Source organism: Paucibacter aquatile (genome assembly GCF_002885975.1).
GTDB lineage: Bacteria > Pseudomonadota > Gammaproteobacteria > Burkholderiales > Burkholderiaceae_C > Paucibacter_A > Paucibacter_A aquatilis.
Map to the genome: position 1 here is coordinate 279,651 of NZ_POSP01000001.1, position 57,671 is coordinate 337,321.

46 protein-coding genes, 1 other RNA gene and 2 pseudogenes (2 of these 49 cut by a window edge) are annotated in these 57,671 nt (G+C 64.8%); 29 read left to right on the forward strand and 20 right to left on the reverse strand.

All coding sequences use genetic code 11. The annotated features are described in order from the left end of the window. The 12 genes and pseudogenes from C1O66_RS01310 to C1O66_RS01360 all read right to left on the reverse strand — a co-directional run. On the reverse strand, positions 1–783 hold the 5' portion of the coding sequence (locus C1O66_RS01310; protein WP_102766196.1) for a CheR family methyltransferase. The gene continues 30 nt to the left of window position 1, outside the view; the window shows 783 of its 813 coding nt (coding positions 1–783); it begins with the start codon at positions 781–783; its stop codon lies beyond the left edge, outside the window. Positions 784–811: 28 nt separating this feature from the next. Beyond that, positions 812–1,357, reverse strand: a complete 546-nt coding sequence (locus C1O66_RS01315) for a chemotaxis protein CheW (protein ID WP_102766197.1) — start codon at positions 1,355–1,357, stop codon at positions 812–814. 276 nt (positions 1,358–1,633) lie between these two features. Then, positions 1,634–2,320, reverse strand: a pseudogene (locus C1O66_RS24165) (methyl-accepting chemotaxis protein); the annotation flags it as partial. Between the two features lie 759 nt (positions 2,321–3,079). Next, positions 3,080–4,063: pseudogene (locus tag C1O66_RS24670) on the reverse strand (PAS domain-containing protein); the annotation flags it as partial. A 65-nt stretch (positions 4,064–4,128) separates the two neighbouring features. Further along, the gene (locus C1O66_RS01325; RefSeq protein ID WP_102766199.1) at positions 4,129–6,594 is read right to left on the reverse strand and encodes a methyl-accepting chemotaxis protein; all 2,466 of its coding nucleotides are present in this window, start codon (positions 6,592–6,594) and stop codon (positions 4,129–4,131) included. Positions 6,595–6,648: 54 nt separating this feature from the next. Next, positions 6,649–9,315, reverse strand: a complete 2,667-nt coding sequence (locus C1O66_RS23400) for a methyl-accepting chemotaxis protein (protein ID WP_165794416.1) — start codon at positions 9,313–9,315, stop codon at positions 6,649–6,651. A gap of 251 nt (positions 9,316–9,566) precedes the next feature. Continuing rightward, positions 9,567–11,846: a chemotaxis protein CheA gene (locus C1O66_RS01335; protein WP_102766200.1), complete on the reverse strand. Its 2,280-nt coding sequence runs from the start codon at positions 11,844–11,846 to the stop codon at positions 9,567–9,569. Between the two features lie 19 nt (positions 11,847–11,865). Beyond that, positions 11,866–12,234: an STAS domain-containing protein gene (locus C1O66_RS01340; RefSeq protein WP_102766201.1), complete on the reverse strand. Its 369-nt coding sequence runs from the start codon at positions 12,232–12,234 to the stop codon at positions 11,866–11,868. A 65-nt stretch (positions 12,235–12,299) separates the two neighbouring features. Continuing rightward, on the reverse strand, positions 12,300–12,665 hold the full coding sequence (locus C1O66_RS01345; protein ID WP_102766202.1) for a response regulator: 366 nt from the start codon (positions 12,663–12,665) through the stop codon (positions 12,300–12,302). Positions 12,666–12,716: 51 nt separating this feature from the next. Beyond that, positions 12,717–13,451, reverse strand: a complete 735-nt coding sequence (locus C1O66_RS23480) for a hypothetical protein (RefSeq protein WP_133155058.1) — start codon at positions 13,449–13,451, stop codon at positions 12,717–12,719. Positions 13,452–13,771: 320 nt separating this feature from the next. Continuing rightward, positions 13,772–14,254 carry an outer membrane lipoprotein gene (locus C1O66_RS01355; RefSeq protein WP_102766204.1) on the reverse strand — a complete coding sequence of 161 codons (483 nt, stop codon included), beginning with the start codon at positions 14,252–14,254 and terminating at the stop codon, positions 13,772–13,774. Positions 14,255–14,407: 153 nt separating this feature from the next. Next, entirely contained in the window at positions 14,408–14,965 is a 558-nt protein-coding gene (locus C1O66_RS01360; protein ID WP_102766592.1) for an HNH endonuclease, read from the reverse strand. A gap of 386 nt (positions 14,966–15,351) precedes the next feature. On the opposite strand from C1O66_RS01360, the gene C1O66_RS01365 reads away from it, so the two are divergent. The 8 genes from C1O66_RS01365 to C1O66_RS01400 all read left to right on the forward strand — a co-directional run bounded on the left by C1O66_RS01365 (position 15,352) and on the right by C1O66_RS01400 (position 24,213). Next, positions 15,352–16,101: a TetR/AcrR family transcriptional regulator gene (locus C1O66_RS01365; protein ID WP_102766205.1), complete on the forward strand. Its 750-nt coding sequence runs from the start codon at positions 15,352–15,354 to the stop codon at positions 16,099–16,101. A 41-nt stretch (positions 16,102–16,142) separates the two neighbouring features. Then, positions 16,143–17,933 (forward strand): acyl-CoA dehydrogenase C-terminal domain-containing protein, encoded by a 1,791-nt coding sequence (locus C1O66_RS01370; protein ID WP_102766206.1) that lies wholly within the window; start codon positions 16,143–16,145, stop codon positions 17,931–17,933. 73 nt (positions 17,934–18,006) lie between these two features. Then, entirely contained in the window at positions 18,007–18,441 is a 435-nt protein-coding gene (locus C1O66_RS01375) for a DUF2147 domain-containing protein (RefSeq protein ID WP_102766207.1), read from the forward strand. A 128-nt stretch (positions 18,442–18,569) separates the two neighbouring features. After that, positions 18,570–20,966 carry a 3-hydroxyacyl-CoA dehydrogenase/enoyl-CoA hydratase family protein gene (locus C1O66_RS01380; RefSeq protein ID WP_102766208.1) on the forward strand — a complete coding sequence of 799 codons (2,397 nt, stop codon included), beginning with the start codon at positions 18,570–18,572 and terminating at the stop codon, positions 20,964–20,966. Between the two features lie 144 nt (positions 20,967–21,110). Beyond that, positions 21,111–21,611: a DUF4442 domain-containing protein gene (locus tag C1O66_RS01385; RefSeq protein ID WP_102766209.1), complete on the forward strand. Its 501-nt coding sequence runs from the start codon at positions 21,111–21,113 to the stop codon at positions 21,609–21,611. Between the two features lie 17 nt (positions 21,612–21,628). Next, a complete protein-coding gene (locus C1O66_RS01390; RefSeq protein WP_207795876.1) occupies positions 21,629–22,843 on the forward strand; it encodes an acetyl-CoA C-acyltransferase in 1,215 nt (404 codons plus the stop codon). Continuing rightward, positions 22,843–23,388: a DUF1569 domain-containing protein gene (locus tag C1O66_RS01395; protein ID WP_102766210.1), complete on the forward strand. Its 546-nt coding sequence runs from the start codon at positions 22,843–22,845 to the stop codon at positions 23,386–23,388. Before C1O66_RS01390 ends, C1O66_RS01395 begins: the two co-directional genes overlap by 1 nt. A 60-nt stretch (positions 23,389–23,448) precedes the next feature. Next, positions 23,449–24,213 (forward strand): enoyl-CoA hydratase, encoded by a 765-nt coding sequence (locus C1O66_RS01400; protein ID WP_102766211.1) that lies wholly within the window; start codon positions 23,449–23,451, stop codon positions 24,211–24,213. 17 nt (positions 24,214–24,230) lie between these two features. Here C1O66_RS01400 and C1O66_RS01405 read toward each other — a convergent pair whose 3' ends face one another. Together C1O66_RS01405 and C1O66_RS01410 are read right to left on the reverse strand one after the other, a co-directional pair. After that, complete coding sequence (locus tag C1O66_RS01405) at positions 24,231–25,373, reverse strand: NAD(P)/FAD-dependent oxidoreductase (RefSeq protein ID WP_102766212.1); 1,143 nt, start codon at positions 25,371–25,373, stop codon at positions 24,231–24,233. Positions 25,374–25,398: 25 nt separating this feature from the next. After that, positions 25,399–25,842: an acyl-CoA thioesterase gene (locus tag C1O66_RS01410; RefSeq protein ID WP_102766213.1), complete on the reverse strand. Its 444-nt coding sequence runs from the start codon at positions 25,840–25,842 to the stop codon at positions 25,399–25,401. Between the two features lie 210 nt (positions 25,843–26,052). Here C1O66_RS01410 and C1O66_RS01415 point away from each other — a divergent pair, with 210 nt between their 5' ends. Then, entirely contained in the window at positions 26,053–27,873 is a 1,821-nt protein-coding gene (locus C1O66_RS01415; RefSeq protein WP_102766214.1) for an ABCB family ABC transporter ATP-binding protein/permease, read from the forward strand. A gap of 109 nt (positions 27,874–27,982) precedes the next feature. Here the strand turns inward: C1O66_RS01415 and C1O66_RS01420 are convergent, their stop codons facing one another. Then, entirely contained in the window at positions 27,983–28,651 is a 669-nt protein-coding gene (locus C1O66_RS01420; protein ID WP_102766215.1) for a PEP-CTERM sorting domain-containing protein, read from the reverse strand. A 242-nt stretch (positions 28,652–28,893) separates the two neighbouring features. On the opposite strand from C1O66_RS01420, the gene C1O66_RS01425 reads away from it, so the two are divergent. The 5 genes from C1O66_RS01425 to C1O66_RS01445 all read left to right on the forward strand — a co-directional run bounded on the left by C1O66_RS01425 (position 28,894) and on the right by C1O66_RS01445 (position 33,343). Then, a complete protein-coding gene (locus C1O66_RS01425; RefSeq protein ID WP_102766594.1) occupies positions 28,894–29,820 on the forward strand; it encodes a LysR family transcriptional regulator in 927 nt (308 codons plus the stop codon). A 247-nt stretch (positions 29,821–30,067) separates the two neighbouring features. Continuing rightward, positions 30,068–30,970 carry an amino acid ABC transporter substrate-binding protein gene (locus C1O66_RS01430; RefSeq protein ID WP_102766595.1) on the forward strand — a complete coding sequence of 301 codons (903 nt, stop codon included), beginning with the start codon at positions 30,068–30,070 and terminating at the stop codon, positions 30,968–30,970. Between the two features lie 169 nt (positions 30,971–31,139). After that, positions 31,140–31,829 carry an amino acid ABC transporter permease gene (locus tag C1O66_RS01435; RefSeq protein WP_102766596.1) on the forward strand — a complete coding sequence of 230 codons (690 nt, stop codon included), beginning with the start codon at positions 31,140–31,142 and terminating at the stop codon, positions 31,827–31,829. Further along, positions 31,826–32,491, forward strand: coding sequence for an amino acid ABC transporter permease (locus C1O66_RS01440; RefSeq protein WP_102766216.1), 666 nt, complete (start codon positions 31,826–31,828; stop codon positions 32,489–32,491). Before C1O66_RS01435 ends, C1O66_RS01440 begins: the two co-directional genes overlap by 4 nt. 117 nt (positions 32,492–32,608) lie before the next feature. Further along, on the forward strand, positions 32,609–33,343 hold the full coding sequence (locus C1O66_RS01445) for an amino acid ABC transporter ATP-binding protein (RefSeq protein ID WP_102766217.1): 735 nt from the start codon (positions 32,609–32,611) through the stop codon (positions 33,341–33,343). A gap of 107 nt (positions 33,344–33,450) precedes the next feature. On the opposite strand, the gene C1O66_RS01450 is transcribed toward C1O66_RS01445, so the two are convergent. Then, entirely contained in the window at positions 33,451–34,353 is a 903-nt protein-coding gene (locus tag C1O66_RS01450) for a DUF4394 domain-containing protein (RefSeq protein WP_102766218.1), read from the reverse strand. 140 nt (positions 34,354–34,493) lie between these two features. Then, the gene (locus C1O66_RS01455; protein ID WP_102766219.1) at positions 34,494–36,146 is read right to left on the reverse strand and encodes a GGDEF domain-containing protein; all 1,653 of its coding nucleotides are present in this window, start codon (positions 36,144–36,146) and stop codon (positions 34,494–34,496) included. Between the two features lie 70 nt (positions 36,147–36,216). Here C1O66_RS01455 and pyrC point away from each other — a divergent pair, with 70 nt between their 5' ends. Genes pyrC through C1O66_RS01475 form a run of 4 tightly spaced genes read left to right on the forward strand, consistent with a single transcriptional unit; the run spans position 36,217 to position 40,514 of the window. Further along, positions 36,217–37,311 carry a dihydroorotase gene (pyrC, locus tag C1O66_RS01460; RefSeq protein ID WP_102766220.1) on the forward strand — a complete coding sequence of 365 codons (1,095 nt, stop codon included), beginning with the start codon at positions 36,217–36,219 and terminating at the stop codon, positions 37,309–37,311. Positions 37,312–37,319: 8 nt separating this feature from the next. Then, entirely contained in the window at positions 37,320–38,081 is a 762-nt protein-coding gene (locus C1O66_RS01465; RefSeq protein ID WP_102766597.1) for a DUF3025 domain-containing protein, read from the forward strand. A gap of 34 nt (positions 38,082–38,115) precedes the next feature. Continuing rightward, positions 38,116–39,543, forward strand: a complete 1,428-nt coding sequence (locus tag C1O66_RS01470; RefSeq protein WP_223696743.1) for a S1 family peptidase — start codon at positions 38,116–38,118, stop codon at positions 39,541–39,543. Continuing rightward, the gene (locus C1O66_RS01475; protein ID WP_102766222.1) at positions 39,480–40,514 is read left to right on the forward strand and encodes an FHA domain-containing protein; all 1,035 of its coding nucleotides are present in this window, start codon (positions 39,480–39,482) and stop codon (positions 40,512–40,514) included. Before C1O66_RS01470 ends, C1O66_RS01475 begins: the two co-directional genes overlap by 64 nt. Positions 40,515–40,608: 94 nt before the next feature. Here the strand turns inward: C1O66_RS01475 and cysK are convergent, their stop codons facing one another. Next, positions 40,609–41,526, reverse strand: coding sequence for a cysteine synthase A (cysK, locus tag C1O66_RS01480; protein WP_102766223.1), 918 nt, complete (start codon positions 41,524–41,526; stop codon positions 40,609–40,611). Positions 41,527–41,639: 113 nt separating this feature from the next. On the opposite strand from cysK, the gene rnpB reads away from it, so the two are divergent. Next, positions 41,640–42,012: RNase P RNA component class A (gene rnpB / locus C1O66_RS01485), an RNA gene on the forward strand. A gap of 682 nt (positions 42,013–42,694) precedes the next feature. Here the strand turns inward: rnpB and C1O66_RS01490 are convergent. Next, on the reverse strand, positions 42,695–43,693 hold the full coding sequence (locus C1O66_RS01490; RefSeq protein WP_165794417.1) for a Gfo/Idh/MocA family protein: 999 nt from the start codon (positions 43,691–43,693) through the stop codon (positions 42,695–42,697). A gap of 128 nt (positions 43,694–43,821) precedes the next feature. Here C1O66_RS01490 and C1O66_RS01495 point away from each other — a divergent pair, with 128 nt between their 5' ends. Together C1O66_RS01495 and C1O66_RS01500 are read left to right on the forward strand one after the other, a co-directional pair. Then, complete coding sequence (locus tag C1O66_RS01495) at positions 43,822–45,030, forward strand: multidrug effflux MFS transporter (RefSeq protein WP_102766225.1); 1,209 nt, start codon at positions 43,822–43,824, stop codon at positions 45,028–45,030. A 90-nt stretch (positions 45,031–45,120) separates the two neighbouring features. Next, a complete protein-coding gene (locus C1O66_RS01500; protein ID WP_102766226.1) occupies positions 45,121–46,089 on the forward strand; it encodes a carbonic anhydrase in 969 nt (322 codons plus the stop codon). 77 nt (positions 46,090–46,166) lie between these two features. Here the strand turns inward: C1O66_RS01500 and C1O66_RS01505 are convergent, their stop codons facing one another. Beyond that, positions 46,167–48,509 carry an ATP-binding protein gene (locus C1O66_RS01505; protein ID WP_102766227.1) on the reverse strand — a complete coding sequence of 781 codons (2,343 nt, stop codon included), beginning with the start codon at positions 48,507–48,509 and terminating at the stop codon, positions 46,167–46,169. A 364-nt stretch (positions 48,510–48,873) separates the two neighbouring features. On the opposite strand from C1O66_RS01505, the gene mraZ reads away from it, so the two are divergent. The 8 genes in view from mraZ to mraY are tightly spaced (at most 14 nt apart) and all read left to right on the forward strand, a layout consistent with a single transcriptional unit that may run on beyond the window. Further along, positions 48,874–49,302 carry a division/cell wall cluster transcriptional repressor MraZ gene (mraZ, locus tag C1O66_RS01510; protein ID WP_102766598.1) on the forward strand — a complete coding sequence of 143 codons (429 nt, stop codon included), beginning with the start codon at positions 48,874–48,876 and terminating at the stop codon, positions 49,300–49,302. Further along, on the forward strand, positions 49,302–50,306 hold the full coding sequence (gene rsmH, locus C1O66_RS01515; RefSeq protein WP_102766228.1) for a 16S rRNA (cytosine(1402)-N(4))-methyltransferase RsmH: 1,005 nt from the start codon (positions 49,302–49,304) through the stop codon (positions 50,304–50,306). The genes mraZ and rsmH overlap by 1 nt, the downstream gene beginning before the upstream one ends. 4 nt (positions 50,307–50,310) lie before the next feature. Next, positions 50,311–50,628, forward strand: a complete 318-nt coding sequence (gene ftsL / locus C1O66_RS01520; protein ID WP_102766229.1) for a cell division protein FtsL — start codon at positions 50,311–50,313, stop codon at positions 50,626–50,628. Then, entirely contained in the window at positions 50,625–52,502 is a 1,878-nt protein-coding gene (locus C1O66_RS01525) for a peptidoglycan D,D-transpeptidase FtsI family protein (RefSeq protein ID WP_102766230.1), read from the forward strand. The genes ftsL and C1O66_RS01525 overlap by 4 nt, the downstream gene beginning before the upstream one ends. A gap of 2 nt (positions 52,503–52,504) precedes the next feature. Next, the gene (locus C1O66_RS01530; RefSeq protein ID WP_102766231.1) at positions 52,505–54,304 is read left to right on the forward strand and encodes a peptidoglycan D,D-transpeptidase FtsI family protein; all 1,800 of its coding nucleotides are present in this window, start codon (positions 52,505–52,507) and stop codon (positions 54,302–54,304) included. 4 nt (positions 54,305–54,308) lie between these two features. Then, the gene (locus tag C1O66_RS01535) at positions 54,309–55,808 is read left to right on the forward strand and encodes a UDP-N-acetylmuramoyl-L-alanyl-D-glutamate--2,6-diaminopimelate ligase (RefSeq protein ID WP_102766232.1); all 1,500 of its coding nucleotides are present in this window, start codon (positions 54,309–54,311) and stop codon (positions 55,806–55,808) included. A 14-nt stretch (positions 55,809–55,822) separates the two neighbouring features. Then, positions 55,823–57,226, forward strand: a complete 1,404-nt coding sequence (locus C1O66_RS01540) for a UDP-N-acetylmuramoyl-tripeptide--D-alanyl-D-alanine ligase (protein ID WP_102766599.1) — start codon at positions 55,823–55,825, stop codon at positions 57,224–57,226. 4 nt (positions 57,227–57,230) lie between these two features. After that, positions 57,231–57,671: the 5' portion of a phospho-N-acetylmuramoyl-pentapeptide-transferase gene (gene mraY, locus C1O66_RS01545; protein WP_102766233.1), read on the forward strand. It continues 738 nt past the right edge of the window; 441 of the gene's 1,179 nt are visible here — the first part of the coding sequence; its start codon is at positions 57,231–57,233; the stop codon falls past the right edge of the window.

Here is a 57,671-nt window from a genome sequence, read left to right on the forward strand (position 1 = left end):
CGCCTTGAGAGGAAGACCCAAAGAAGCCAGGGACTCGGCATGTCCAGGGTACAACACGCCGCCGGGCTTCAGGCGTTCCATCACGCGGCTGACGATCGCGGTTTTCGCCGGGCCATCGAAGTAAATCAAGACATTGCGAAGGAAGATCACATCAAACATCGGCAGCGGTGGTAGCGGCTGCATCAAATTGGCGCACTGGAACTGCACGCGCGAGCGGAGCTCACGATTGATCAGCAATTGACCCTCGTAGGGGCCGAAGCCTTGCAGGCAAAAACGTCTCAGATAGTCTGCCGGCACATTGCGCGCGCGGTCCATGGGGTACAAGCCTTGGCGGGCGCTCTCCACCACTGCCGTGGAGAGATCGGTGCCACGAATGGACCACGGGCGGCTCGAAGGATTCATGCCCAGCTTGTCGGCCAGAACCATGGCGATGCTGTAGGCCTCTTCCCCGGAGGACGAGGCACCACTCCAGACCAGGAACTCGCCGCCATCTCCTTGCCCCTGCGCACGTCGAACCAAGTCTTCGAAATGCTGCGGTTCACGGAAGAAGTAGGTTTCATTGGTGGTGAGTTTGTCCACCACGCTGACCAAGAGCTCCTCTGGCATCTGGCCGCGCACCATCTTTTGAACAAAGATGTTGATGTCTGTCTCGCCCGCTTCAAGGCTGAGCTTCTGCAAACGGCTTTGCACCAGCGCATGCTTGCTCTCCACCAACTTGATGCCGGAGATGCGATGAAACAATTCGGTGATGGCCTTGAAGGAGTCTGTGGTCAGTTGGCTCATGGGGCGGTGCGATCGAGGATGGAGCCACTCAATGGTGCTGTGCCGCAGCGATCAACTGAGACAAGGCCACCGGAGAAAGCACTTGGTCCAGATTCAGCAGGGCGGCATAGCCGTCGCGCACATTGACCATGCCTGCCAAGAACTCAGCGGCAATGGCGACACCCAAGGTCGGGACCGGCTCGATGCGATGGGTGTCCACGTCCAGCACTTCGTAGACCGCATCGACCAGAACCCCGGCGATCAGGCGTTCGAAATCGTCGTCGCCTTTGGCTTCCACCACAATGACGGCGGTACGTCGGCCGATGTGCGTGGGGCCAAAGCCAAAACGTGCACTCAGGTCAATCACCGGCACCACTGCACCGCGAAGATTCATCACGCCGTGGACAAAGTCGGGGGTTTGCGGCAGCGGCGTCATGCGACCCACTTCCAAGATCTCACGCACCACTTCGATAGGCACGAGCAGCGTTTCTCGAGCAACGGCCAAACGTAGAAGTTGGCGTATCGGACCCGCACCAGCCATCTCGGAGATCGCACCTCGGAGCAGATCGGCCGGAGCGTCTTTGGCTTTGTTCATCAGGGATCCTCAAAAGCGTTTGAAATAGGACTCGTCCACTTCGCCTCCACGCGAGGGCTTGGCGGCACGGCCGTCTCGTGCAGACCCTGGCGCTGCCGAAGCTTCGCCGCCATATGAGGCTGTGTGGGCATTGGCGGAGGCGCTGGAAGGCGGTTCAGCCGTAACGCTGCGCATTTCATTGAGCCTGGCGCTTTGTTTGAATTGCTGCTGCCTTTGCATGGATGGACGGGGCCGCGTCGCTTTCCCGTGTTCTGGGCTGGGTGAAACGGCGTCGTCTGCCAGTTTGAAGAAGGCCATCTGCTCCTGCAACTGCGCAGCCTGCGCCGAGAGCTCCTCGGCCGTGGCTGACAACTGCTCTGAGGCCGAGGCGGTCTGTTGCGTGGTGTTGGAGAGGTGGTTCATGGCCTTGGTGATCTGCCCCACACCCGCAGACTGTTCACCAGAAGCCGCAGAAATCTCCTGCACCAACTCGGAGGTCTTCTGAATCGAAGGCACCATATCGCTGAGCAAAGAGCCTGCCTTCTCGGCCAGGCTGACGCTGGTGCTGGCCAGACTGCCGATCTCTTGGGCCGCCACCTGACTGCGCTCGGCCAATTTGCGCACTTCGGCCGCGACCACGGCGAAGCCTTTGCCGTGCTCCCCGGCGCGAGCCGCTTCGATGGCTGCGTTCAGTGCAAGCAGATTGGTCTGGTAGGCAATGTCATCAATGATCGAAATCTTCTTTGCGATCTGCTTCATCGCGTCGACCGTCATGCTGACGGCTTGTCCGCCATCCATGGCCTCGCTGGCAGCTTTTGTCGCCATGCCGTCGGTGAGATTGGCGCTGTCGGCGTTCTGCTGCACCGAGGCGGCCATTTGATGCAGCGATGCAGTGGTTTGCTCCACGCTGGCGGCTTGCTCAGAGGCGGAGTGAGACAAGGACTGCGAGGTTTGCGAAACCTGTTCCGAGGCGCTGGAGAGTTGGTCGGCGGCGCTGCGCACTTCGCGGATCGTGCCGCTGACGGTTTCGACCAGCGAATTGAACTTGTCGCCGAGCATGCGGAAGAAGGGTTCCTTGCCTTCGAGGGGAACACGCTGTGTGAAGTCGCCCTGGGTCGCTCCGTCCACCATGCCGCCGATTTCGTTCTCAACACCGACTTCAAGCGTGCGATCCTTCCACTCCACCACGGTACCCAGGCGAACGCCCTTGGCATCGGTAATCGGGTTGGCGGTCAGCGCAAACCTCAAGCCACTGACGGTAATTTCGGTCTTGTACTCGCCCTTCAAGCCACCGAGCAGATTGCGTTGATGGCCGGGGTTGCGATGGAACTGGTCGAAATTGGAGCCCACGATGGTGCGGGCATTGAAGGTCGGCAAAACCTTGCGAAGCTCCGCCTCATTGCGAAGCATCATCTGCGCTACCGATTGGTTGTTGTAGATGATCTTGCCTTCCGTGTCGGCAATCATCACATTGGTCGAGCAGATGTCGAGAGCTTGCTTGACGCGTGCGTTCTCCGCTGCCAACTCGGCCTCGCGTTCCGCAGCCGCCAGCTCCGCGGTCATGTCCTTCCATTCCACCACGGTGCCGAGACGCTTGCCGGCAGCGATGACCGGATTGACGATCAGATCAAAGCGCCTGCCTCCGATATGAAGTCGGGTTTTGTGGGGGCTGTTCAGGCGGTCCAGCATGCCGCGCTGGTGTGCCGGGTTCTTGTGAAAAACGTCGATGTTGGTGCCAACCACCGTGGCTGCGCTGAAGCGAGGAAGGTCTTTGCGTATGTCCGATTCGGCCGCGGCCAACATGGCTCGTAACGATGCATTGCCATACACAATGTTGTAGCCCGGGTCAGCCACCATCATGTTGGTGGCCGCAACATCGAGTGCCTGACGAATGCGTTCCGCGTCCTCAGCTCGTTTTCGGGTGTCGGCAAATTCGAAGCCCAACCGGGTTTGAACGCGTTTGAGCGCCAGCATCATGGAGGCAAGCTCGTCGCTTCCCTGCACTTGAACGACGCCATCAAAACGACCTTGGCCAAACTGCTCAAATTGAGCGCCTGCCTGCCGCAGGGTCCGGCTCAGGCGCCGAGCGATGGCCCACAGGGTCCACAAGCCCAGGATGGTCGGAAGCAGTGCCAGGCTGGCGGGCAGCCACCGGGAGGACAGCAGTGCGTGACCGAGTCCCACACCACCTGCCAGCAGCAGCACGGCGCTTGTCAGAAGCTTGGTGGGTAGACCCAGGGCATTCATTCCTTGGAGGGCTCGATCCTTCAGGCCGGTGCGCACACCGCGGCCGTCGCGTATCACCCATCCCTTGGCGCTCCCTTCCTTGAACTTGCGATACAGGGCATCGGCCGCCTCGATCTGTTCCCGGCTGGGTCGCGTGCGAACTGACATATAGCCGACCACGCTCTCGCCTTCTTTGACAGGCGTGGCATTGGCAACCACCCAGTAGAAGTCACCGTTCTTGCAGCGATTCTTGACCAAGCCGGTCCACGGGCGACCGGATTTCAAGCTGTTCCACATGTCTTGGAATGCTTCTTCCGGCATGTCGGGATGGCGCACCAAGTTATGCGGCTGGCCAATCAGCTCGGTCTCGGCAAAGCCGCTCGCTTCGACGAAGTCGTCATTGATGTAGGTGATGCGCCCCTTGAGGTCGGTGCGCGACACGATGGTCATGCCGTCGCGCAAGCGGTACTCAGTCTGTGTCACCGGGAGGTTGCTTCGCATCGTGGGCCTTTCGAATGCGGCTTGTGTTGTGATCGTGTTTCCAGCGCAGCGTGGATGCTGCGTGCTCAGCGCTGCTGTCTGGCTTGACCCCGGGAGCTTTTCTCTTCGGCGAGGCGGAAGAAGGCCATTTGTTCCTGGAGCTGATTGGCCTGGGCAGACAACTCCTCGGCCGTCGCGGAAAGCTCTTCTGAAGCCGAGGCCGTTTGTTGCGTGGTGTTCGACAGGTGGTTCATCGCACCCGTGATCTGCGTCACGCCTTGAGACTGCTCACCGGATGCTGCTGAAATCTCCTGCACCAGTTCACTGGTCTTTTGAATCGAAGGCACCATATTGCTGAGCAGACTGCCGGCTCGTTCGGCCAGTTGGACGCTGTTGCTGGCCAGGTTGCCGATCTCTTGCGCTGCCACTTGGCTGCGTTCGGCCAATTTGCGGACCTCGGCGGCAACCACAGCGAAGCCCTTGCCGTGTTCGCCGGCCCGAGCGGCTTCGATGGCTGCGTTCAAGGCCAGGAGATTGGTTTGATAGGCGATGTCATCGATGATGGAAATCTTGGTGGCGATTTGCTTCATGGCGTCCACCGTCATTCCCACGGCTTGACCGCCCTCCATGGCTTCTCGAGCAGCCTTGGTGGCCATGCCGTCGGTGACGTTGGCACTCTCGGCGTTCTGTTTCACCGACGCCGCCATTTCTTGCAAAGAGGCGGTGGTCTCTTCGACGCTGGCGGCCTGCTGCGAGGCGGAATGTGACAGGCTCTGCGAGGTTTGTGAGACTTGGTCGGAAGCGCCGCTGAGTTGATCGGCGGCGACCCGGACCTCACGGATGGTGTCGCTGATGGTGTCGATCAGGCCATTGAATTTTTCGCCGATCTGGCGAAAGAATCCCTGCTTGCCGTCCAGGCCAATGCGCTGACTGAGATTTCCGCTGGTGGCTGCGCTGGTCAGCGAATCAAATTCGCGCTCGGCGGCCAGTTGCTCGGTGCGATCCAGCCATTGGCCGACAGTTCCGATGTTCTTTCCGTTCGAGTCGCGAATCGGAGTGGTTGTGACGTCGTAAGTGCGGCCGCCCAGCACCATGGTGGAGTGGGCGGTGTCGCTCAAGTTCTTCAGGCGTTCGACGGCTGCGGCCGCGTCGCGATAGAACATGCCGATGGAGCCACCCAGCACCTTGCTGGGATCAAAGCCTGGCAGTTCGCTGCGGAAGGCCGCCTCATCACGGCGCAAGACCGTCATCAAAGCCTCGTTGACGTAGACGATGGTGCCGTCCGCCGCTGAGATTCGAACCGGCATGGCCGCCACATCCAAGGCTTGCTTGATGCGGGCATTGGCGGCGGCCAGGGTTTGTTCGCGCTCGCGAGCGATCAGCTCCTGAGTCATGTCACGCCACTCCACCACAGTGCCAAGGCGTTGGCCGGTCGCATCGGTGATGGGGTTGGCGATCAGAGAAAAGTGCAGCTCCGCCACCTGGATCTGGGTCTTGTATTCGCTCCTCAAGTTGCCCAGCAGATTGCGTTGGTGCGCGGGGTTGCGGTGGAAGCTGTCGAAGTTGCTGCCGACGACTTGCTTGGCGTCGAAGTTGGGCAGTGACTGTCGCAGCGCTGCTTCGTTGCCCTGCAGCATGGCAGTCACGGAGCGGTTTGCGTAGACGATCTGCCCTTCAGGGTCGGCGATCATCACATTGGTCGAGCAACTGTCCAGCGCTTGCTTGACACGGGCGTTCTCGGAGGCAATTCGTCCGTCGCGCTCATTGCGTTCGCGCAAGTTGGATTGCATTTGCACCAAGCTCTTCAGTAGCTGGCTGGTTTCATCGGTGCCTTGAACTTGCACTTCATTGTCCAGTCGGCCATCGCCGATCTCTCTGGACAGCGCCACGGCCTGGGCCAAGGGCAGGGTGACGCTTCGCGTCAGCATCCAAGCCATGGCGATCACCAGCAGGACGGCGAAACCGGTCACGCCGATCAACCAGAGGCGAGCAGAGACGTAGTTTGATGAGGCCTCAGTCACATCCTGTTCTGCGTCCTGGAGCTGCATGGCCACCGCCTTGTCTATCGTGGTTTGCAGCGCTTTGGCTGCAGGGCTGGCCGAGCTCAGAAGCAGTTTGGTGGCTTCTTCGTCTTTGTTGAGGTTCGCAAGTTCCATGACCTGATCATTCAGGGCGCGGGATTTTTTCGCTTGTTCCCGGGCTTGCTCGAGATCTCGCTGATCTTCCTCACGCGCCGTGTTCTTGCTGATGGACGCGAAGGACTTGTCAAATGCCTCTCGAGCCTCTGCGATCTTGCGGCGTTCGCCTTCGATGGCGTCGTTGGTGTTGATCAGAATCAGGCTTCGTATGACCCGTTGTTCAACGTGTGTCTGCTCCGACAACTCGTTCAAGTCGACCATGCGACTGAAGTTCTCATGCACCACATGTTCAAGCGCATGGTTGACGTTGGCTAGATCCTTGAGTGCCAGTACGACCACAGCGATCAACATGGCCAGAAGCAGGGCAAAGCCCAAACCCAAACGCTGCCCAACTTTCATATTCGCGAGTGTCATGGAGAAGCCTCGTCTTTCTTCGATGGAAGGTGCGGGATCAGCCCCCTGCGGCCATTAACGCCTTCGAGAACTTCTGTGATGCGATGAGGTCGTGTGCTTGTCTTCGGCCAGCTTGAAGAAGGCCATCTGGTCCTGCAGTTGCGAGGCTTGGGCCGACAGCTGTTCGGCCGTTGCCGAAAGCTCTTCCGACGCCGAGGCCGTCTGTTGGGTCGCCGTGGACAAGTGATTCATGGCGCCGGTGATCTGGGCCACGCCCTGGGACTGTTCTCCCGAGGCCGCGGCAATCTCCTGCACCAGCTCGCTGGTCTTCTGGATGGAAGGCACCATATTGCCCAGCAGGCTTCCGGCCTTTTCAGCCAGCTGAACGCTGTTGCTCGCCAAATTGCCGATTTCTTGTGCGGCGACCTGGCTTCTTTCGGCCAGCTTCCGCACTTCGGCAGCGACCACTGCAAAGCCCTTGCCGTGTTCGCCGGCGCGAGCGGCTTCGATGGCTGCGTTCAAGGCCAGGAGATTGGTTTGATAGGCGATGTCATCGATGATGGAAATCTTGGTGGCGATTTGCTTCATGGCGTCCACGGTCATGCCCACGGCTTGTCCACCTTCCATGGCTTCGCGCGCGGCCTTGGTGGCCATGCCGTCAGTGAGATTGGCGCTGTCTGCGTTTTGCTTGACCGAGGACGCCATTTCTTGCAAGGACGCGGTGGTTTCTTCCACGCTGGCGGCTTGCTGGCTCGCTGAGTGCGAGAGCGACTGTGAGGTTTGCGACACCTGTTCCGAGGCGCCGCTCAATTGATCTGCAGCCACGCGCACTTCACGAATGGTGCCGCTGACCGTTTCAACCAGTGAATTGAACTTCTCGCCCAACATGCGGAAGAAGGGCTCTTTGCCCTCCAGGCCAATGCGATTGGCAAAGTCGCCTTGATTGGCGGCTTCCACCATGCCGCTGACCTCAAGCTCCGCGGCCACCTCCGCAGTACGGTCCTTCCACTCGACCACCGTGCCCAGGCGGTGTCCATCGGCCGCGTGGATGGGGTTGGCGGTCAGCGCGAAAGTCAGCTGGCCCACCTTGATTTCCGTCTTGTACTCGCTCTTCAAACCGCCCAGCAGATTGCGCTGATGGCTTGGATTGCGATGGAACTGATCAAAATTGCTGCCGACGATCCGTCGTGCATCGAACTGAGGCAAGACCTTGCGCAACTCGTTTTCGTTGCGCTGCATCATCTGCGAGACCGACTGGTTGTTGTAAATGATCAGACCGTCGCTGTCGGCGATCATCACATTGGTCGAGCAGATGTCCAGCGCTTGCTTGACGCGGGCGTTTTCCGCGGCCAGTTTGAGCTCACGCTCGCGGGCGGCCAGCTCCTGGGTGATGTCCTTCCACTCCACCACGGTGCCCTGGCGTTGGCCTGCGGCGTCGAAGATGGGGTTGGCGATCAGGGAGAAATTCAGCGCAGCCACCTGGATTTGCGTCTTGTACTCGCCCTGCAACTGTCCCAATAGATTGCGCTGATGGGCCGGGTTCTTGTGAAAGCTGTCGAAGTTGCTGCCCACCACGCGCTTGGCTTCAAAATTGGGCAGAACCTTGCGCAGCTCGGCTTCATTGCCCTGCAGCATCGCCTGGACAGATTGGTTGGTGTAGATGATCTGTCCATCGACGTCGGCAATCATCACATTGGTGGAGCATTGGTCGAGCGCTGCCTTGACCCGGCCCGTCTCCTCGGCCAGGCGCGTGTCGCGATCACGACGCTCGCGCAGATTGCTCTGCATCGTTCCCAGCGTGGTGAGCAAGGTGCCGGCCTCGTCCTTGTGCTTGTCCTGGGTGTCGAAGTCCAGGTCCCCTTTGGCCACCGCATCGGCCGCGGCCACCGCCCTTTGCAAAGGTTGCGTGATGGTGCGAACAATGGCGACACCTGTCAGCAAAGCCAGGAGCGCGAGCCCACCGAGCGCACTGGCGCCGATGTTTCTCTGCAGGCTGAGCTTGTGAATGCGCTCATCGAGAAGCCGCTCCAGGTTGTCGGTGGCAGCATTGAACAAGCCATATTGAGCTTCGGTCGCCAAAGTGCCTTGGCTGAACATGTCCGCAGCACTCAGGCTGGGCTTGCCGTTGAACAGCTGTTGATCGACCAGCTTGAGAAAGCTGTCCGCGCTCTTTTGCGCCTCCTGCGCACTGAGATTCAGTGCTTGGGCGAGCTGGGTGTCGCTTTGGAGTGCTTTGTTCAACTGGCGTTGGCCGCGCTGCCGCCAGAACTCCGACTTTTCCCGCATGTCGTGCAAAGTGGCCAGGTCCGCCGCACTCAGGTCTTTGCCATTGCCTGCTTGCTTGACCATGGCTGAGCTTTTGCCGCGTACCAGTGCAATGGATTCCGTGAGCTGCGGAACATACTCCGCCACCGCGGTCACCAGGTAGTAGGTCGATTCTTCCGGGTCGAGTGAAAGACCGGACGCATCCGCAATGTTCTCGACCAGCAGCAAGGCTTCGCTCACCAATTCGCTGTGGGCGGTAAAGCTCTTCGAGGCGTCTATCGTCTTGCCACTGACCTGGTCTTGAAGCTTCAGTACCGCAGCACTCATGGCGTTGGCTCGTGTCAGGGCATCTCGGTATCGAGGGTTGTCCTTGGGCAGGATTTGCAACAGCTTCTTGAGCTGCAGGGCGATCTCGGCTTCGCTCTCGGCCAATTTGGATTGAACCTGTGTGTCGCCATTGAGAGCAAGACTGGACAAGCCACGATGGACTTGCAGCGCTCGCATGATTTGGATGGTCGGCCTCAATGGGGCGATGCCGTCCTTTTCGGATATGGCGGCGTCCACTTGTTGACCCATATTCCGCAAGACCAGGGTCAGAGGGATGGCGCACGCCAAAGTTGAAATCAGTGCCAGCAATACAAATCTTTGCCAGAGCTGCAGTCTGCGTAGAAGCTGTTGCATTTTTTTCTCCCTTGGAACTCATTCAGGAACTCATGACAGGGTGAGATTCAGGCTGATGACTTGCCTTGAACGGACGAGGTGAGGTGGGCGGATTGATGTGTGGCTTGGGAGCCCGGCCGTGCGATGAGCCGGGCGCGCTGGCCGCCTTCGATGGCAGCGGCAAACAGGCCCGAGACATCCAGCAACAGGGCCACTTCGCCCGAGCCCAAGATGGTGGATCCCGCCAAGGCTTTGAGGTGCTGAAAGATGCTGGAGAGCGGTTTGATCACGGTTTGATGCTCGCCCATCAAACGATCCACGATCAGGCCAACACGTGTCGGGCCGTCGCGTACCACCACCACGCTGCGGCGTCGACTGAGGTCTGGCTTGACGCCATAGAAGCGTGCCAGATCCAGCCAGGGCAGCACCTCGCCGCGCAGGTTGAATGTGCCGCTGACGCGGGCTTCGTCTTGGCTGCTGCATTCGCCCGGAACATCGATGCACTCGGCCACCGCTGCGAGGGGCAGAACATAGTTGACGCCGCCCACCATGGTGAGAAATCCGTCAATCATGGCCAGCGTGAGCGGCAGGCGAATCTGGGTCAGCGTGCCCTGTCCGACTTGACTGCTCAGACTGATGGTGCCGCGCAGCGATTCGATGCTGCGCTTGACCACGTCCATCCCGACACCTCGACCCGACAGATCGGTGATCTGCTCGGCGGTTGAAAATCCCGGCTGAAAGATCAACTGCCAGACCTCGTGGTCTGACAGGATCTGGCCCTCGGCCACCAGTTCACGCTCCACGGCCTTGCGAAGGATTCGCTCGCGTGCCAAGCCTCGACCATCGTCACTGACTTCGATCACGACCGCACCAGCTTCGTGGAATGCGTTCAGAGCCAGTCGACCGCTCGGCGACTTTCCGGTCGCAAGGCGCTCCTCGCAGGTCTCAAGACCGTGGTCCATGCTGTTGCGAACCAAGTGCATCAGCGGGTCGGCGATGGCGTCGACCATGGATTTGTCCAACTCTGTGTCGCCGCCGGTGACGATCAACTCAACTTCCTTGCCCAGTTGCTTGGACACGTCGCGCACCACGCGCTGGAACCGGGCAAAGGTTTCACCGATGGGCACCATGCGGAGCGCCAGGGTGCCGTCGCGTGTTTCTTGCACCAGGTCCATCACACGCTGGGTCGCTTCTAGCAGCACTTCAGCGCCCTCTTGATGGGCAATCATCTGTGCGCCGGAGCCGGCAATCACCAACTCACCGATCAGGTCGATCAACTTGTCCAGCTTGTCGGCTCGCACCCGGACAAACCGGGTTTCGTCGCCAGCGCGGCGATCACGCCCGCCTTCGCGGCGCTCGCCGACTCCGCTGCGGCGGTCCCCGCCGCGTTTGACCTCGCCCTCTGCAGCAGGCGCGCGGCGCTCAATATGGGGAATCACGGGCGGGGCTTCGTCAGCCTTGTTCGCTTCGGGCGTTCTGAGCGGCTCCAAGCGCACCTCAAACTGAATGCCCATGGCGCGCCAACAGTCGAAAAGCGCGGTTCGGGCTTCCGCATCGCTGCCGCAACGCTGGGTTGCGAGGTCTTCAAATGCAGCGGGCGGGGACCCGGGCGGCAGGATCACGATGTCGCTGTCGTCAGCCGCAAACTCGAAGACCTGCTCAATCTCGGCGTGACTGGCTGCGCTCTCGAAGCGAATTTCAAAGCCGAGATAGCAGGCTTCTGCGTCCAGGGCATCCAAGGCCGGTACGGCGGCGGTCTGGGTGCGAATCGCGGTGACTTTTCCCAAAGTACGCAGGTAGCGAATGAAGGACAAGGGGTCCAGGCCGTTGCGCAGCGCATCGGCCAGGAAGCGCAGGGACAGATGCCAGCCGTGATCGGCCGCCGTTTCGGCCTTCGTCTCGATGGCGGCCTGCGTTGCCGGGGGCGGCTCGGCCAGGGCGGGTTTACCCAAGAGCGCGCGGAGCCGGCCGGCCAGAGCGGCGCTGCTGGCAGCGACCTGCGGGTCGCTTTCGCCGCTGCGCACTTCGCCAAGCAGCATCTCGATCTGGTCGCGGCTTTCCAGCAAGGCGCCCATCACATCGTCGTCAAGCTGGCGTTGATTGGCGCGCAAAGCTTCCAGCAGGGTTTCAGCTTCGTGGGTGAAGCTGACCACCGCATCACAGCCAAACATGCCAGCCGTGCCTTTGATGGTGTGTGCCGCCCGGAACGCCGAGTTCAGGCTTTCTGAATCTGCAGGGTCACTTTCCAGTACCAGCAGCCCTTGCTCGAACTGGCGCAGCATTTCCTGGGCTTCGTCGAGAAATCCGGCCCGTGCAACGGCCAGGATTTCGGCGTCGTCATCGCTCATAGACATAGGCTTCTTCCTGTCAGCGGGTGGCGGCGACTTGCGCAAGGGGCGTGGGCCCCGCGGCACCGAGCGTGGGCTCCAGTCCGTAGCAGCGCAGAACCTCCAGAACGACGTCGCTGGCTTGGACAATCAGCACTTCCGCGTTCATCTCCTGGACACTGCGCTGGGTGGACAGCAGCAGCTGCACGCCCGCGCTGTCAAAGTCGCTGACGCCGCTCAAGTCCAGGCGAAGCGGGCCAGCCCCCATGCTTTGAACAGCGTCCAACAACCTTTGCCGTTGGGCTGCGGCTTGAGCGATCGTGAACTCGGGCCCCAACGTCAAGGTCGGGGGCTCAAGGGTTGAATCGTTGCTCGCCAGTGTGGCTGGGGCATCTTCGGCATCCGGCATGGCTCACTCCCAGGGGTTGGCGGACCCCAGTCAATCGGGTTTTGTTCTGTGCAGCGGCAGCGCGCTCAAACACACAGTCGGTTGACGGCGTCCACCAGTTGCGAGGGTTGGAAGGGCTTGGTGATCCATGCCTTGGCGCCGGCGGCGCGGCCCTCTGCCTTCTTTTCTTCTTGTGACTCGGTGGTCAGCATGATGACCGGAGTGAACTTGTATGCCGCCAAGGTTTTGACATGCTTGAGAAAACTCAGGCCATCCATGTTCGGCATGTTGACGTCGCATACGATCAGATTGATCTTGGCCCCATCGAGCTTGCCGATGGCATCTTTCCCATCGACTGCTTCGATAACGCTGTAGCCCGCTTTTTGCAGCGCCAGCTTGACCACAGTGCGGAAGCTGCCCGAATCATCGACGACCAGAATTGTTTTGCTCATGTGTGCCTCTTTGTGGAAGGTTTGGACCGGTTGAAGAAAGGGAGATGGGCCCTAAAAGAAGTCGACCTTGCTTGGCTGTGGCGTGTGCGCTTGGTCGTGATGGATGAAACGTTGCTCATCGGTGGTGTAGCGGGCTTCTAGTGCGGCCAGCCAAGCATTGGCATCGGCTGGCGCAGCCTGTGCCATGTGGGGCAGCTGACGGGCAAATCGTTCCGTGTCTTGGCGCAGCACATCCACCATTTGCGACACACGGTCGCCAAACTGCAGTCGCTCCAGAACTTTGTCGTATTCGATCCGGGTCTGGGCGCTGATGAGTGAGAGCTGGTCTAGATGCTGACGGGTGTGGGCGTTATGGTCGTTCTGCGCGGACAGGGCTTGCAGTTGACTCGCCCATTGGTCTTGCAGCTCGAGCATGCTGGAAAAGCTACTCAGCAGTTCGGACGTCGCAGACTGCACGCTGCTTTGGATGATCGTCAGCTGGCGGCTCCATACCGGCAACACGGTTGCGGCCATCAAAGACGTCCCTTCTGCGAGCGGGGGAGCAGCGGGCGTGGATGGATTCGCCTCGTCAGCGTTGAGTGGGGCGGTCGGAGAAGGGATGGGCCACCAAAGCACGCAGGCGCCGAGCGCGCAGGCCACCAGGCCTAGCCATTGCTGCTGCACGACCAAAGCGGCGGCAAGGCCGCAAAACACCAGCAAAAGAAGCAGCTTCGAAGGCTGCTCTGCCGGCCTCAGGCGTTTCGTTCTAGGACGATTGCCCAAGTCACCCCCCGTTCGACGACTCATTCACAGCCTTTCTGAGTTCTGCCGTATGGGCGTGAACTTCAAGATGCGACTTCAGCGATGCGTGAGTGCTAGTTTTCGCATGCCTTGCGCATGGGAAAACAGAGATAAGCGGCTAATTTAGCAAGTTAGCGCGGGGAATGGTGGAGCTTTATGGCGCTTTGTGAGGTCGATCGGGGATGGTCGGCCTTGTGTTCGCCGAATTCGATCATGGGCTGTGGCGCTGAGGCGCCAAGCCGCCTAGGGAGGGGCAGGTAGTAGGGCGTGAGCAATTTCAAGGCGCACCGCGTGCCATCCGCGGCAGACGATGCGCCGATTCAGGGTCAATTCGTGGTGTCGACGCGCACGGCAGGGGCGCGGGTCACGCGGGTCTTGCCACCGGTGGTGGTCAGGATCACGGCTTCGCCCGGGTTCAGGTTCTCATTGCCCTTGGCCTGAACGATGGAGCGACGCTCGCCGTTGCGCAGCTGCACCAGCACTTCGATCGCTTCCTCGCGGGTGGCGCTGCGCTCAATGGCATTGCCGATCACCGCGCCGGCCACGGCGCCCAGCACGCCAACGATCTGGCCTTCGCGGCGGCCGCCCACCGAAGAGCCGGCCACGGCACCGACCACGCCGCCGGTGACGGCGCCGGCACCGCTTTGCGAGCCGTCCACGGTGACGCTGCGCACGCTCAGCACGGTGGCGTCCTGCACCACGGCCATGCGCTGGGCTTCATTGCGCTGAATCACATCGGGGCTGGTGGTGGAGCAGGCGCTCAGGGTGGCAAGGGCCACGAGGCTGGCGGTGATGAGGGTCTTGTTCATGGGGTGTTTCTCCTAGACACAGCACAAGGCGTGCTGCTGCAACGAGATCCATTGTGCAGCCGTTGACTGCGCCCCATGTTGCTGGATTGTGCGGCCGTGCGGGTATCGGGCCGTGCACCTTGCGGTGCAGCTTGGCATCGAGTCGTACTCGGCTCAGCCGTGCAGACGGCTGTTGCGTGGCACACAGGCGAGCAAAAAATCCATCTGATCGGCCAGGATGCGGCGGCCGCGCAGGATCATGTCTTCGTGCAGATTGGGCACATAGGGCAGGTAGAGCAGGCTCATATGGGCCTCCTCGGGCAGGCGGCTGCCTTTGCGGCCGTTGCAGCTGCGGCAGGCGGTGATGCAATTCATCCAGCTGTCCGGGCCGCCGCGCGAGCTGGGCTGGATGTGCTCGCGTGTCAGGTCGTCGGGATGAAAGCGATGGCCGCAGTAGGCGCAGGTGTAGCGGTCGCGCACGAACAGCTTGTTGTTCGTCAGGGCAGGGGCCTGGCGCCAGGCGCGACTGGGCACGGCGCCGCGCACGGCGATGATGGGGTGGACCTCGATGCGCGACTGCAGGCCGGTACGCCGCTGCAGACCGCCGCGCAGCACCTGGCAGGGCTGGCCCAGGGTCCAGGCAATGCCGTCGCTGGCGTAGATGACTGCGGCATCGCGCGTGGTGATCCAGGCCTGCGGCCGACCAGAGACATCCAGTTGAAGCACATCCACGGGGCTGACCTCCTGCTTGAAGCGTACTGCAAGAACGGTGCCGGACTCAAGCATGCCATGGGGGCTGACGCCTTGCTTGGGCGGCAGTCAAGGTGGGCTGTGGGCGCGGCGCGACCCGTTCATGTGTTTGTCATGGTGGTGCGCGTCCAATGCAAAGTTTGGCCTCCGGCGCGAGCAGGTGTGCCGTGTGCTCTGCCTTGCGCCGTCTCCCTCCATCAGGCGCCGGCAGCAGGGGTTTGCTAGATGCCTGCCTCTAAAAATCCGTGACAAATCCTTGCCTGGAAGGCCGTGCTTTCTGCAAAATAGAACGACCGTTCGTTTTATTATGTCCGGCATGGTCCAGGTCGTATGACGGGGCCGTCCACCGAACCCGCAGGATTTCACCCGTGTCACTCAACCCCAGCACCCGCTCCAGCACTGGCCCGGCCGCCGAGCCCGCGGCCAAGCCTGCGCGGGTGGCGCGCTCGCTGCAAAAAGGCCAGCACACCCGGGCGGTGATTCTGGAGGCCGCCCTGGGTCTGGCCTCGCACATGGGCCTGGAAGGCCTGTCGATCGGTGCGCTGGCCGATGTGACCAAGATGAGCAAGTCGGGCGTGTTTGCCCATTTCGGTTCGCGCGAAGAGTTGCAGATCGCCGTAGTTATGGAGTACCACGCCAAGTTCGAGGAAGAGGTCTTCTACACCGCAATCCGCGAGCCGCGCGGCTTGCCGCGCCTGCGCGCCCTGTTCGAGCGCTGGGTGCGCCGGGTGTCGGTGGAGATCGACTCGGGCTGCATCTACATCAGCGGCGCGGTGGAGTTTGACGACCGGCCCGGCCCGGTGCGCGATGCCCTCGTGGCCATGGTCAAGGCCTGGCATGCCGCCCTGCACAAAGCCATCGTGCTGGCGCAGCAGGAAGGGCATCTGCATGCCGATGCCGATGTTGAGCAGATCCTGTTCGAGCTGCACGGCCTGATCCTGTCCCTGCACCACGATGCCCGTTTCATGCGCAAGCCAGGCGCGCTCGACCGCGCTGGCGTGGGCTTTGAGCGAACCATCCAGTTCTACGCCACCGAGGCCGGCCTGCAGGCCGAGGCGGCGCTGAATGCCCCGAAATCCACACCTCCCAAGTCGGCGGCCAAGAGCCGTCGAAGCTGAGTCGATTCATTTTCCTTTCCGTTCGAAACCAGGAGCACACCATGCCCCAGTACAACCCGCCGCTGCGCGACATGCAGTTTGTGATGCACGAAGTGCTGAACATCGTCGACGAGCTCAAGCAGTGCCCCAAGCACGCTGACATCGATGCCGACACCATCAATGCCGTGCTGGAAGAAGGCGGCAAGTTTGCGGCCGAGGTGCTGGCGCCTCTGAACCTGAGCGGCGATGCCGAAGGTTGCGCCCTGGACAAGACCACGCACGAGGTCACCCCGCCCAAGGGCTTCAAGGAAGCCTATGCCAAGTATGTGGAAGGCGGCTGGCCGGCCCTGGGCTGCGACCCCGAGTACGGCGGTCAAGGCCTGCCTCTGGTGGTCAACCAGAGCTTCTACGAGATGATGAACTCGGCCAACCAGGCCTGGACCATGTACCCGGGCCTGAGCCATGGCGCCTACGAGTGCCTGCATGCCCATGGCACGCCCGAGCAGCAAGCCACCTACCTGCCCAAGCTGACCAGCGGCGAGTGGACCGGCACCATGTGCCTGACCGAACCGCATTGCGGCACCGATCTGGGCATGCTGCGCACCAAGGCCGTGCCGCAAGCCGATGGCACCTACAAGATCACCGGCGCCAAGATCTTCATCTCGGCCGGTGAACACAATATGGTGGAGAACATCATCCACCTGGTGCTGGCCCGCCTGCCGGACGCACCCGAAGGTTCCAAGGGCATCTCGCTCTTCGTGGTGCCCAAGTTCCTGGTCAATGCCGATGGCAGCCTGGGTCCCCGCAACGGCATCTTCTGCGCCGGCCTCGAGCACAAGATGGGCATCCATGCCAACTCGACCTGCCAGATGGTGCTGGAAGACGCGGTCGGCACCCTGGTCGGGCAGCCGAACAAGGGCCTGGCCGCCATGTTCGTGATGATGAACGCCGCCCGCCTGGGCGTGGGCAACCAGTCTCTGGGCCTGACCGAAGTGGCCTACCAGAACGCCGCCGCCTACGCCAAGGACCGCATCCAGATGCGCGCTCTCTCCGGCCCCAAGGCGCCCGAGAAGGCGGCCGACCCCATCATCGTCCACCCCGATGTGCGCAAGATGCTGCTGACCGCGCGCGCCTACGCCGAAGGTGGCCGTGCCCTCTCGACCTATGTGGCCGTGACCCTGGACAAGGCCCTGGCCAGCGATGACGAAGACGAGCGCAAGGCCGCTGACGATGAAGTCGCGCTGCTGACGCCCATCATCAAGGCCTTCATCACCGACAACGGCTGGATCGCCACCTCGCATTGCATGCAGGTCTTCGGCGGCCACGGCTTCATCCATGAGTGGGGCATGGAGCAGTTCGTGCGCGACGCGCGCATCAACATGATCTATGAAGGCACCAACACCATCCAGTCGCTGGACCTGCTCGGCCGCAAGATCCTCGGCGACAACGGCGCCAAGCTGAAGAAGTTCGGCAAAAAGATCGCCGCTTTCGTCGAGGAAGAGGGCACCAACGAGGCCATGCAGGAGTTCATCAACCCGCTGGCCGACCTGGGCGACAAGGTCACCAAGCTGACCACCGAGATCGGCATGAAGGCCTTCCAGAACCCCGATGAAGTGGGTGCGGCGGCGGTCGACTACCTGCGTGTGGTGGGTCACCTGACCTTCGCCTACTTCTGGGCCCGCATGGCCAAGGTGGCGCTGGAGAAGCAAGCCAGCGGCGACAAGTTCTACACCGCCAAGCTCTCGACAGCCCGCTTCTATTTTGCGAAGCTGCTGCCGGAGACGGCCACCCTGATCCGCACCGCCCGTGCCGGTCTGCAGCCGCTGATGGAAATGGACGAGGCGCTGTTCTAAGCACCCGCCGTTCAAGCTTCGCCCCAGCCCGGCCGCCAGAGCCGGGCTTTTCATACCGAAACCAGGAGACGCCATGAAGAACTTGTTCGCCGCTGCCGTACTCAGCCTTGTTGCCGCGATGGCCTCGGCCCAGATCACCCCGGTGGGCCTGTGGAAGACCATCGACGACGATGGCAAGACCGAGAAGTCTTTGGTCCGCATCACCGAGAGCGGTGGTGTGCTGACCGGCACCATCGAAAAAGTCTTCGATCCGGCCAAGCAAGACGCCAAGTGCGACAAATGCGCCGACGAACGCAAGGACAAGCCGGTGCTCGGCTTGACCATCCTGCGCAACGTCAAGCAAGACGCCAGCGACAAAGAGCACTGGACCGGTGGCGAAATCCTGGACCCCAACAGCGGCAAGACCTACAAGGCGCGCCTGACACCGATTGAAGGTGGCAAGAAGATGGAGATGCGTGGTTACATCGCCTTCTTCTACCGCACCCAGGTCTGGCAACGCGTGGAATGAACTGAAGCTGTGCCGTGGCCGGCCTGGCTGCGCTGCGGGCACTGAATCCGAGCCCAGCGCCCACGATCGGCGCTGCGCCACGAGAACAGAAAACAAACAAGCCAACAAGCTCTTCCAAGGAGAAGTACGTGAGTCGATTCCAAGTTCGCAAAGTCGCCGTGCTCGGCGCTGGCGTGATGGGAGCGCAGATCGCTGCGCATCTGGTCAACGTCAAGGTGCCGGTGGTGCTGTTCGACCTGCCGGCCAAGGAAGGCCCGAAGAACGGCATCGTGTCCAAGGCCATCGACGGCCTGAAGAAGCTCAAGCCCGCGCCGCTGGGCGATGTGGCCGACGCCGCGTTGATCCAGCAGGCCAATTACGAAGAGCACCTCGAGCTGCTCAAGGACTGCGACCTCATCATCGAGGCGATTGCCGAGCGCATGGACTGGAAGCTCGATCTGTACACCAAGATCGCGCCCTACATCGCCCCGCACGCCATCGTCGCCTCCAACACCTCGGGCCTGAGCATCACCAAGCTCAGCGAAGTGCTGCCGGAAGAAATCAAGCCGCGTTTCTGCGGCATCCATTTCTTCAACCCGCCGCGTTATATGTACCTGGTGGAGCTGATCAACACCCCGACCACCCGTCCGGAAGTGATCGATCAGCTGGAAGGCTTCGTCACCACCGCCGTCGGCAAGGGTGTGGTGCGCGCCAATGACACGCCTAACTTCGTGGCCAACCGGGTCGGTATCGCCGGCATGATGGCCACCATGATCGAGGCCGAGAAGTTCGGCCTGTCGGTGGATCTGGTCGACGACCTGACCGGCAAGAAGCTGGGCCGCGCCTCCAGCGGCACCTTCCGCACCGCAGACGTGGTCGGCCTGGACACCATGGCCCATGTGGTCAAGACCATGCAGGACAACCTGAAGGACGACCCCTTCTTCAGCACCTACGCCACGCCCAAGGTGCTGGCCGGTCTGATCGAGAAGGGCGCCCTGGGCCAGAAGGCCGGCGCGGGCTTTTACAAGAAAGTCGGCAAGGACATCCAGCGCCTGGACTTCGCCACCGGTGAATACGTCGCCGGCGGCAAGAAGGCCGACGAGATCGTCGCCCGCATGCTCAAGAAGCCGGCCGCCGATCGCATCAAGCTGCTGCGTGAATCGAGCAACCCGCAGGCCCAGTTCCTCTGGTCCATCCTGCGTGACAGCTTCCACTACGTGGCTGTGCACCTGGCGACCGTGGCCGACACCGCTCGAGAAATCGACTTCGCCATGCGCTGGGGCTTCGGCTCGCAACAGGGTCCCTTCGAGCTGTGGCAAGCCGCCGGCTGGAAGCAAGTGGCCGAGTGGATCCAGGAAGACATCGCCGCAGGCAAGACCCTGGCCAGCGCGCCGCTGCCCGCTTGGGTGTTCGAAGGCCCGGTGGCCGAGAACGGCGGCGTGCACAGCGTCAACGGTTCCTGGAGCGCCGCGGAAGGCAAGTTCAAGGCCCGTGCCGAGCTGCCGGTCTACGCCCGCCAGGCTTTCCCGGAACGCCTGGTCGGCGAAGGCGCCGTCGAGCCGCTGAAGGCCGGCACCGAGCTGTTCAAGAACGAGGAAGTGCGCGTCTGGACGCTGGACAAGGAAGTCGTCATCGCCTCCATCACCGCCAAGCTGCACCTGATCAGCCCGACCGTGACCGAAGGCCTGCTCAAGGCTGTCGAGATCGCGGAAAGCGGCTACAAGGGCCTGGTGATCTGGAGCCCGGACGATGTCTTCTCGGCCGGCGCCAATCTGGAAGCGCTGATGCCGGTCTTCATGAAGTCGGGTGCCAAGGGCATCGCGCCGGAAGAGAAGAAGCTGCAGGACATGATGCTGCGCATCCGCTATGCCCAGGTCCCGGTGGTGGCTGCCATGCGCGGTCTGGCCCTGGGTGGCGGCGCCGAGCTGGCCGTGCATTGCGCGCGCCGTGTCGCGCACATGGAAAGTTATGTCGGCCTGGTGGAAGTGGGCGTGGGCCTGATCCCCGGTGGCGGCGGCCTGACCTATATCGCCCGCCGTGCGGCCGAAATGGCAGCGGCCGGCAATTCCGGTGTCGACCTGTTCGCCTTCCTGAAGGACGGTTTCACCACCGCGGCCACCGCCAAGGTGGCGACCTCGGCCCTGGAGGCCAAGAAGAACGGCTTCCTGCTCGACAGCGATGTGATCGTGCCCAACAAGGACGAGTTGCTGCACGTCGCCAGCGCCCAGGTCAAGGGCTTGTTCGAGTCGGGCTACCGCCCGCCGCTCAAGGCCAAGTTCCCGGTCGCCGGTCGTTCGGGCATCGCCACCATCAAGGGCCAGCTGGCCAATATGCGTGACGGTGGCTTCATCAGCCAGCACGATTTCCATCTGGCCGCCCTGATCGCCGATGTGGTCTGTGGTGGTGCGGTGGAAGCCGGTTCTCTGGTCGACGAGGAGTACCTGATGTCGCTGGAGCGCAAGCACTTCTGCAGCTTGCTGGAACACCCCAAGACTCAGGAACGGATCATGGGCATGCTCCAAACCGGCAAACCTGTACGTAACTAAGGGCTACTGCGCGAACGTCATGCGTCGTTGGGCGGTGCTCGGAATCCTCACGACCGTCAAGGTCGTTCCGGTTCCTGCGCTCCGTCCGCCTCGCCTGACGCTCGCTCGCTACGCCCCGCAACACTGCTGAGATTCCTCGAACCGATGAACACCGCTCCCAATCGCCTCGCACGTACCTTGGCCAAGCTTGATGCTTGGCCAGCGGCTGTGCGGCCGCTGGCGCGCAATCTGGCGCTGCGCCGAGCCGTGCCTTTTACGGGGACGGCCAAGCTGGACTTTGTGCGCCTGGATACGGAGGTGGCGGAGATCGCCATCGCCAATCGGCGGGCGGTGCAAAACCACATCGGCGGCGTTCATGCCGCGGCGATGGGCTTGCTGGCTGAGACGGCGACGGGCATGGTGGTCGGCATGAATGTGCGCGACGACTGCCTGCCGCTGTGCAAATCCATGCATGTGGATTTCAGGAAGCGCGCCAGCGGTGCGATGCGGGCACGCGCCACGCTGAGCGCTGCCCAGCGAGCGCTGATGGTGGCGGAGCCCAAGGGTGAAGTCACCGTGTCGGTGGTGGTGACGGATGAGGCCGGTGTGAACCCGGTTGAGTGTGAATTTGTCTGGGCTTGGATACCCAAGACCCCCAAGAACTGAAAGGTTGGTTGAACATCATGGCAAAGCAAGTGCAAGAAGCGTTTATCTGCGCCGCCACCCGTTTGCCCATCGGCAAGTCGGGCCGTGGTTACTACAAGAACACCCGCCCCGACGAGATGCTGGTGCGCGCCATCCAGGCCGCGTTGGCTCAAGCCCCGGGCCTGGACCCGGCGGCGATTGAAGACGCAATCGTCGGCTGCTCCTTCCCCGAAGGCGAGCAGGGCATGAACATCGCCCGCGTCGGCGCCGTGCTGGCCGGTCTGCCCAACAGCGTCGGCGGCGTGACCGTCAATCGCTACTGCGCCTCGGGCATCACCGCCCTGCAAATGGCGGCCGACCGCATCCGTGTCGGCGAAGCCGAGGTGATGATCGCCGCCGGTGTCGAGTCCATGAGCATGGTGCCCATGGGTGGCAACAAGCCCTCGCTGTCGCCGTTGATTTTTGAGCGCGACGAGAACATTGGCATCGCCTACGGCATGGGCCTGACCGCCGAGAAGGTGGCTCAGCAGTGGAAGATCAGCCGCGAAGACCAGGACGCTTTCGCTGCCGAGTCGCACCGCCGCGCCCTGGCGGCCATCGAGGCCGGCCATTTCGCTGCCGAAATGACGCCGTTTGAATTGATCGAGCGCCTGCCCAATCTGGCCGATGGCTCCATCATCGAGCGTCGTCGCAGCGTCAGCATCGACGAAGGTCCGCGCAAGGACACCTCGATCGAAGGTCTGGCCCGCCTCAAGCCGGTGTTCGCCGCCAAGGGCAGCGTCACTGCCGGCAACAGCTCGCAGACCTCGGATGGTGCCGGCGCCCTGATCGTGGCCTCGGAAGCCGCCGTCAAGCGCTTTGGCCTGACCCCGTTGGCCCGTTTCGTCAGCTTCGCCGTGCGCGGCGTGCCGCCGGAAATCATGGGCATCGGCCCGATCGAGGCCATCCCCGCCGCGCTCAAGCTGGCCGGTATCACGGCTGCCGATCTGGACTGGGTCGAGCTGAACGAAGCCTTCGCTGCGCAGTCGCTGGCCGTGCTGAACGATCTGGACAGCAAGGGCATCGTGCTGGATCGCAGCAAGGTGAACCCGAACGGCGGCGCGATCGCCCTGGGCCACCCGCTGGGCGCCACCGGTGCCATCCGCGCCGCCAGCGTGATCCACGGACTGCGCCGCACCGGTGGCAAGTACGGCATGGTGACCATGTGCGTGGGCGCAGGTCAGGGCGCCGCAGGCATCCTCGAGCGTCTCTGATGTCGAGGCCGCACGGCGCCGCGAGGCGCCGTTTTCTGCGCGCCAGCGCGCTGCTGCTGGCCCCCACTGCCTTGGCGGGCTGCAGCGGCGAGTTGCAGTCATTCAAGACTTGGCGTTATGCCCGCGAGGCGGTGCTGGAACTGCTGTTCGGCGAACCACGCCTGCACGGGAATGCGCAGTGGAATCTGGTGCAGATGCTGCAGCACACGGCCCAGAGCATCGAGTTCTCGGTGCGAGGCTTTCCCGAGCTCAAGCCCGCCTGGTTTCGCGCCACGGCAGGTGCGGCCGCCTGGAGCTGGTTCGATGCGCGCGGCGCCATGTCGCACAGCCTGGATGAGCCGATTCCCGGCGCGGCCGCGCTGGACCCCGCGTTGGCGTTGAAGGTGGCGGTGCAGCGTCTGCTTGACGCCATGGAAGCCTTCAGCAGCCACCAAGGCGCTTACGCCCCGCATTTCGCCTACGGCAAGCTGACGCGCGCCCAGTACGAGCGCGCCCACCTGATGCACCTGGCCAACCATTGGCAGCAGCTCAAGCCGCCGGCCTGAGTGCGGTCGCCCTCATGAAATCCAGCCTGCACAATGACGGGCTTGCAAGGAGAGTTTGAGATGAGCATCAAGACGGCAGTGGTCAATGGCGTGGCGACGATTGAGATCGCCCGCCCGGAAAGAAAAAATGCGCTGACTGGCGCCATGTACGAAGCCATGGCCGAGGCCCTGATCGCCGTCAACAGCGACAAGACCGTGCGTGCAGTGTTGATCCAGGGTCAGCCGAATATCTTCACCTCGGGCAATGACATTGACGACTTCATGAGCCGCCCGCCGCGCGATGAAGACGCGCCGGTGTTCCAGTTCATGCGCGCCCTGTTGGGCTGCGAGAAACCGGTGATTGCCGCCGTCAACGGCGCCGCCATCGGCATCGGCACCACCTTGCTGCTGCACTGCGATTTCGTCTTCGTGGCCGATGACGCCCGCCTGGCCATGCCGTTTGTGGGCCTGGGCCTGGTGCCCGAGTTCGGCTCCAGCCTGGTCGTGCCGCGCCTGATGGGCCATGTCAAGGCGGCCGAGAAGCTGCTGCTGGGCGACCCCTTCACCGGCCCCGATGCGGTGGAGTGCGGCATTGCCAACGCGGTGCTGCCCGGCAGCGAGGTGGTGGCCCATGCCCGCCGTGTGGCCGAGCGTTTCAACACCCTGGCGCCCGGTGCCGTGCGCGAGAGCAAGCGCCTGATGCGCCGCCACAGCCAGGAGCAGCTGAACGAGGTGATCAAGGTCGAGGCCGAGATCTTCGCCGCCAAGCTGCGCTCGCCTGAGGCGATGGAGGCCTTCCAGGCTTTCTTCCAGAAGCGCGCCCCGGATTTTTCAAAGTTTGATTGAGCACCGGTTCCGCGGGCTCAGATCACATTGAGCTCGCGGTAAGGCTGATTCGCCGCCAGCCGCGCGGGGTTCAAGTGGCTGAGGTCCAGGGTCTCGAAGCGGCCGCTGCGTATCCACTCGGCCAGGCCGCGACCCACGCCCGGCGCATGCTGCAGGCCATGGCCCGAGAAGCCGCAGGCCAGCAGCAGATTGGCGCAGCCGGGCAGGGCGCCGACCAGGCCGTTGTGGTCGAAATCGTTCATCTCGTAGTAGCCGGCCCAGGCTCGTTCCAGGCGCAGGCTCTCGAAGCCCGGCACGCGCTGGGCCATGGCGGGCCAGAGCGACTCTTCAAACAGATCGGCCTCCGGGTCCAGCGGCAGGCCGGGCGCGTCGTTCAGCGGCGTGCCGCCGCAGATGAACTGGTTGGGCCCTTCCGGCCGCAGCCACAGGCCGCTCGGGTCGATCAGCAGCGGGCAGGCCGGCGCAGGCTCGGGGCTGCGGAAGACGTAGACGCTGCGCCGTTTGGCGCTGATGGGCAGGTCCAAGCCCGCCGTGGCCGCCAGGCTGCCCGACCAGGCGCCGGTGGCCAGCACATAGAGGTCGGCCTGCAAGACCTGACCCTGTTGGGTCTGCACGCCACGGATCGCGCCGCTGTTGTCTCGCTGCAGCGCCACCGCCTCATCGGCCAGGTAGCGCACGCCCTGGTTCAAGGCTTGCGCGCGCAAGGTCTGCAGCAAGGCCCAGCCGTCGAACCAACCCTCGCCGCTGCGGCCCCAGCTGCCCAGGTGCAGGTCCTCACAGGTCAGCCATGGCCAGCGCTGCTTCAATTCGGCGGGCGGCATCAGTGCGATGTCGGCGCCGGCCGCGGTTTGGATTGCATGAAGGGCCCGCAGTCCATCGGCGCGCTCGGCCGTGTCGGCGAGGTAGAGGTAGCCCTGCTCGCTGAGGCCGCATTCCGGATGGGCGCGCAGCCACTGCAGGCCGAACTGCGACAGGGCGATGTTCAGCGGCGTGGAGAACTGCTGTCGGATCGAGGCGGCCGACAGGGCCGATGAGGCCTGGGCATAACTCGGGTCGCGCTCCAGAACGCGGATTTCGCCGCTCCATCCGCCCGCGGACAGATACGCCGCCACGGCGCTGCCGATGGCACCACCTCCGAGGATCAGAACCGATGAAGCCATGGTTGGCCGGATGTGGTCCTGGTGCTCAGGCTTGCTCAGCGAAGGGGCGCGGCTTGCCTTGGTCGTCGATGGCCACATAGGTCAAATTGGCCTCGGTGACCTTGACCACCTGCGGGTCCATGGGATTGCGCTCGGCCACCACCTCGACGTGCACGGTGATGGAGGTCCGGCCGATGCGCGTGATCTGCGAGTAGAAGGACAGCAGGTCACCGACCGACACGCGTTGCTTGAAGATGAACTCGTTGACGGCCACCGTGGTGACCCGGCCGCGCGACAAACGCGCCGGCTGCACGGAGCCGGCCAGGTCCACCTGGGCCATGATCCAGCCGCCGAAGATGTCGCCGTTGGCGTTGGCATCGGCCGGCATGGGCATGACACGCAGCACCAGTTCGCGGGGCAGGGCGGGGGCGTCGGTGCTGGCGGATGTGGCGGGGGTGCTGTCGGTGGGCGTACTGCTGCTACTGCTCATGGCGTTTCCTGGTTCGAGAAGGGCTGAATTGTCCGCCAATCGAATCGGTCTCGGATGCTCAAGCCCGTGGCCGCGCTGGACGGCCGTGCCTATTTGGCGGCGGGTCAGCCTCTGGCGAGCAAAGCACCGAGAATCCAGCCCTGATGACACCTGACGCTGCAGAGCCGCCTCCATTGGGGCGAGGCCTGCGCTTTTGAGCGACGACAAGCCATGCGTGATCGAACTGCTGCTTTGACAGCCCCCCCGGCTTCCGCACCCGCGGCGGCCCCCGCGCGATCGGATTGGGCCACCATCCGCAAGCTGCTGCCTTATCTGTGGCGCTACCGCTGGCGTGTGGGCCTGGCCCTGGGCTTCATGCTGGCGGCCAAGTTCAGCAATGTGGGCGTGCCGCTCTTGCTCAAGTCCCTGGTCGACAGCCTGGCGATCAAGCCCGGCTCCACGGAGAGCATGCTGGTGCTGCCCCTGGGCCTCTTGCTCGCCTACGGCGGCCTGCGCCTGTCGACCTCGCTGTTCACCGAGCTGCGCGAGCTGATCTTTGCCAAGGCCACCGAGGGCACGGCACGCAGCATCTCGCTGCAGGTCTTCCGCCATCTGCACGACCTCAGCCTGCGTTTCCATCTCGAGCGCCAGACCGGCGGCATGACCCGGGACATCGAGCGTGGCACGCGCGCCGTGCATTCGCTGATCTCGTACTCGCTCTACAGCATCGTGCCCACGCTGATCGAAGTGGCCTTGGTGCTGGGCCTGCTGGCCTTCAAGTTCGACGCATCCTTTGCTTGGATCACGCTCGGCGCCCTGGCGCTCTACATCGGCTTCACCATCACGGTGACCGAGTGGCGCACCAAGTTCCGCAAGCAGCTCAATGAGCTCGATTCGGTGGCGCACAGCAAGGCCATTGACTCGCTGCTGAACTACGAGACCGTCAAGTACTTCAACAACGAAGACTTCGAGGCGGGCCGCTACGACGAAAGCCTGGAGAAGCTGCGCCGCGCCCAGCTGAAGTCGCAGTCCACGCTGTCACTGCTGAACACCGGCCAGCAGCTGATCATCGCCAGCGCACTGGTGCTGATGCTCTGGCGTGCCACGGCCGGGGTGGTGGCGGGCACCATGAGCCTGGGCGACCTGGTCATGGTCAATGCCTTCATGATCCAGCTCTACATCCCGCTGAATTTTCTCGGCGTGATCTACCGCGAGATCAAGCAAAGCCTCACCGACCTGGACAAGATGTTCGGCCTGCTGGAGCGCGAGCGCGAGGTGGCGGACCGGCCGGGTGCCCGTGAGCTGGTGGTGCAGGGCGCTGCGGTGCGTTTTGAGGATGTGCACTTTGCCTACGAGCCGAGCCGGCCGATCTTGCAAGGCTTGAGCTTTGAGATCCCGGCGGGCAAGAAAGTGGCCGTGGTCGGCCCCAGCGGGGCGGGTAAGAGCACGCTGGCCCGGCTGCTCTATCGCTTTTACGACGTCGATTCCGGCCGCATCACCATCGATGGACAGGCGCTGTCCGAGGTGACGCAGTCGAGCCTGCGGCGCGCCATCGGCATCGTGCCGCAGGACACGGTGCTGTTCAACGACACCGTGGCCTACAACATCGCCTACGGCCGCCCCGGCGCCAGCCGCGAGCAGATCGAAGAGGCTGCGCGTGCCGCCCACATCCATGACTTCATCAGCGCCACGCCCAGGGGCTATGAAACCCTGGTGGGCGAGCGCGGGCTCAAGCTCAGTGGCGGTGAAAAACAGCGGGTGGCGATCGCCCGCACTCTGCTCAAGAATCCGCCGCTGCTGATTTTTGACGAGGCCACCTCGGCGCTGGACTCCCGCAACGAGCGCGCCATTCAGGCCGAGCTGGAGGCGGCGGCGCAGAACAAGACCGTGCTGGTCATTGCCCACCGCCTGTCCACCGTGGTCGATGCGCACGAGATCCTGGTGATGGAAGGTGGGCGTATCGCCGAACGTGGCTCGCACGCGGTCTTGATGGAGCAGGACGGCCTGTATGCCCGCATGTGGCGTCTCCAGCAGAGCGGCGCTGAGACCTGATCACCGCAGGAAGACAAGACCTGCAGGGCCTGATAAACAAAAAGTCCGCACAGGGCGGACTTTTTCGTGGAACGGCAGATCAAAGCTGCCGCAGCCATTGGCGTGTCGATCAGGCCTGTGGCTTGCGCTTGCGCGACAAAGCCAGGGCACCCAGGGCCGCCAGGCTCAAAGCGATGGAAGTAGGTTCGGGAACGTTGCTGCTGCCGCGACCGAGCTCGATGTTGTCGAAATAGAAGTCACCGGACGAGGCAGTCAGGCGGATCAAACTGGCGCCAGTGAAGCCCCGGAGGCTTTCCGATTTCCACACACACACGTAACCGAGGACGATGTCACCGTTCTCATCCTTGCAGTCCGCACCCGAGCTGCCCAGCACAACGGAGCCGAGCTCGGCACGATTGCCGTTGGCATCGACATCGCCATAGATTACGGCCTTGCCCTCACCGGTGGGGTTGGTTGTGAAAGAAAACTTCAACTCATCATCAAAGTGATCATTCACAAAGATGTCGACGCTGTTGGCGTTGCCCACAAACAGAGCGCGGACGGACTCCCCGGCCGTCACAGGCGATTGGAAGAAGTTGCCTTCACCCCCAGCACGATAGCTGCTTGCGACGTTCAATGCGTTCTGCGAGAAGCTGATGTTGCTGCTGGCGTAGGGGTTGTTGGTGAACAGCGACTGCGTCGCAAAGCCACCCACCTGGAAGTCCAGCACCGGATTGGCCATCAACGGCGCAGTCACAGCGATCAAGGTCGATGCCACCAGAGTCTTCAGAGCTTTCATGAGCCGGTCCCGTTGTTTCGGTCGAAAAATGGATTGCAGTTGCTAACAAACGCATTGATGGGTTGGAACGGTGGCTCTTGTCGTCGCGACCGTGGCTTCCCTTCTCCCTGGGGTGGACTGTAAACACAGTCTCCGTCCTTGGGCATGACCTGGCCCCCTCCACTTGAGGGGGCCGCGTGCCCGAAAGTTCAAGCGGCACAGGGTTTCCCAGGGGTGGCTGTGTGCCGGGCTACACTGAAAGCGTGGAAACCAAGTGGTTTGAAGATTTCGTGAGCCTGGCCGAGACGCGCAGCTTTTCGCGCTCGGCCCAGCTTCGGCATGTCACCCAGCCGGCCTTTTCGCGCCGGATCCAGGCGCTGGAAGCCTGGGCGGGGGTGGACCTGGTCGATCGCTCGTCCTACCCGACCCGGCTGACAGGGGCGGGTGAAACCCTGCTGGCTCAAGCGGTCGAGATCCTGGGGCAGCTGCAGGCCACGCGCAATATGCTGCGCAGCCACCAGTCGGCCGGTCAGGACATGATCGAGTTCGCCGTGCCGCATTCGCTGGCCTTCAGCTTCTTCCCGCATTGGCTGATGGACCTGCGTCAGCGATTTGGAGCCCTGAAGTGCCGGCTCAATGCGCTCAATGTGCACGATGCCATGCTGCAGCTCAGCGAAGGCAATTGCGATCTGCTGATCGTCTATCACCATGCCAGCCAGCCCCTGCAGCTGGATCCGGAGCGTTACCAGATGGCCTCACTCGGCCATGAAACCCTGGCCGCCTACGCCCGCGCCGATGCCCAGGGTGAGCCCATGTTCCGCCTGCCCGGCCATCCGGGGCAGAAAATTCCGTTCTTGAGCTACGCCTCGGGGGCTTATCTCGGCCGACTGGTCGAGCTGATCGTCAAGGCCAGCACCCTGCCCTTGAATCTCGATGCGATCTATGAAACCGACATGGCCGAGGGCCTGAAGGCCATGGCGCTGGAAGGCCACGGCCTGACCTTTTTGCCCGCCAGTTCGGTCAAGAAGGAACTGCAAGCCCAGCGCCTGGTTCAGGCGGCGCCGCCCGGGCAGTTCGAGCTGACCATGGAGTTGCGCATCTATCGTGAGCGACCCGAGCTGTGCCGTCGCAGCAAGCCGGGTGCCCAGGCCCTCTGGGATTTCCTGACGCAGCACAAGAGCCTGGCCTGAGTGCCGGGCTTGAGAGTCGGTTCCTTGCCGACCGTCCTGCGTAAAAACACGTATTTGGCGCGCGGCCTGGCCGTGGTCTGCTCTGCACATGCTGGGCCGGGCCGCACCGAGCCGCGTTTTAGGAAATTTAATACGGCCCACCCGGGCCCTTGCTTAGACTGTGCTGCTTCGTGTCGCTGACCCAGCCGGTCTTTTTTTGCCATCCCTTTCGCCTTCCATCCCGCCTTTGAATCTGGAGTGCATGTTCATGAACAAGAAATCTCTGCTCGCCCTCGCTTTGCTGGCCGCCGCCGGCCTGTCCCAGGCGCAAGCCCAGGACACCTTGAAGAAGATCAAGGACAGCGGCAGCGTGACCATGGGTGTGCGTGAGTCCTCGGGCTCGCTGTCCTACACCCTGGGTGACGGCAAGTACGTGGGTTACCACGTCGAGATCTGCCAGAAGGTCCTGGCCGATGTGCAAAAGGCGCTGGGTCTGGCCAAGCTGGACGTGAAGTACCAACCGGTCACCTCGCAAAACCGCATCCCTCTGGTCCAGAACGGCACCGTGGACATCGAGTGCGGCTCCACCACCAACAACGCGGCGCGTCAAAAAGACGTGGCCTTTGCGGTCACCACCTTCGTGGAAGAAGTGCGCATTGCCGTGAAGGGCAGCTCCGGCATCACCAGCATCGCCCAGCTCAACGGCAAGAATGTGGCCACCACCACCGGCACCACCTCGGTGCAATTGCTGCGCAAGCATGAGCGCGCCACTGGCGTGGATTTCAAGGAAGTGTTCGGCAAAGACCACGCCGACAGTTTCCTGCTGCTGGAGTCGGGCCGTGCCGACGCTTTCGTGATGGACGGCGCCATCCTGGCCGGCAATATCGCCAAGGCCAAGACCCCGGCTGATTTCAAGATCGTCGGTGAAGTGCTGTCGGTCGAGCCGATCGCCATCATGATCCGCAAGGACGACCCGGCCTTCAAGAAGGTCGTGGACGACAGCATCATCGCCCAGATGAAGTCGGGCGACATCGCCAAGACCTGGAGCAAGTGGTTCGAACAGCCCATCCCGCCGACCAACACCAAGGTGGGCATGCCGGCCAACGAGAACACCAAGAACGCTTGGGCCCACCCGAATGACAAGCCGGCCGAGGACTACGCCAAGAAGTGAGCCTGAGCAAGACAGGCTGAAAAATCCAGACGGTTTCGCACTGTCTGCATGAACGAGGCCGCCGGGAAACCTCGCCCGGTGGCCTCGCTGTTTTTCTGATCGGAGAGTTGTAGTGGCGACGACATGGGATTGGCAGGTGTTCTGCAAGAACACCATTGACCAGGAGGTGATGCCTCGTTGCATGGGCAACGCAGGCGAAATCACCTATCTGGATTGGATGATGTCGGCCTGGGGCTGGACGCTGTCAGTGTCCGGCCTGGCCTTGCTGGTGGCGCTGTTCTTCGGCCTGCTGGTGGGTATCTTGCGCACCACGCCGAGCCGAGCCCTGGTGCTGATCGGTGATGCCTGGACCGAACTGTTTCGCAACATTCCCGTGCTGGTGCAGGTCTTCCTTTGGTACTTTGTGGTGCCCGAGCTCGTGCCGGCGCTCAAGACCGTGCCCAGCTTCTTGCTGGTGGTGCTGGGCCTGGGCTTCTTCACCTCGGCGCGGATTTCCGAGCAGGTCAAGGCCGGCATCCAGAGCCTGCCGCGCGGCCAGCGCAATGCCGGCCTGGCCATGGGTCTGACCTTGCCTCAGACCTACCGCTATGTGCTGCTGCCGGTGGCCCTGCGCATCATCATCCCGCCGCTGACCAGCGAGGCGATGGGCATCGTCAAGAACTCGGCCGTGGCCTTTGCCGTCTCTGTGCCCGAGCTCATCATGTTCGCCCGCCAGGCCCAGGAAGAAACCTCGCGCGGCATCGAGGTTTATCTGGCCGTCACTGGCCTCTACTTTGTCTCCTCGATCGCCATCTTTGCCCTGGCCCGAGTCATTGAACTGCGTGCCCGCGTGCCCGGCATGGTGGGGAGCGCCCAATGAATCTCGACTTCAGCTTTCTCAACTGGTCCGTCATCGGCAGCTATGTGCTGCAGGGCTTTTACTTCTCGGTGCAGCTGACCCTGGTCGCCATGGTGGGCGGCATCGCCCTGGGCACGGTGCTGGCCCTGATGCGCCTGTCCGGCAAGCCCTGGCTGGCCCTGCCGGCCGCTGGCTACATCAACACCATGCGCAGCATTCCGCTGGTGATGGTGATTCTGTGGTTCTTCCTGCTGATCCCGTTTGTGATTGGCCGTCCGCTGGGTGCGGAGATCTCGGCGGTGCTGACCTTCACCTTGTTCGAGGCCGCCTACTACGCCGAGATCATGCGTGCCGGCATCCAGAGCGTGCCCAAGGGCCAGACCTACGCCGGCTACGCCATGGGCATGAGCTACGGCCAGACCATGCAGCTGGTGGTGCTGCCTCAGGCCTTCCGCAACATGCTGCCGGTGCTGCTGACCCAGACCATCATCCTGTTCCAGGACACCTCGCTGGTCTATGCCATTGGCGCCTACGACCTGCTCAAGGGTTTTGAGACTGCGGGCCGCAATTTCAATCGCCCGGTCGAGACCTATCTGGTGGCCACGGTGGTCTATTTCGCCATCTGCTTCGGCATGTCCATGCTGGTGCGCCGCCTGCAAAAGAAGATCGCCATCATCCGCTAGTCATGCAGCCCCCGGCGGTGCGTACACCGCCGCCCCCCGAGGGGGGCTCAAACGGTTTGGGGCGGCCCGGCACCGTTTGAGCTCTGCGCGCTCAAACAATCAATCAGGAGTTCATCCATGATCGACATCAAGAACGTCTCCAAGTGGTACGGCAGCTTCCAGGTGCTGACCGACTGTTCCACCAGCATCCAAAAAGGCGAGGTGGTGGTGGTTTGCGGCCCTTCGGGCTCGGGCAAGTCCACGCTGATCAAGACCGTCAATGCGCTGGAGCCTTTCCAGAAGGGCGACATCGTCGTCGATGGCATCTCTTTGGCCGACCCCAAGACCAACCTGCCCAAGCTGCGTTCGCGCGTGGGCATGGTGTTCCAGCACTTCGAGCTGTTCCCGCATCTGAGCGTGACCGAGAACCTGACCCTGGCCCAGATCAAGGTGCTGGGCCGCTCGCCCGACGATGCCAAGACCCGCGGCCTGAAGATGCTGGACCGCGTGGGCTTGTCGGCGCACAAGGACAAATTCCCCGGTCAGCTCTCCGGCGGCCAACAGCAGCGCGTGGCCATCGCCCGTGCGCTCAGCATGGACCCCATCGTCATGCTCTTCGACGAGCCCACTTCGGCCCTGGACCCGGAAATGGTCGGTGAGGTGCTCGACGTGATGGTCAAGCTGGCCCAGGAAGGCATGACCATGATGTGCGTGACCCACGAGATGGGCTTCGCCAAAAAGGTCAGCAGCCGCGTCATCTTCATGGACGCCGGCAAGATCATCGAGGACTGCAAGCGCGAAGACTTCTTCGGCAAGCCCGAGGAGCGCTCCCCGCGCGCCAAGGACTTCCTGGCCAAGATCCTGCAGCACTGAGCCGGGACCGAGGTGGGTCCCTGCGGACCCACCGACGCACGGCGAAGGCCAGGCCGCGTCTCGCGCGGCATGGCTGATTGAAGGATCGATTCAGTCGCGCCCAGCCCTCACGGCTCGATCGCCGCCCCCACCACCGCCGCGCCACCGCCAATCGTGCCGATGCGCGTGGCCCGGCCCGTCTCCAGATCGATGCGGTACCAGCTTGAGCTGCTGCCCCGGCTGATGGCAGAGTAGGCTGCGTTTGATACGTCGGAGATGTCCAGCGTGGCCTGTTCGAAGGGCCCGATGCCCAGCGAGCCGATGGTGAACAGCCGCCCGCTGTTGGGCGAGATCATGGGCTGCACGCCCTCCTTGCTGCCCTGGTGCACCAGCAGGCCTTGCCGGCCTTCCAACGCGTAGTTGGTGGTGATCTTTTCGTCGCGCTTGTTGTAGCTGTAGCCGGCAGCGACCAGGGCCACGGGCTTGCCGGCGTTCACATCACCGGCGTCAAAAGCCAAGCGGCCATCGAATTGCAGGCCGGGCTGTTCGGCGTTGCCATCCACCACGGCGCCGGTGTCCGGATGCAGGCGCAGATTGAAGCCGGCGTCGTTGACCACGCGGATGCGATCCACGGTCGGGTTGAAATCAAAACCCCATTCCTGGGCACCTTCGCTCGGCAAGGCCGATGGCGTGCCCACGGTGCTGACGCTGCCGTCCTGCGTGTTGATGCGGTAGAGCTGACCGCTGGCGCCCAGGCCGTAGAGCTGGCCCTTGGCCACGCGATAGTCGATGCCCAGCAAGCGATCCTGCGGCGCCAGGCCGCGCAGCGGTTTGCTGCTCAGCAGCCGCTGGGGTTGGCCGGCATTGAACTGGATCAACTGCTGGGCCGTGGTCACGGCGTAGATCATCTCCTTGGCCGGCGGCCCCGGCACTTCTTCCGGCACGCTGCTGCAGCCTCCCAGGAACAGGGCCGCACAGGCGATCGACGCGGCGGACAGGAGCGAAGCGGGTAGGGCGGGTGTTCGGGGCATGGCGGGCGGTCCTCGCAGGAGTTCAACAATCCAGCGTCCGATGCTGCCACGCGGGCAGCCTTCGTGCGCGCACATGCCGGCAAAGACCGTGCAGCTGTTCCGGCTCTGGCCCGGCCCGTAGCCCACCCCAGCCACCGGCCTCAGGAGGTCTCGCTGCCCGGGCTGCTCCGCACGCAGTTGCGCCCGGCGGTTTTGGCGGCATACATCAGCTGGTCGGCGCGGCGTAGCAGGGTCTCCAGGTCGTCGCCCGGCTGACGTTGGCTCAGGCCGATGCTGATGCTGACCGGCAGGTGGCTGCCGCACTGCTGCCAGTTGCCCTCGGCCACGCGTTGGCGCACGCGCTCGCAGATGCGCTGGGCCTCGTCCAGCGTGCGATCGGGCAGCACGAGCACAAACTCCTCGCCGCCCATGCGCGCCAGCACGTCGCTGGCGCGGATGTCCTGTTGCAGCAGCTGGCCCAGCTGCTTGAGCACGGCGTCGCCGGTGGCGTGGCCGCAGTCGTCGTTGATGCGCTTGAAATGGTCGGCGTCAATGACGGCCAGGCTCAGCGGGCTGTCGCTCTGGCCCGGGCCCCAGAGCGTGCGGGCCTGGGCCTCCAGGCCGCGGCGGTTGAGCAGGCCGGTCAGGCCGTCGCACATGGCGTCCTGCTGCAGCTGGGCGGCGCGGGCCAGCAGCTCGCTCTGGCTGCGGATCAGTTCGGCCTCGCGCTCGATGGCGGCGCGTGCCGCCAGCCGCGCTTGCTCCGCCTCGGCCCAGACTTCGGCGCTACGCGCCACCATGCGCAGGCGGCGTTTGAAATGCTCCATCATCAGATGGTGGCGTTCCTCGAAGCGCTGCAGCGCGGCCTGAAGATGGCCGTAGCTGCGCTCGAGATGGCTGAGCTCGAACAAGATCTGGTGCACCAGATCGGGTTCGTGGCATTCCTGGGCGATGTGCAGCGCATGTTCCAGCGCGTGGCGGGCGTCTTGCTCGCGGCCGCTTTCGGCAGCGGCCATGCCCTGGGTCAGGCTGACCTCGGCGCGCAGCACCGGGCTGTCGCTGGACAGGCCGGCCGCGCGCTGAAGCAGACCGGGCACGCCGGCCATCTGGCTTTGCAGCACCTGGGCGCGTGCCAGTTTCGCGTAGGCCTCGCCGAGGATGTTGTCCAGGCCATGGATGATGCAGGACTCGATGGCCCGTTCGTACCAATGGCCGGCATCCTGGGCGTGGCGCGCAGCGCCGGCGTCGTCGTGGCGCTCGCGGCAGCGCAGGGCCTGGCTCAGGTGGATCTCCGCCAGGTTGGACAGGCCGGCCGTGGCCGAGGGTCCGTAGCCATGGCCTTGTGCTTCCTCGATGCCGGCGCGCAGGCTCAGCTCGGCGCGCTGCCAGTCGCCCATCTGGTTGAAGAGCACGGCCCGGTTCAGCTGCGCGCGCACCAGCTCTCGCGAGGACTGTTGCTGCTCGGCCAGGGCCAGGGCCTTGCTGGCCCATTCCAGGCCGCGCTCCGGGTCGCCCAGCACGCCGAGCGAAAAACCCAGCACGCTGTAAGCGCGGCACAGCTCCTTGCGGGCCTCGGTCGCCTCCAGCACCGGCACATGGGGCAGCAGCAGCTGCATGGCCTCTTCGTGGCGCGAGTCGTAGGCGGCAATCAAGCCCAGCGCAATGCTGGCGCGGCTGCTGGCGAGTTCGTCGCCGGCCTCGCGGGCCTGCTCCAGGCATTGCTGGGCCAGGCGGCGGGCTTCGCCCAGCTGGCCCTGGTCCAGCAGGGTGTAGCTGCGCTGCAGCTCAGGGTCAGGTGTGCGGTGCTGAGACATGGGGCAGGGCCTTCAAGACGCCGCGGCGGCATGCTCGGCACGCCGGACAGGATTTGGGACAATCACGGGCATGGCGCACACAACTTCCTCCTCCACTCCTTCAGCTTCCTCTTCGTCTGCCCCCGTCTCGGCGGCGGCTCAGACCCTGAGTATCACCCGGCCCGATGACTGGCATCTGCATGTTCGCGACGAGGCGGCCTTGCAAAGCGTGCTGCCCTACACAGCCCGTCAGTTCGCCCGGGCCATCATCATGCCCAATCTGCGCCCGCCGGTGACCACGGCCGCGCAAGCGATCGCCTACCGCGAGCGCATCCTGGCCGCCGTGCCGGAGGGTCTGGACTTCCAGCCCTTGATGACCATGTACCTGACCGACCTGACCCCGGTCGAGGAGATCGAGCGCGCCAAGGACGCCGGCGTCGTCGCCCTGAAGCTGTATCCGGCCGGTGCCACCACCAACAGCGATGCCGGCGTGACCGACATCCGCAAGACCTACAAGACCCTGGAGGCCATGCAGCGCGCCGGCCTGCTGCTGCTGGTGCACGGCGAGGTGACCGATCCCGAGATTGATGTCTTCGACCGCGAGGCGGTTTTCATTGACCGTGTGATGCAGCCGTTGCGCCGCGACATGCCCGAGCTCAAGGTGGTGTTCGAACACATCACCACCAAGGAGGCGGCCGACTACGTGGCCAGCGCGGACGACTTCACGGCCGCCACGCTGACGCCCCAGCATCTGCTCTACAACCGCAACGCCATCTTCACCGGCGGCCTGCGCCCGCACTACTACTGCCTGCCCGTGCTCAAGCGCGAGCTGCACCGCCGCGCCTTGATCGAGGCCGCCACCTCGGGAAGCAAGAAGTTCTTCCTCGGCACCGACAGCGCGCCGCACGCCTCGCAGATGAAGGAAAACTCGGTCTGCGGCGCCGGCTGCTTCACCGCCCTTTCGGCCCTGGAGCTGTACGCCGAGGCTTTTGAAGCCATGGGCGCGCTGGACAAGCTGGAGGCCTTCGCCAGCTTCAACGGCCCCGATTTCTACAAGCTGCCGCGCAACAGCGGCCAGGTCACCCTGGTCAAGCAAGAGTGGACCCTGCCCAGCGCCGTGCCTTTCGGCGCGGCCGAACTCAAGCCCCTGCGTGGCGGCGAAACCCTGGGCTGGAAACTGCTCTGAGTTCGGCGCTGGATTTCGGCATCGATTGGTCCGCGCCCTGGCTGGCGCCCTACCGCGCACGTGGGCTGGCGCTGGCGGCTGACCTCGCCGCCGGCGCCCGCGTGGCCGAGGCGCTCAATGCCCAGCTGCGCGCGGGGCCCCCGGTCTTGCTCGAGGCCGGCCCGCTGCGCTTTGTGGCCCAGGATGAGCTGCCCGAGGGCGAGGCCTACGAGGCCTTCATCCACCGCAGCGCCTGCGTGCCGACGCGCGACAACGCCCATGATTTGTTCAACGGCCTGGTCTGGCTGCACTGGCCCGGGCTCAAGACCCGGCTCAACGCACTCCATCTGCAAGCCTTGACCGAGAGCGGCGGCGTGCAGGCGCAGCGTGGCCCGCTGCGCGATGCCCTGACCCTGCTGGATGAGAACGCCGCCTTTTTGCAGGGGCCCGAATCGCTGCGGGCGGCTCTGCGTGAGCGTGACTGGACCGCGCTGTTCGGCCGCTTGCGCCCGCTCTGGGCCCAGGCGCGGCTGCAACTGGTGGGCCATGCCTTGATGGAAAAGCTGCTGCAGCCGCGCAAGCCCATCTGCGCCCATGTGCTGATCCTGCCCGAGGCAGCCGATGCGCAAGACGCGAGTGGCCGCTGGCTGGCGCCGGAGTGCCTGCGGCACAAGCCTTTTGTGCCGCTGCCGGTGCTAGGCGTGCCCGGCTGGTGGCCGGCCAATGAAAACGCGGATTTCTATGACGACCCCGGGGTGTTCCGCCCCGGCGTGCGGGTACAAACCGGCTAGCATCGCCGCTTCTCTGAACCTTGGGAGGTTCCACTTGTTCCGATTTCTCCTTCAGCCCTCGGCGCGCCTGCTTCGGCCGCTCGTGGGGCTCATGGGCAGCCTCATGTTTGGGGGGCTGCTCGGTGTCGCCTCGGCGGCCCCGTCGCCGGCCGTGACGCCGCCGCCGGCAGCTGCTGCGGCTTCAGCCCCGGCCGCCGTGTCGGCCACGGCGCGCCGCGTCTACGAGGGCACGCGCGCCCAGCTGCTGCAGATCCGCACTTTGCTCAAGACCCAGGACAGCCAGGCCTCGGTGGGCTCGGGTTTTCTGGTCAGCGAAGACGGCCATGTGCTGACCAACTACCACGTGATCAGCCAGTTCGCCCTGGAGCCTGAGCGTTACCGCCTGCGCTACGCCACGACCGAGGGGCAGGAGGGACAGCTGGAGCTGCTGGACTTCGATGTGCGCCGCGATCTGGCCCTGCTGCGCGCGCCCGCCGGAGCCTTGAAAGGGCGGGGCGCTTTGAGCTTCCGCCCGGCCGACCGTCCGCTGGCCAAGGGCGACCGTATCTACTCGATGGGCAATCCGCACGATGTGGCCTTTGCTGTGGTCGAGGGCAATTTCAACGGCCTGGTCGAGCGCAGCTTCGATCCGCTGATCTATTACTCGGGCAGCATCAACTCGGGCATGAGCGGCGGCCCGGTGGTGGACGAAGACGGGCGGGTGGTCGGCGTCAATGTCTCGGCCATGTTCTTTGCCCAGCAGATGAGCTTTCTGGTGCCCGGTGAGTTTGCCCGTCAGCTGTTCGAGCGCAGCCGCACGGCCAAGCCCCTGAGTGCGCCGGCCTGGCCGCGCCTGCGCGAGCAGCTGCTGCGTTACCAGGACGAGCTGGTGACGCGTTTCGTGGCCCAACCCTGGGCTTCGGCCGGTCACAGCCGCTATCAGCTGCCGGTGCCGCAGGAGCAGTTCATGCGCTGCTGGGGCCGCGGCACGCCGGCCGACACCAAGGGACTGGAGTTCCAGCGCTCGCAGTGCCGCATGGAGCACGCCGTCTTTGTCAGTGATGCCATGCAGACCGGCTACCTGGACATGTCTCACGAGGCCTACGACGGCGCCAAACTCGGCGCCATCCGCTTTGCCAAGCAGTATTCGGGCAGCTTCCGCAACGAGCGCCTGGGCCGCGATGACAAGGACCGCACCGCACCGTTTTGCAAGGAAGAGTTTGTCGACCGCGCCGGCCTGCCGCTGCGCGCCGTGGTGTGCCTGCGTGCCTACCGCAAGCTCAGCGGTCTGCATGACCTGAGCGTGCTGGTCACCACGGTGGACGCCAGCACCGAAGGCGCGCTGGGCCGCTTCGACGCCCGCGGCGTCAGCTTCGACAATGCGCTGAAGTTGAGCGCCCATTACCTGGAAGGTTTTGCATGGACCGCCAAGAAGAACAACGACAAGAACAGCAGCAGCAACAGCCCCAGCGCATCGCGGTGATCGAGGTGCTGGGCCGCGACGGCGAAGTCCGTTCGGTCCAGCGGGTGCAGCAGTGGCCGGCCCTGATCGGCCGCTCGGTGCTTTGCGATGTGGTGCTGGAAGACGGCCATGTGGCGGCCGAACATGCCCAACTGCTCTGGGACGATCAAGGCCCGCGCCTGCGCCTGCTGCCCAGCCTCAACGGCGGCTGGCTGGGCGAGCGCCGCTTGCGCGAGGGCGAGGTGGCCGATCTGCAGCCCGCCGCGGCCTTCCAGCTGGGCGCCACGCACCTGCGCTGGCGCAGCAGCGAGGAGCGCCTGGCCGCCGAGCAGCCCATGCAGGCCCACCAGCAACGGGCCGCCAAGGTGGCGGCCGGCTGGGTGCCAGGCCTGCTGGCGCTCTGGTTGGGCCTGCTGTGGTTTGACCAATGGTCGGCGCTCAATCCGGGTTCACCGTGGGTCGATTACAGCGGCGCCGTGCTCGGCCCGCTGGCGGTGATCCTGGGCTGGGCGGCGCTGTGGTCCTTGGTGACTCAGCTGTTCCAGCATCGCTTTCCCTTCGCCACCCATCTGCGCCGGGCGCTGGTGGGCGTGACGGGCCTGCATCTGCTGAGTTTTGGCCTGCCGCTGCTGGCCTATGCCCTGAGCTGGCCGCGCTTGCTGGTGGTCGATGCGCTGGTCTTTCCGGCGGGCGTGGCGGCGCTGTTGTGGTGGCATGCCATCCTGGTGTGGCCGCGCGGGCGGCGTTGGCTGGCCCTGGCCATCACGGCCGGCCTGGCCACGGTGATGGTGCTGACCGTGGCGCGCCGCCTGGAGCAGCAGCATTGGTTCGGCCCCAGTTACCTGAGCGCCTTGCCGCCGCCGTCCTTCCGCCTGGTCAACCCGAAGCCGCCCGAAGCCTTGATCGACGCCCTGCGGCCGCTGGAAGCGCAACTGGCCCGCCAGGCCAGCAAAGACAACGACACGCCCAGCAGCGAGGGTGAGCAGGACTGAGCGCACGGAATTTCGCTTCTTCCAATGACAAGGCCCGGGCCCGCGTGTTGCGAGCCCGGGCCTTGTGTTTGTTGCGCGACTCAGGCGCCTATCATCAAGCCGGCAGGAAGCCCTCGATCGAGAGATACCGTTCGCCGGTGTCGTAGTTGAAGCCCAGCACGCGAGCGCCGGCGCCCAGCTCGGGCAGCTTCTGCGCGATGGCGGCCAGGGTGGCGCCGCTGGAGATGCCGACCAGCAGGCCTTCCTGCGCAGCACTGCGGCGTGCGTACTCGCGCGCGGCTTCGGCCTCGACCTGGATCACGCCGTCCAGCAATTCGGTTTTCAGATTGACCGGGATGAAGCCGGCGCCGATGCCCTGGATCGGGTGCGGGCTTGGCGCGCCGCCGCTGATCACGGGCGAGGCCGAGGGCTCGACGGCAAAGACCTTGAGCTGCGGCCAGTGTTGCTTCAGCACCTTGGCGCAGCCGCTGATGTGGCCGCCGGTGCCCACGCCAGTGATGAGTGCATCCAGGCCTTCGGGGAAGTCGCGCAGGATTTCCTGGGCGGTGGTCCGCACATGGACATCGATATTGGCCGGGTTCTCGAATTGCTGGGGCATCCATGCGTTCTCATGCTGGCTCAGCAGTTCCTGGGCGCGGGCGATGGCGCCCTTCATGCCTTTTTCGCGCGGGGTCAGGTCGAAGCTGGCGCCGTAGGCCAGCATCAGGCGGCGGCGTTCCACCGACATGCTGTCGGGCATCACCAGGATCAGCTTGTAGCCCTTGACCGCGGCGACCATGGCCAGGCCGACGCCGGTGTTGCCCGAGGTCGGCTCGATGATGGTGCCGCCGGGCTGCAGCAGGCCGCGCGCTTCAGCGTCTTCCACCATGGCCAGGGCGATGCGGTCCTTGATGGAGCCGCCCGGGTTGCTGCGTTCGGACTTGATCCAGACCTGGGCCTCAGCGCCGAACAGGCGCTGGACGCGGATGTGGGGCGTGTTGCCGATGGTGGCGAGGATGTTGTTGACTTTCATGGCGCGGGGCTCCTTCCGGGGGAAGCGCAAATGCTAGCCTGAGCTGGCGCCCAGCCTTCACTGTTTTCGTGATGAGCTTATGCCGTGTGCGCCATCAGGGATAATGGCGCTGTGAAGCAAGTCAGACCGCCGCTGGTGCGAGCATGGAAACATGGCACTGGAGGAAGGTCCGGACTGCATAGAGCGGCGTAGCAGCTAACGGCTGTCCGGCGTGAGCCGAGGATCAGAGCAACAGAGACGAGTCGATCAAACGTGCCGGGCGCAAGCCGGGCGGGACCGGAAGCGCAGCCTCCGGGGTCGGGTGAAACGGGCAATCTCTACGCGCAGCAACACCAAGTAGGCCCGTATTGATGCGGCTCGCAGAGCGGGCGGGTAGGTGGCACCGAGCCGGGCAGCGATGTCCGGCCCAGAGGAATGGCGGTCACAGGACCGGACCCGCAAGGGTCAGGTCTTGCACAGAATCCGGCCTATCGACTTGCTTCACTCTTTCTTTTTCCTTTCCACCTCGCGTCGCCGCGTCACCAAGTCTGAGCGTAGGGCGGCTGGCAGCACGAAGCAGCCTTTGGTGGTTTTGCTCGTGAGGCCCTGCAGCCCGTGCCGCCACCGGGCTCATGGTTCCGGGGTCGGCCCTGGCGGGCCGACTTCCCTGCGCTGCTCGCGCCTCGGGGCTGGCGCATAACTCACTCCGCTCCCTGCGTTCGCTTCGTTCAGACAGAAGCGCCAAGTCAGAACTTGAAGCGCACGAGTACGTGCGCGCCCCGAGGCGCTGTGCTGCTCGGCCCGGCACAAATCGCCCGGCAGCGGCCCGGACTGCAGGGCGCTTGCATGGCGATCGATCTGCCTCATCAACGGTGGAACACGCCACCTCCGGAGGTGGCTCGGCCCGCCGACGGGCGATTTGTGCGCGGCCGAGGGCGCAGCGGAGCGGCTCAGGCGCGTGTACTCACGCGCTTCAAGCTCTGACTCGGCGCCACTGTTTGACCACAGTGAGCGCAGCGAACGGAGGGAGTTTGGCGCCGCTGAGCCGCGCAGTGAGCACCGAGGGGAGTCGGCTCGAAGAGCCGACCCGCGAACCATGAGTCCGGCGGCGGGACGAGACACCGCAGCGTGAGCGATCAGCGCACTGGACGACCGCAAGGTGCCGCAACCAGCCTGTCGAACCTTGTCCTCAGGCCGGCGCTTGCAGCAGTGCCTCAATGGTTTCCTGAACGGCCAGGCTTTCGGCGAAGCCGGGCAGGCCGTGGCGGCGGCCTTGGATCAGGGCGACCCATTGATCGAGCTGGTCGAGGCGGCTGCGTTCGCGTTGCAGTTCCGGGGCCAAAGCCTCGGCGGAGGTGCTGGTGTCCTGAATGCGGGTGAACCATTCGCCCAGTTCCAGCGTGCCGTGCTCGGCTTGCCAGACCATGCGATTGAGGTCGGCTTGTTCGCCGCCGACACGGCCGTGGATGCGCAAGGGCACACCGCCGATCTCGAGTTCAGCGGTCAGCTGGGTTTCGGCGCCTCGGCCCTCAGAGGGGAAAAGAACCTCGCTACGCAGCAGTCGGGCCGGGCCCAGCACGCGCTGGGCTGCGAAGATGAAGTGCGACATCACCTCGCGGCTGAAGCCGCCTTCCTCACGCTCGGCCAGCCAAGCGCCCGCGGCGGCCTGCCAGGGGCGCGGCCAGGCGGCAAAAGCCAGCTCCAGTTCGATGTGCTGCAAGCGGCCCAGGCTGGGCGCGCTGGCCATCGCGCCGAAGCGCTGTTGCAGCAAGGCCAGGCCCGGCGAGGAAGCGAGGGCGAAGTTGACCGCCGCGCGCTGGCCCTCGGCCGCGATGCGGGCGATGCAGCGGCGCGCGCCGGGGAAGTCCACCGTCAGCGGCTTCTCGCAGAAGACGGCCAGGCCGGCGTCGAAACCCAGCTCGCTCAAGCGCAGATGGGCCGCCGGCGGCGTGGCGATGTAGAGGCTGTGCAAGCCCGGGCTCTGGATCAAGGCCTCGGCGCTGTCAGCAGCGCGCAGATGGGGGTAGCGCGCCAGGGTCTGGGCCAGGGCCGCCGGGTTGGCGTCCCAGACCCAGCGGGCGCGCAGGCGGGCGTGGCCCTGCAGCCGCTCCAGCATGCGTTGGCCCATCACGCCCAGGCCGATCACGCCCAGATTCAAAAAGTCTGCCTTGGTGCCGTCCGTGCTCATGGTGTGTGTTCGCTGTGCAAAGCCTTGGAGGCGCGCAGTGTAGGGGCGGCCGCTACACTGGCGGCGCTCCGTTTCACCAGGCATCGTCGCCGCGCGTGTGAACCTCGTCTGAGCCCGCAGCCCCTTCCATGAATCCCGAAGCCAGCCGTTTGTGGCGCGCACCCCGTTGGGCCTTGGCCGTCTTGTTGGCCGGCTTGGGCATGGTGGGCCCGTTCTCCATCGACACCTATCTGCCGGCCTTTGCGGGCATTGCCGCGGCCTTGCAGGCCACGCCGGTGGAGATGCAGCAGACCTTGTCCAGCTACCTGTTGGGCTTTGCGGTGATGAATCTGTTCCACGGCGCCTTGTCCGACAGCTTCGGCCGGCGGCCAGTGGTGCTGGTGGGCATGGCGGTGTTCACGCTGGCCTCGGTCGGTTGCGCCTTGGCTGGCAGCATCGGCCAGCTGGTGTTCTGGCGCACGGTCCAGGGCATGTCGGCCGGGGCCGGCATCGTGGTGTCGCGCGCCATCATCCGCGATATGTTCCCGCCGTCCGAGGCGCAGCGGGTGATGTCGCAGGTGACCATCTTCTTCGGCGTGGCGCCGGCGATTGCGCCCATGGTGGGCGGCTTTCTGTTCGTGCATGCCGACTGGCATTCCATCTTCTGGTTCCTGGTGCTGGTGGGCGTGGCTCTGCTGGTGGCCAATTGGCGCCTGCTGCCCGAAACCCTGCATGAGAAAGACCGCCATCGTTTCCACGTTGGCGAGCTGATGCGTGGCTACCGGCAGCTGGTCATCAACCGCCGCTTCGTGCTGCTGGCCCTGGCCAGCGGCATCCCGTTCAACGGCATGTTTCTCTACGTGCTGGCGGCGCCGGTGTTCGTGGGCGAGCATCTGCAGCTGGCGCCGACGCAGTTCTTCTGGTTTTTCTGTTTTTCCATCGGCGGCATCATGGGCGGTGCGGCGCTGAGCGGCCGGCTGGCCGGGCGCATCCAGCCCAAGCGCCAGATCCGCATTGGCTTCACCATCATGGTGCTGGTGTCGCTGCTCAATGTGACGCTCAACCTGCTGCTGCCCCCCAGTCCTTTCTGGGCCCTGCCGGTGATTTCGACCTTCTCCTTCGGCTGGGCGCTGATGGTGCCGGTGGTGACGCTGATGGTGCTCGATGTCGTGCCTGAGCGGCGCGGCATGGCGTCCTCGCTGCAGGCCTGCATCGGCAGCGCGGCCAACGGCCTGGTGGCTGGCGTGGTCGTGCCCCTGGTCATGCACTCCACGCTCGCGCTGGCCCTGGCCTCGATGGGGCTGATGAGCATCGGCCTGCTGTCCTGGCTGTGGATCAAGGGCGACGTGCCGTCCTGAGTCGGGCGCAGCGTTTGCCGGATCTCAAGCCGGCGCGGTTTTGTCCGAAGACATGACGAGCAGGCCCGGTTCTCGGGCCGGGAGTTGCGCATGTCTGAATCCAAGTCTGAACCCATCACGCGGCGGCCACGGCTTCGCCCTCTCATCCTGTGTCTGTCCTTGTTGAGCCTGATGTCGCTGGCGCCAGCCCGGGCGGCCGATGAGTCGCTCGATGTGTTGCGCCAGCGTCTGGCGGAGCGACTGAGCGACAAATCCGAGTCGCCCAAGGGCATGAAAGTCACCAGCAAGGGCGGCGAGGAGGGCGGCAAGAGCACCAAGGCCAAGGGCGGCAAGGCCAACAAGGCCGAGGCCGGACATGAGACCAAGCATGGCGCCGCAGGGGGCCATGTGCACTGGGGCTATGCCGGCGAGGGTGCACCCGACAAATGGGCCGAGCTGAGCCCCGAGTTCCGCCAATGCGCGGTGGGCACGCGCCAGAGCCCGATCGACATCCGCGAGGGCATTCGTGTCGATCTGGAGAAGATCCAGTTCGAGTACCGCCCCAGCAGCTTCGCCGTGCTGGACAACGGCCACACCATCCAGGTCAATGTGGCGCCGGGCAATGCGCTGCAGGTCATGGGCCGGCGTTTCGAGCTGCTGCAGTTCCACTTCCACCGCCCCAGCGAAGAGCGCATCAACGGCCGCCAGTACGACATGGTGGCCCATCTGGTGCACAAAGATGCCGAAGGCCGCCTGGCCGTGGTGGCCGTGCTGCTGGAGCGCGGTCAGGACCAGGCCTTGGTGCAAACCATCTGGAACAACCTGCCGCTGGAAAAAGGCGAGGCCTTGCCCGCGCCGGGCTTGCTGGACTTGAACCAGCTGCTGCCCGAGAACCGGGCCTACTACACCTATATGGGCTCGCTGACCACGCCGCCCTGCTCCGAGGGCGTGCTCTGGATGGTGATGCGCACGCCGGTGCAGGTCTCGCCCAACCAGATCGCCATCTTCTCGCGCCTCTACCCGATGAATGCCCGACCCATCCAGGCCGGTTCAGGGCGCCTGATCAAGGAGAGCAACTGAGGGGCTGCGCCCTTTCTCGCTGGGCATGAAGAACGGGGCCGCAAGGCCCCGTTTCTTTGGGTGGCGCAAGCGCTGCGTCAGAGCTCGGTCGGCAGCTGCAACTGCTGCTGGGCTTGCAGGCGGCGCTGCTCGGCGCGGCGGCTCAGCCAGCTGGCCAGGGTGGCGAAGAGCTGCTCGGCCACCACGGGCTTGGCCACATGGTCGTTCATGCCGGCGTCCAGGCAGCGCTGGCGCTCCTCGGCAAAGGCATTGGCCGTCATGGCCAGAATCGGCACGTCCCGGCCCAGGGGCAGGCCGCGGATGGCACGGGTGGCGTCCAGGCCGTCCATCAGCGGCATCTGCACATCCATGAGGATGAGGGCGTAATCGAACTCGCCGGCCATGCGCAAGGCCTCCTGGCCATCGCCCGCCACATCGACCTGCAGGCCGGCGCTGCCCAGCAGGGCCACGGCCACCTCCTGGTTCACCGCGTTGTCTTCAGCCAGCAGGATGCGGGTGCCGCTGAACTGCTTGAGCTGCTCGCGCGCCGCGGTGCCGCGCGGCGGGCCGGGCAGCACCGGCAGCTCGGCCTCGCTCTTGTCCACCTGCAACGAGAACCAGAAGCGGCTGCCCTGGCCCGGCGCGCTGTGCACCCCCACCTCGCCCTGCATCAGCTCGGCCAGGCGCCGGCAGATTGCCAGGCCCAGGCCGGTGCCGCCGTAGCGGCGGGTGGTGGAGCTGTCGGCCTGCTCGAAATCCTGGAACAGGCGGGCCTGGGCTTCCTCGGCGATGCCGATGCCGCTGTCCTGCACCTCGAAACGCAGGCGCAGGGCCGAGCCCAGATCCTCCTGCACCCGTGCGCTCAGGCGCACGAAGCCGGCCTCGGTGAACTTGACGGCATTGCCGGCAAAGTTCAGCAGCACCTCGGTGATGCGCTGGGCGTCGCCCAGCAGCACCTGGGTGGACAGCAGGTCGTCCAGATCCAGCTGGACGCGCAGCTGCTTTTCGTGGGCGCGCTGGGCCAGCATGCTGGAGATGTTGTCCAGCACCTGGATGACGGTGAACTCGGTGTGCTCCAGCTGCAGCTTGCCGGCCTCGATCTTGGAGAAGTCGAGCACATTGTTGATGACGCTGAGCAGGTGCTCGGCGGCGTCGGCCACCTTCTGCAAGCGCTCTTGCTGCTCGGGCTCGGTGGTGTCGCTTTGCACCAGATAGGTCAGGCCGATGATGGCGTTCATCGGCGTGCGGATCTCGTGGCTCATATTGGCCAGGAAGGCGCTCTTGGCCAGGCTGGCCGCCTGCGCCGCGTGGGTGGCCTCGGCCAGCTCGGCGGTGCGGGCCTCGACCAGCTCTTCGAGATGGTGGCGGTAGCGCAGCAGCTCCAGCGCGTCGCGGCGCTGGCGCGAGATGTCGGTCAGAAAGCCGTGCCAGAGCACGCTGCCGCCTTCTTCCAGCTGGGCAATCGCGTTGCCGAAGATCCAGCGCTCGCTGCCGTCGCCGAAATGGGTGCGGAACTCCTGCTGCCAGGGCGCCAGATGGCGGGCCGAGGCCAGCAGCGATTCGCGCACGCTGGCGCGGTCGGCCGGGTCGATCTGGGCGAACCAGGGCTCGGCGTCCTGGCTCAGGGCCGCCGCACTCAGGTGGAAATAGTCCTTCACCGCCTCGCTGACGTAGGCAAAGCTGAAGCGCCCGTCGGTGCCCAGGCGCAGCTGGTAGACCACGCCGGGCACGGTCTCGGCCATGCCGCGCAGGCGTTCGATCAGGGCCCGCTGGGCCTCGAACTGCTGCTGCAGCGCATCGCGCATATGGCCCAGATGGCCGCCCAGCAGGCCGATCTCGTCGGGTCGGCCGGGCTTGAGCTCGGCGCTGAAGCGGCCTTCGGCCAGGTCATTGGCAAAGTCGCCCAGCTCGCGCAGCGGTCGCATCAGGCGCGAGTTGACCAGGGCCAGGATCAGGGCCAGCGAGACCAGCAGCTGGCCGCCCACGGTGGCGCCGTAGAGCCAGCGTTGGCGGGTGAGGGCGGCGGTGCTGAGGTGGTTGTCGATCTCGATCTGGATGTGGCCGATGCGGGTCAGGCCGCGGAAGATCTCGCGCTCGCCCTTGATGCTCTGCCCCTTTTTGCGCTCGGGGAAGCTCATCTCGATGAAGGGCTGGCCTTGCGAGGCGTCGCTGACGTTGACGCGCACCACATCGGGCGAAGTCATGATGGCGGAGACCACCTCGCGTGCGGCCACCGTGTCCAGGTTCCAGAGCAGCTCGGGCAGGCTGCTGACCAGCACATCGAGCTTGGCGTCCAGTTCACGCTGCTGCGCCGCCTCGGCCACCTGGGGTTCACGCAGGCCAATCAGAAAGCCGCCCACGGCCATGGCTGGCAGCAGCAGACCGATGCTGGCGCCGAGCGCAATCGCGAAAAACAGCGAGCTGGAAGCTTTTCTGCTCAATATGACCTCGTCATGCACTCAGGCGGAGCCGGCGGCCTGTCGGGCGCCTCGAACACTTTCACACGCTTGACTTTGATTTTCGACAAGCGCTTGGGAAGCTGAAGCGCATTTTGGCGGCGGAACGGCTGCGCGCAGCGCCTCGATGTGACTTGCAACAGTTTTTCTTGTTTTCAAGTTCATCTTCCACTTGCAGACAGCTTTGCAAGTCCTTCATTTTGAACGAGTTTTAGATGCGCAAAGTGTCGAGAAGTTGTTTCTAAGTGCTTGATTTCATTGGAATTTTTTGCGATTTGCCTTGACTGGCCGGGGTTCGGTTAGTAAAGTGGGGAAAAGTGCATTTTGGTGGGTCGCCGTGGCGAATTTTGTGTTTCAGGGGGCTTCAGCCTTGGCAATGGATGCCAAGGGGCGTTTGGCCGTCCCGACACGCCACCGCGAGGTGCTGCAGGCCCTGTGCGCCGGGCAGCTGACGGTCACCAAGCATCCGGAAGGCTGCTTGATGGTCTTTCCCCGTCCGGCCTGGGAGGCCTTCCGTGACCGCATCGCCGCCCTGCCCATGTCGGCGGCCGGCTGGAAGCGGGTGTTCCTCGGCAATGCCATGGATGTGGAGATCGACAGTGCCGCCCGCGTGCTGATCTCGCCCGAGCTGCGTGCCGCAGCCGGTTTGCAAAAAGACGTGATGCTGCTCGGCATGGGCAGCCACTTCGAACTCTGGGATTCCGCCTCCTACGCCGCGCATGAGGCCAAGGTGATGGAATCCGAACTGCCGGACGCCCTCAAGGACTTCAGCTTCTGATGGACGCCCCACAAGACACCCCAACTGCCCAGTTCTCCCATACCACCGTGCTGCTGCACGAAACGGTGGAGGGCGTGCTCAACGACCCCAATGGCTGCTATGTCGACGGCACCTTCGGCCGCGGCGGCCATTCGCGCCTGCTGCTGTCCAAGCTCGGCGAGCAGGGGCGCCTGATCGGCATCGACCGCGATCTGGAGGCGATTGCCGCCGCCAGCAGCGGCGCCACCGCCATCACCGATGCGCGCTTTCGCATCCTGCATTCGCCGTTTGCTGACATGCGCTCGCAGCTGGCCGGTCTGGGCATCGAGCAGGTGCAGGGCGTGCTGCTGGATCTGGGTGTGTCGAGCCCGCAGATCGACAACCCCGAGCGCGGTTTCAGCTTCCGTTTCAACGGCCCGCTGGACATGCGCATGGACACCACCCGTGGCGAGAGCGCCGCGGATTTCCTGGCCCGCGCCGATGAGCGCCAGATCGCGGAAGTGATACGGAACTATGGGGAAGAACGGTTTGCTGTTCAGATTGCAAAGGCGCTTGTTGCTCGTCGGGAGAGCGGGAGTCCTGTGCGAAGCACCGATGAACTTTCCGAAGTCGTGGCTCGTGCAGTCAAAACCCGCGAAGCGGGCCAGAACCCTGCAACGCGCACATTTCAAGCTCTTCGGATTCACGTCAACGGCGAGCTTGAGGAGCTCGAGCAGGGGCTGAATGCCTCCCTGCGCCTGCTCGCCCCGGGCGGCCGCTTGGCCGTGATCAGCTTCCACTCGTTGGAAGACCGCATCGTCAAGACCTTCATCGGCGCGCACAGCAAGGACATCGTCGACCGCCGCGCCCTGTTTGCTGAACCCAAGGCGCTGCCTCTGCGCGCCATTGCCCGCATCAAGCCCAGCGAGGCCGAGGTGGCTGCCAATCCGCGCGCCCGCTCCGCCGTGCTGCGCGTGGCCGAGCGCACCGACGCGCCGCTGCCGGTCGAACACCAGAAGCGGCGCCACCAACGTACGGGCGGCTGATTCCGTGGGGCGGCTGAACTTCATCCTGCTGATCGCTGTGCTGGCCAGCGGCCTGATGCTGGTGCGCAGTGCCTACGAGGCGCGCCGCCTCTTCACGGCCGTTGATCGTGAGCAGGCCGAGGGCCGCCGTCTGGAAGCGGACAGCCAGCGCCTGCAGGCCGAACGCCATGCCCAGGCCACCAACATCCGTGTCGAAAAGGTGGCGCGCGAGCGCCTGCAAATGCGCGGCATCACCCCGGCCGTGAGCCAGCAGGTGGACGATCAGCAAGGGGCTCGCGCCACTGTAGCCGCTGCAGCGGCCAGCACTGGAGCCCGGCCATGAGGAAGTGGTTCGGTGGCGGCGACCGCAGCCAGAGATCGGCGCCTGGTGCCACCCAGCGCCCGCACAAGGCCGCATCGGCCAAGTCGGCCAGCCTGCGCCCGCAGAGCGCGCGCGCCGTCAGCTATTCCACCAGCCCCTTGCTGGCCTCCAAGACTCCGCCCTGGCGTTCGCGCTTTCTGGTCGGCCTGGTCGGCCTGGCCTTTGCTGGCTTGCTCGGTCGCGCGCTGTATGTGCAGGTGATCGGCACCGAGTTCTATCAAAAGCAGGGCGAGGCCCGCTTTGTGCACACGGTCGAGCTGCCCGCCAGCCGCGGCCGCATCAACGACCGCAGTGGCCAGGTCCTGGCCGCCAGCGTGGCCGTGCCCTCGATCTGGGCCATCCCCAAGGAAGTCGACGAAGACCCGGCCAAGCGCCGCGCCCTGGCCAAGATCCTCGGCATCAGCCCCGCCGAACTCGAGCGCAAGCTGGACCCCAGCACCCGCTTCGTCTGGCTGCGTCGTCAGGCCGAGGACCAGGTGGCCGCCGACATCAAGGCCCTGGGCCTCAAAGGTGTGTTCCAGGACCGCGAGTACAAGCGCAAGTATCCCGAGGGCGAGGCCGCGGCCCATGTGGTCGGCTTCACCAATATCGAAGAGCGCGGCCAGGAAGGCATCGAGCTGGCCTTCCAGAAGGCGCTGCAGGGCAAGGACGGCTCGCGCTCGGTCGTGCGCGACCGCCTGGGCCGGGTCGTGGATGAAGATGTGGGCGAGCGTGTGCCCGCCGCCAACGGCCGCGACATCGATCTGTCCATCGATTCCAAAGTCCAGTTCTTCGCCTACCAGCGCATCCGTGATGCGGTGGCCGAGCACAAGGCCAAGGCCGGCTCCGTGGTGGTGCTGGACGTACTGACCGGCGAGGTGCTGGCCCTGGCCAATTACCCCAGCTACAACCCCACCGAGCGCAAGAACCTCAGTGGCGCCCAGCTGCGCAACCGCGCGCTGACCGACATCTTCGAACCCGGTTCCACCATGAAACCCTTCATCGCCGCGCTGGCGCTGGAGACCGGCCGGGTGACGCCGGAGACCACCATCCAGACCGCACCGGGCAGCATCGTCATCACCGGCTCCCGGATCACCGACGCCCACCCGCATGGCGAGCTCTCGGTGGCCGGGGTGATCCAGAAGTCCAGCAACGTCGGCACGGTCAAGATGGCCATGACCATGCAGCCGCGTGAGATGCACGAGATGTTCACGGCCATCGGCCTGGGCCAGCGTCCGCAGATCGATTTCCCCGGTGCCATCACTGGCAAGCTGCGCCCCTACAAGAGCTGGCGCCCGGTCGAGCAGGCCACCATGAGCTATGGCTATGGTCTCTCGGCCTCGCTGCTGCAGCTGGCGCGTGCCTACACCGTGTTTGCGCGTGATGGCGAGGTCATTCCCGTCACCATGCTGCATCAGCCCGGCGGTGAGCCGGTGCGCGGCCTCAAGGTCTTCTCGCCCAAGACCGCCTACGACGTGCGCCAGATGTTGCAGGCCGCCGCCGCCCCGGGCGGCACCGCGCCGCTGGCCATGGCCAGCGGCTACAGCGTGGGCGGCAAGTCCGGCACGGCGCACAAGCAAGAAGGCAAGGGCTATGCCGGCAACAAGTACCGCAGCTGGTTTGTCGGCCTCGCGCCGATCAGCAAGCCCCGCATCATCGTCGCGGTGATGGTGGATGAGCCCAGCAACGGCGTGTACTACGGAGGCGCCGTGGCCGGCCCGGTGTTCAGCCAGGTGGTGTCGCAAAGCCTGCGCCTGCTGGGCGTGCCCACCGATCTGGAAGTCAAGCCGATGATCGTGGCCAGCCAGAGCGCCGGCAAGCCGGCGGCTGCCCAGGCCGTGGAAGAGAGCTTCTGACCATGTGGAAGCGACTGCTCTCGCGCCGCCATCCCCACCGCCCGGCGCCGTCGCTGCGGCGCAGCCTCAGCCATGGACACAGCCCGGTGCTGAGCACGCGCACCCCGGTCTGGCGCTCGCAGTTCCTGCTGGCCCTGGTTGGCGCCGGTCTGGCCGCCTTGCTGGGCCGGGCGCTTTATGTCCAGGTGATCGGCACCGAGTTCTTCCAGAAGCAGGGTGATTCGCGCCTGGTGCGCACCCTGGAGCTGCCGGCCAGCCGCGGCCGCATCCAGGATCGCAGCGGTCAGGTGCTGGCCAGCAGCGTGGCCGTGCCCTCCTTCTGGGCCATCCCGGCCGAGGTCGATGCCAGCCCAGCCCAGCGTCGTGCCCTGGCTCAGGCCCTGAGCCTGAGCGAGGCGGAGCTGAGCGCCAAGCTCGATCCCAGCGCGCGCTTCGTCTGGCTGCGCCGCCAGGTGGATGGCGAGACGGCCTCCCGCGTGCAAGCGCTCAAGCTCAAGGGCGTGTTCCAGGACCGCGAGTTTCAGCGCCACTATCCCGAGGGCGAAGCTGCTGCGCATGTCGTGGGCTTCACCAATCTGGAAGAGCAGGGTCAGGAGGGCATTGAACTGGCCTTCCAGAAGGATTTGCAAGGCCGCGATGGCCAGCGCTCGGTCATGCGCGACCGCTTCGGCCGCGTGGTTGAAGCGGCGGGCGAAACCGTGCCGGCCCACAACGGCCGCGATGTGGCCCTGTCCATCGATGCCAAGACCCAGTACTTCGCCTACCAGGCCATCCGCAGCGCGGTGGCCGAGAACCAGGCCAAGGCCGGCTCGGTGGTGGTGCTCGATGCGCGCAGCGGCGAGGTTCTGGCCCTGGCCAATTTCCCCAGCTACAACCCCGCCCAGCGCAAGCATCTGAGCGGCGAGCAGCTGCGCAACCGCGCGCTGACCGATGTCTTCGAGCCGGGCTCGGTGATGAAGCCCTTCATCGCCGCCCAGGCCATGGACAGCGGCCGCGTGCGCGCCGACACCGTGATCGCCACCGATGGCGGCCGCATGACCATCACCGGCGCCACCATCCACGATTCCCACCCCAGCGATTCGCTGACCGTGGCCGAGATCATCCAGCGCTCCAGCAATGTCGGCACGGTCAAGATGGCCCTGCAGATGCCGGCCCAGGAGATGCACGGGCTCTACACCAGCCTGGGTCTGGGCCGCCGGCCGCAGATCGACTTCCCCGGGGCTGTCGCCGGCACCTTGCGTCCGGCCCACAAATGGCGGCCGATCGAGCAGGCGACCATGAGCTATGGCTATGGTCTGTCCACCTCGTTGCTACAGCTGGCGCGCGCCTACACCGTGTTCGCGAACGACGGCGAGATCATCCCGCTGCGCATGACCAAGCTCTCGGACGGCGAGTCCGTGCAGGGCCAGCGCATCTTCAGCGCCGGCACCACCCGCCAGGTGCGCGCCATGCTGCAGACCGTGACCGAGCAGGGCGGCACCTCGCTCAAGGCGCGCAGCGAGGGCTACAGCGTCGGCGGCAAATCGGGCACGGCCTACAAGCAAGAAGGCCGTGGCTACAACAAGAACAAGTTCCGCGCCTGGTTCGTTGGCCTGGCGCCGATCGAGCGGCCGCGTTTGATCGTCGCGGTGATGGTGGATGAGCCCACCGGCCGCTTCCACGATGGCGGCAAGGTGGCCGGCCCCGTGTTCAGCCAGGTGGTGGGCAAGAGTCTGCAGCTGCTGGGCGTGCCGCCGGATCTGACCGTCAGCTCCCAAATTCTGGCCACGCGCCCCGCGCCGGCCCTGGACGAGATTCTCTGAAACCATGTTGACACGACTCAAGTCTCCCGAAGCGGCCGCCCGCTGGTTGCAGGAATGGACCACCGGCGCCCTGCGCACCGACAGCCGCCAGGTGCAGGCTGGCGATGCCTTCATCGCCTGGCCCGGCTATGCCCGTGACGGCCGCGGCTTTGTGGCCGGCGCACTGGCGGCCGGTGCCGCCACCTGCCTGGTCGAGGACGAGGGCGTGGAGGCCCATGGCTTTGTCGACGCCCGCGTGGCCTCGCTGCCCGGGCTCAAGGCCCGCACTGGCTTGATCGCGGCGGCCTATTACGGCGAGCCTTCCAAGCAGCTGGCCGTGATCGCCAGCACCGGCACCAATGGCAAGACCAGCACCGCCTGGTGGACCGCCCAGGCCCTGAGCCTGCTGGGCCAGCGCTGCGGCGTGGTCGGCACCCTGGGCGTGGGCGAACCGCCCATCCCGGGCCGCGAGCTGCCAAGCCAGATCGACTACACCGGCCTGACCACGCCCGACCCGGTGCTGCTGCAGGCCGCCTTCCGGCGCATGCAGGATGAGGGTTATGGCGCTTGCGCCATCGAGGCCTCCAGCATCGGCCTGAAAGAACACCGCCTGGACGGCACGCAGATCCGCGCCGCCCTGTTCACCAATTTCACGCAGGACCACCTCGACTACCACGGCAGCATGGAGGCCTACTGGGCCGCCAAGCGCGAGCTCTTCGATCGACCGGGTCTGCAGGCTGCGGTGGTGAATCTCGACGATGCCAAGGGTGCCGAGCTGGCTGCGGCCTTGCAGGGCCGCCTTGATGTCTGGACCTATGGTCTGAACCGCGAGGCACGCCTCAGCGCCATCGATCTGCATTACCGTGCCGGCGGCCTGGCCTTCACGCTCAAGGAAGCGGAGCAGGCGGTGCTGGTGGAAACCGGCCTGATCGGCGAATACAACGTCTCCAATCTGCTGGCCGTGATCGGTGGCCTGCGTGCCCTGGGCCATGGCCTGGCCGCGGTGGCCGCCGTGGCCGGCCGCGTCACCCCCGTGCCGGGCCGCATGCAACGGGTTGGCAACGGCCTGGAGCTGCCCCAGCTGGTGGTCGACTACGCCCACACACCCGATGCCCTGGACAAGGCACTCGGCGCCCTGGCCCCGCTGGCCCAGGCGCGCGGCGGCCAGCTGGTCTGCGTCTTCGGCTGCGGCGGTGACCGCGATCGCAGCAAGCGCCCGGCCATGGGTGCCATCGCGGCCCGCCTGGCCGACCGCGTCATCGTCACCAGCGACAACCCGCGCAGCGAAGCGCCGCAGCAGATCCTGGCCGATATCGAAGCCGGCTTGCCGGCCGGTGCCGGCCATCTCAGTGTGGTGGATCGCCGCGAGGCCATCGCCCAGGCCGTGCTGCAAGCGGGCCCGCGCGACGTCATCCTGGTGGCTGGCAAGGGCCATGAGGACTACCAGGAAGTTGAGGGTCAGCGCCAGCCCTTCTCCGATGTGGACGAAGCGCGCGCCGCCCTGATCCGGAGGGCCGGCCTGTGAGCGCCCAAGCCTTGATGACCCTGGGCCAGGCCCATGCTTTGTTGCTGCCGCTGCTGCCTACGGCGCGCTTGATCGGCTCGCCCGACACCGCCATCCAGCGCGTGCACAGCGACACGCGCAGCCTGGCGGCCGGCGATCTGTTTGTCGCCCTGCGCGGCGAGCGCTTCGATGCGCATGACTTCCTGCCTCAGGCCGCTGCGGCCGGCGCGGTGGCGGCCCTGGCCGAGCGCGGCCTGGCCGAGGCCGGCCTGCCCGGCATCGAGGTGCCGGACAGCAAGCAGGCGCTCGGTCTGCTGGCCCAGGCCTGGCGTGCCCAGGTGCAGCTGCCGTTGATTGCCGTCACCGGCAGCAATGGCAAGACCACGGTCACTCAGATGATCGCCAGCATCCTGCGCGCTTGGCATGGCAGCAACTGCCTGGCGACCGAAGGCAATTACAACAACGACATTGGCGTGCCCCTGACCCTGCTGCGCCTGCGCCAGGACGAGGCGCTGTGGCAGCGCGCGGCCGTGGTCGAACTGGGCATGAACCACCCCGGCGAGATCGCCCCGCTGGCCTCCTTCGCCCGACCCACCGTCGCTCTGGTCAACAACGCCCAGCGCGAGCACCAGGAATTCATGCAGACGGTGGAGGCCGCGGCGCGCGAGAACGGCGCCGTGATCGAGGCCTTGGGCCCGACCGGCGTGGCGGTGTTTCCGGCTGAGGATGCCTGCGCACCGATCTGGCTGGAGCTGGCCGGCAGCCGCCCGCATCTGAGTTTTGCCCTGCAAGGCGAGGCCGATGTCACCGGCAGCGCCCGCTGGGTGGACAGCGGCCACTGGGCCCTGGAGCTGCACACGCCGGCAGGCGTGGCGCCGGTGGCCCTGGCCGTGGCGGGTTTGCATAACGTGCGAAATGCACTGGCTGCGGCGGCCTGCGCCCTGGCGGCTGGCGCGCCGCTGGCGGTGATCGCCCGCGGCCTGGAGGATTTCCGCCCGGTCAAGGGCCGCTCGCAGCTCAAGAGCTTCGAGCGTGCCGGTCAGCGCATCACCCTGATCGATGACAGCTACAACGCCAACCCCGACAGCGTGCGCGCGGCCATCGATGTGCTGGCCGAGCTGCCCGGTGACTCCTGGCTGGTCCTGGGTGATATGGGCGAGGTCGGCGACCAGGGCCCGGCCTTCCATCGCGAGGTGGGGGCTTATGCCGCCGAGCGCGGCCTGGCGGTGCTGTGGACCGCCGGTTCGGCCGCGGCCGATGCCGCCGCGGCGTACGGCGCGAAGGCGCGCGCCTTTGCCACTGTGGCGGATCTGCTGGCCGCGCTGGCCGAGTCCGCGCCGACGGTGCAGAACATTTTGATCAAGGGATCTCGCTTCATGCGTATGGAACAAGTGGTCGCTGCCCTGCTGCAGACGGCCGACACGAAAGGGGGGGCCTGAAGACATGTTGCTGACCCTGGCTCAATGGCTGCAAGGCCTCTACCCGGATCTGGGCTTTTTGCGCCTGTTCCAGTACATCACCTTCCGCGCCGTGATGGCTGCCATGACGGCGCTGCTGATCGGCCTGGCCTTCGGCCCCTGGGTGATCCGCCGCCTGACCGAGATGAAGATCGGCCAGCCCATCCGCGAGTACGGCATCCAGCAGCATCTGGCCAAGAACGGCACGCCCACCATGGGCGGCGTGCTGATCCTGATCGGCATCGGCGTCTCGACCCTGCTGTGGTTCGACTGGAGCAACCGCTTTGTCTGGGTGGTGATGCTGGTGACCATGGGCTTCGGCGCCGTGGGCTGGGTCGATGACTGGCGCAAGGTGGTAGACAAGAACCCCGAGGGCATGCGCAGCCGCGAGAAATTCTTCTGGCAATCGCTGATCGGCCTGGTGGCC

Coding starts and splice junctions, on each gene's coding strand:
- C1O66_RS01535 (WP_102766232.1), top strand. CDS start 54,309: ATGTTGACACGACTCAAGTCTCCCGAAGCGGCCGCCCGCTGGTTGCAG.
- C1O66_RS01385 (WP_102766209.1), top strand. CDS start 21,111: ATGAACACCGCTCCCAATCGCCTCGCACGTACCTTGGCCAAGCTTGAT.
- C1O66_RS01390 (WP_207795876.1), top strand. CDS start 21,629: ATGGCAAAGCAAGTGCAAGAAGCGTTTATCTGCGCCGCCACCCGTTTG.
- C1O66_RS01345 (WP_102766202.1), bottom strand. CDS start 12,665: ATGAGCAAAACAATTCTGGTCGTCGATGATTCGGGCAGCTTCCGCACT.
- C1O66_RS01525 (WP_102766230.1), top strand. CDS start 50,625: ATGAGGAAGTGGTTCGGTGGCGGCGACCGCAGCCAGAGATCGGCGCCT.
- C1O66_RS01435 (WP_102766596.1), top strand. CDS start 31,140: ATGCCTCGTTGCATGGGCAACGCAGGCGAAATCACCTATCTGGATTGG.
- C1O66_RS01340 (WP_102766201.1), bottom strand. CDS start 12,234: ATGCCGGATGCCGAAGATGCCCCAGCCACACTGGCGAGCAACGATTCA.
- C1O66_RS01400 (WP_102766211.1), top strand. CDS start 23,449: ATGAGCATCAAGACGGCAGTGGTCAATGGCGTGGCGACGATTGAGATC.
- C1O66_RS01410 (WP_102766213.1), bottom strand. CDS start 25,842: ATGAGCAGTAGCAGCAGTACGCCCACCGACAGCACCCCCGCCACATCC.
- C1O66_RS01475 (WP_102766222.1), top strand. CDS start 39,480: ATGGACCGCCAAGAAGAACAACGACAAGAACAGCAGCAGCAACAGCCC.
- C1O66_RS01440 (WP_102766216.1), top strand. CDS start 31,826: ATGAATCTCGACTTCAGCTTTCTCAACTGGTCCGTCATCGGCAGCTAT.
- rsmH (WP_102766228.1), top strand. CDS start 49,302: ATGGACGCCCCACAAGACACCCCAACTGCCCAGTTCTCCCATACCACC.
- cysK (WP_102766223.1), bottom strand. CDS start 41,526: ATGAAAGTCAACAACATCCTCGCCACCATCGGCAACACGCCCCACATC.
- C1O66_RS01540 (WP_102766599.1), top strand. CDS start 55,823: ATGACCCTGGGCCAGGCCCATGCTTTGTTGCTGCCGCTGCTGCCTACG.
- C1O66_RS01455 (WP_102766219.1), bottom strand. CDS start 36,146: ATGTCTCAGCACCGCACACCTGACCCTGAGCTGCAGCGCAGCTACACC.
- C1O66_RS01325 (WP_102766199.1), bottom strand. CDS start 6,594: ATGACACTCGCGAATATGAAAGTTGGGCAGCGTTTGGGTTTGGGCTTT.
- C1O66_RS01370 (WP_102766206.1), top strand. CDS start 16,143: ATGCCCCAGTACAACCCGCCGCTGCGCGACATGCAGTTTGTGATGCAC.
- C1O66_RS01415 (WP_102766214.1), top strand. CDS start 26,053: ATGCGTGATCGAACTGCTGCTTTGACAGCCCCCCCGGCTTCCGCACCC.
- C1O66_RS01395 (WP_102766210.1), top strand. CDS start 22,843: ATGTCGAGGCCGCACGGCGCCGCGAGGCGCCGTTTTCTGCGCGCCAGC.
- C1O66_RS01450 (WP_102766218.1), bottom strand. CDS start 34,353: ATGCCCCGAACACCCGCCCTACCCGCTTCGCTCCTGTCCGCCGCGTCG.
- C1O66_RS01495 (WP_102766225.1), top strand. CDS start 43,822: ATGAATCCCGAAGCCAGCCGTTTGTGGCGCGCACCCCGTTGGGCCTTG.
- C1O66_RS01530 (WP_102766231.1), top strand. CDS start 52,505: ATGTGGAAGCGACTGCTCTCGCGCCGCCATCCCCACCGCCCGGCGCCG.
- C1O66_RS01445 (WP_102766217.1), top strand. CDS start 32,609: ATGATCGACATCAAGAACGTCTCCAAGTGGTACGGCAGCTTCCAGGTG.
- C1O66_RS01405 (WP_102766212.1), bottom strand. CDS start 25,373: ATGGCTTCATCGGTTCTGATCCTCGGAGGTGGTGCCATCGGCAGCGCC.
- C1O66_RS01375 (WP_102766207.1), top strand. CDS start 18,007: ATGAAGAACTTGTTCGCCGCTGCCGTACTCAGCCTTGTTGCCGCGATG.
- C1O66_RS01500 (WP_102766226.1), top strand. CDS start 45,121: ATGTCTGAATCCAAGTCTGAACCCATCACGCGGCGGCCACGGCTTCGC.
- C1O66_RS01335 (WP_102766200.1), bottom strand. CDS start 11,846: ATGAGCGATGACGACGCCGAAATCCTGGCCGTTGCACGGGCCGGATTT.
- pyrC (WP_102766220.1), top strand. CDS start 36,217: ATGGCGCACACAACTTCCTCCTCCACTCCTTCAGCTTCCTCTTCGTCT.
- C1O66_RS01420 (WP_102766215.1), bottom strand. CDS start 28,651: ATGAAAGCTCTGAAGACTCTGGTGGCATCGACCTTGATCGCTGTGACT.
- C1O66_RS01315 (WP_102766197.1), bottom strand. CDS start 1,357: ATGAACAAAGCCAAAGACGCTCCGGCCGATCTGCTCCGAGGTGCGATC.
- C1O66_RS01430 (WP_102766595.1), top strand. CDS start 30,068: ATGAACAAGAAATCTCTGCTCGCCCTCGCTTTGCTGGCCGCCGCCGGC.
- C1O66_RS01490 (WP_165794417.1), bottom strand. CDS start 43,693: ATGAGCACGGACGGCACCAAGGCAGACTTTTTGAATCTGGGCGTGATC.
- C1O66_RS23480 (WP_133155058.1), bottom strand. CDS start 13,451: ATGAGTCGTCGAACGGGGGGTGACTTGGGCAATCGTCCTAGAACGAAA.
- C1O66_RS01355 (WP_102766204.1), bottom strand. CDS start 14,254: ATGAACAAGACCCTCATCACCGCCAGCCTCGTGGCCCTTGCCACCCTG.